Source organism: Geodermatophilus amargosae (genome assembly GCF_041028265.1).
GTDB classification, from domain to species: Bacteria; Actinomycetota; Actinomycetes; order Mycobacteriales; family Geodermatophilaceae; genus Geodermatophilus; species Geodermatophilus amargosae_A.
Genome location: NZ_JABGCW010000017.1, coordinates 55,940 through 111,993 on the forward strand (window position 1 = coordinate 55,940; position 56,054 = coordinate 111,993).

Consider the following 56,054-nt stretch of genomic DNA (forward strand, 5'->3'; position numbering starts at 1 on the left):
GACCGCGGCGCTCTGCCCTGCGTGGCCTCGCGAGCTCGGCCATCCGGTCAGTCTGCCGGGTCCCGACTAGCGTCGTCGGCGTGAGCAGGGAGATCCGCTGGGGCGTCGTCGGACCGGGGCGCATCGCGCAGAGCGTGATGGGCGACTTCGCGCACGTCGAGGGGGCCCGGCCGCTGGCCGTCGCGTCGCGCTCGGCCGACCGGGCGCGGGCCTTCGCGCAGCAGCACGGGCTCGGGCGGTCCTACGGCTCCTATCCGGAGGTCCTCGCCGACCCCGACGTCGACGTCCTGTACCTCGCCACGCCGCACCCCCAGCACCACGCGATCGCACTGGCCGCCATCGAGGCCGGCAAGGCACTGCTGGTGGAGAAGGCGTTCACCGCGACGACGGCCGGCGCGCAGGAGGTCGTCACCGCGGCCCGCGAGGCCGGCGTCTTCGTGATGGAGGCGATGTGGACGCGCTTCCAGCCCGCCGTCGTCGCGCTCCGGGAGCTGGTCGCCGACGGCGCGATCGGCGAGGTGCGGTCGGTGCAGGCCGACCTCGGCGTCGACCGCGTCTACGACCCCGACGACCGGCTGTTCGCCCTCGACCTGGGCGGCGGCGCGCTGCTCGACCTCGGCGTCTACGTCGTGTCGTTCGCGCAGATGCTGCTCGGCACGCCCGACACGGTCACCGCCGCGGGCTCCACCTACCCCACCGGGGCCGACGCGGAGGCGGCCGTCCTGCTCGGCTGGGACGACGGCCGCTCGGCCACGCTGACGACGTCGCTGCGCTACCCGACGCCCGGCCAGGCACGGGTGTTCGGCACCGGCGGGTGGATCGACGTCCTCCCCCGCTTCCACCACCCGGCCACGATCGTGCTGCACCGCACCGGCGCCGAGCCCGAGGAGGTCACCCGCCCGGCGACCGGCGTCGGCTACGCGCACGAGCTGGCCGAGGTCACGCGGTGCCTGCAGGAGGGGCGCACCGAGAGCGAGGTCATGCCGCTGGCCGACACCCTCGCCGTGCAGGACGTCCTCGGGCAGGCGGCCGCGCAGCTCGGCGTGCACCACCGCGAGGACCCGCACGTCCTCGGCTGACCCTCAGGCCGCCGCCCAGGCCGCGCCCGTCGCCTCCTCCGGCGTGGGCACCCGGGTGGGCGTGCGGCCGGCCCGCCGCACGGCACCGGCCAGGGCGACGGCGTCGACCACCGCGGCACCGCCGGGGTCGTTGTTGAGGTACACGAACACGTCCTCGCCGTCGGCGTAGGTGGCCGCCAGCCGCTGCGCCCACTCCTCGAGCACGGCCGGCGGGTACCCCCAGCCCTCGGCGCCGGTGTGCAGCCGCAGGTAGCCCCACCCGGCGGTGCGCCACAGCGGCGTCACCGGCCGCTCCGCACGGTCGGCCCAGCACAGCGCGGCGCCGTAGCGCTGGAGGAGGTCGCGGATCTCGTCGGTCTCCCAGGTCGTGTGGCGGGGCTCGACGGCCACCCGCAGGCCGGGCGGGAAGCAGGCGAGGCAGTCGCGCAGCAGCCCGGCGTCGGCCCTGAGCGTGGGCGGCAACTGCAGCAGGACGACGTCGAGCCGGTCACCGAGTCCCTCGGCGTGCCGCACCAGGCGGGCCACCGGCTCCTCGGGCTCCCGCAGCCGCTTGACGTGGGTGAGGAACCGGCTGGCCTTGACCGCCCAGCGGTAGTCCGGCGGGGTCCGCTCGCGCCAGGCGGCGAAGGTGGCCCGCTCGGGCAGCCGGTAGAAGGCGGCGTTGCTCTCGACGGTGGCGAAGTGCTGTGCGTGGTGCTCCAGCCACAGCCGCTGCGGCAGGCGCTGGGGGTAGAAGCGGCCGCGCCAGTCGCGGTACTGCCACCCCGACGTCCCGATCACCACGGCCACGCCGACCGCCTACCCTGCGCCGTCATGGCCGACGCACCCGCACGCTTCAAGGACCTCTGCATCGACGCCCGCGATCACCAGGCGCTGGCCGACTGGTGGTGCGCCGCGATGGGCTACGTGCGCCGTGACTCGATCGCCCCGCCCGAGGAGGGCTGGACGCGGCCGCGCGAGTGGCCGGTGCCGATCGTGGACCCGGCCGGCCGCGGCCCGCTCTTCTGGCTCAACCCGGTGCCCGAGCCGAAGACGGTGAAGAACCGGGTGCACCTCGACGTCATCGGGGACTCCGCCGCCCTGCAGGCCGCGGGCGCCACGGTGGTGCGGGCCTCGGACGCCCGCCCCGGCCACGAGGCCGACGAGGACGCCGGCGAGATCGGGTGGGACGTCCTGGCCGACCCCGAGGGCAACGAGTTCTGCTGCTTCCCGCCGCAGGACTGACCACGCCGCGCCGACCACCGCCGCGGTCCCGGGCGTCGGCACGGCCCACGGACGCCGACAGGGGCGGCCCCGCGTCCGCGGGACCGCCCCTGCCGGGCTGTGCTGGTGCTACCGGACGGCAGCGGCGGGACTCAGAAGTCCATGCCGCCCATGCCGCCGTCGCCACCCGGCATGGCCGGAGCGGACTTCTCCGGCTTGTCGGCGATGACGGCCTCGGTGGTGAGGAAGAGCGCCGCGATGGAGGCGGCGTTCTGCAGCGCCGAGCGGGTGACCTTGGCCGGGTCGATGATGCCGGCCGCGACCAGGTCCACGTACTCGCCGGTGGCGGCGTTGAGGCCGAAGCCCACCTCGGAGTTGCGGACCTTCTCCGCCACGACGCCGCCCTCGAGGCCGGCGTTGACGGCGATCTGCTTCAGCGGCGCCTCGAGCGCGACACGCACGATGTTGGCACCGGTCGCCTCGTCGCCCTCGAGCTCGAGCTTGTCGAACGCGACGGCGGTGGCCTGCGCGAGAGCGACGCCACCACCGGCGACGATGCCCTCCTCGACGGCGGCCTTGGCGTTGCGCACCGCGTCCTCGATGCGGTGCTTGCGCTCCTTGAGCTCGACCTCGGTCGCGGCGCCGGCCTTGATGACGGCGACGCCACCGGCCAGCTTGGCCAGGCGCTCCTGCAGCTTCTCGCGGTCGTAGTCGGAGTCCGACTTCTCGATCTCGGCGCGGATCTGGTTCACCCGACCGGAGATCTGGTCGCTGTCACCGGCGCCCTCGACGATCGTCGTCTCGTCCTTGGTGACGACGACCTTGCGGGCGCGGCCCAGCAGGGAGACGTCGGCGGTGTCGAGCTTGAGGCCGACCTCCTCGCTGATGACCTGGCCACCGGTGAGGATGGCGATGTCGGTCAGCATGGCCTTGCGGCGGTCGCCGAAGCCGGGGGCCTTGACGGCCAGCGACTTGAAGGTGCCGCGGATCTTGTTCACGACCAGGGTCGCCAGGGCCTCGCCCTCGACGTCCTCGGCGATGATGGCCAGCGGCTTGCCCGACTGCATGACCTTCTCCAGCAGCGGGAGCAGGTCCTTGACCGAGCTGATCTTCGAGTTGACGACGAGCACGTACGGGTCGTCGAGGACGGCCTCCATGCGCTCGGCGTCGGTGACGAAGTAGGGCGAGATGTAGCCCTTGTCGAAGCGCATGCCCTCGGTGAGCTCGAGCTCGAGGCCGAAGGTGTTGCTCTCCTCGACGGTGATGACGCCTTCCTTGCCGACCTTGTCCATCGCCTCGGCGATGAGCTCGCCGATGGCCGGGTCAGCGGCGGAGATCGACGCGGTCGCGGCGATCTGCTCCTTGGTCTCGACGTCCTTGGCGGTCGAGAGGAGGTACTCGGTGACCGAGGCGACGGCCTTCTCGATGCCCTTCTTCAGGGCCATCGGGTTGGCGCCGGCGGCGACGTTGCGCAGACCCTCGCGGACGAGAGCCTGGGCGAGCACGGTGGCGGTGGTGGTGCCGTCACCCGCGACGTCGTCGGTCTTCTTCGCGACCTCCTTGACCAGCTCGGCGCCGATCTTCTCCCAGGGGTCCTCGAGCTCGATCTCCTTGGCGATGCTCACACCGTCGTTGGTGATGGTGGGAGCGCCCCACTTCTTCTCGAGGACGACGTTGCGGCCCTTGGGGCCGAGCGTCACCTTGACGGCGTCGGCGAGGGTGTTCATGCCCCGCTCGAGGCCGCGGCGCGCCTCTTCCTCGAAGGCGATCATCTTGGCCATGTGGTGATGTCCTCCATGCATGGATCGCTGCACGGCCGGGACCGGCGCCCGCGACGGACGACACCAGCGCGGCGGGCACCCTTGTGGCCCGCGCTCCAGTGCCTCACCGTTCCGACCTGATTGGCACTCGGCACTGTCGAGTGCCAATCCGGAGTCTGGCACTCGCCCCTGCCGAGTGCAAGAACGGGGGGTCGCCGGCGGCTGTTCCCGTCAGTCGTCGGCGGCCGCGAGGGCGGCGCCGACCAGCGCGCCGAGGGCCGTCAGGGGCCCAGCCGGCTCCAGCCGTGGGGCGAGGACCCGAGGAGGCTCACCCCCGTCCCGGCGGGGACGGCGGCCGGCGGGGGCGTCCAGCGACCGGCGTCGTCGTGGCCGCTGGTGCGGACGCCGGTGAGGTCCAGTGCCGCGGACACCCCGGTCAGGACGACGAGGAGGGCGGCGTGGGCGGCGAGCAGCGCCGGCGCCCGGCTGGGCGGCGGTCGCCGGGGCTCCCCGGGGACGGCCACGGCCCGGCTCCCACGCGGGGAGCCGGGCCGTGGCACGGAGGGACGGGAGGAGGTCAGGCGAGGCGGACGCCGTCGGCCTGCGGCCCCTTCTCGCCCTGGACGACCTCGAAGCTGACCCGCTGGCCCTCGTCGAGGCTCTTGTAGCCGTCCATCTGGATGGCCGAGTAGTGGACGAAGACGTCCTGGCCGCCGTCGACGGCGATGAAGCCGAAGCCCTTCTCGGCGTTGAACCACTTCACGGTGCCCTGTGCCACGTGTGCTCCCACGTTCGTGCGTGCGGACGGCCCCGTGATCCGGGGACCGGGGTACAGCTCTTCCGCCCGTCGGACACGTGCGTGGAACTGACGACCGCGCGAGAACGTACAGCAGGGACGCCGCCGTGGGGAGATCCTCGCCACACGTCTCGGGGACGACCGGGCCGGGGATGTCACCCGCCGGGTCGACGTCCCCGGACCGCGTGCCTCAGCCGACGAGGCCCGCCGCCCTGGCCGACCGCAGCGACGGCTCGACCCGGTGGGTCGGGCCGACGACCGGCTCGAGCGGGTCGAGGGTCTTGAGGCCCTCGCCGGTGTTGAGGACGACGGTCTCCTTCGTGGGGTCGAGCCGGCCGTCCTCGACCAGCTGCCGCAGCACGGCCACGGTCACGCCGCCCGCGGTCTCGGCGAAGACGCCGGTGGTGCGGGCGAGGTCACGGATGCCCTGCACGATCGCGTCGTCGCCGACCCGGCCGACGGCCCCGCCGGTGCGGCGGATGGCGTCGAGCGCGTAGGGGCCGTCGGCGGGGTTGCCGATGTTCAGCGACTTGGCGATCCCGGTGGGCTTGACCGGCTTGACGACGTCCCAGCCGTTGTCGAAGGCGGTGGCGATCGGGTCGCAGCCGGCCGACTGGGCGCCGAAGACCCGCCATGCGGTGTCCTCGACGATCCCGGCGGCGGCCAGCTCCCGCCACGCCTTGTCCACCTTGGTGAGCAGCGAGCCCGACGCCATGGGGATGACCACCTGGGCCGGGATCCGCCAGCCGAGCTGCTCGGCGATCTCGTAGCCCATCGTCTTGGAGCCCTCGGCGTAGTAGGGCCGCACGTTCTGGTTGACGAAGGCGGTGTCCTCGAACTCGTCGGTCTCGGCGAGCTCGCTGGTCAGCCGGTTGACGTCGTCGTAGGACCCGTCGACGGCGACCAGCGTCTGGCCGTAGACCGCCGACTGCACGACCTTGCCGGGCTCGAGGTCGGCCGGGATGAAGACGAAGGACGGGATGCCGACGCGGGCGGCGTGCGCGGCCACCGAGTTGGCCAGGTTGCCGGTCGAGGCAGCGGCGATCTTGCGGTAGCCGAGGCCCTTGGCGGCCGTGGCGGCGAGGCTGACCACGCGGTCCTTGAACGAGTGCGTGGGGTTGGCCGAGTCGTCCTTGACCCACAGGCCGCCGGTGATGCCGAGCTCGGCGGCCAGCCGGTCGGCACGGACCAGCGGCGTCATGCCCGGGTCGAGGGAGACGCGGTCGGCGGGGTCCTGGCCCACCGGCAGCAGCGCGGCGTAGCGCCAGATGTTCTGCGGACCGGCCTCGATCTGCTCGCGGGTGACCGCGCGCATGCGCTCGGGGTCGTAGTCGACCTCCAGCGGGCCGAAGCACTGCGCGCAGGCGTGCTCGGCGATCAGGCCGAAGGTGGCGCCGCAGTTGCGACACACGAGGCCGCGGGCGGGGCTCGGCGGGACGGGCCCGCCTGCGGAGACGTCTGCCTGGAGTGAACCGGGAGCGGTCAGGGTCATGCGACGACTACCTCCTCATCTTCCCCGCGGCGGGCCGTCGAGCCGCGCGGGACGGAATTGGCACCTCTCGCCGCTCGCGCGAGCGCGGTTGCCGGGGCTTCACCGGGCCGTGTCCCTCTGCCCCTCTGGATGAGTGGAACGGGCCCGACTCTACCCGGCTGCCGGGGCCGCCCCGGGCTCCGGCCATGCTGGCGCCCGTGGCAGCGCGCATCGTCTACACCGACCTCGACGGCACGATGGTCGGCCCGCGGGGGTCGTTCTGGCACACCGCCGAGGGCTCCCCCACCGCCGAGCCCGCCGCGGCCCTGCTCGAGCTGCACACGGCCGGCGTCGCGCTGGTGATCGTCAGCGGGCGCACGGTCGACCAGGTCACCGAGGCGGGGCGGATCTTCGCCGCCGACGGCGCGATCGCCGAGCTGGGCTCCCTGGTGACGTGGAAGGGCGGCCGGGCGCGGCACGGGCTCACCGGCGCGCTGCCCGCGGAGTACGCCGGGCGCACGCCGATGGACGTGATGGCCGAGCTCGGCGTCGTCGAGGCGCTGACCGCCGCCCACCCCGGCCGGCTGGAGTGGCACGCGCCCTGGCACACCACGCACGCCGGCGACGCGCTGCTGCGCGGGTTCGTCGACCCGCTCGCCGTCGACGCGTGGCTGGCCGAGCGCGGCCTGGGCTGGCTGACGCTCAAGGACAACGGCGCCATCCCCGCGTCGGCCCGGCTCGACCTGGCGCCCGAGGGGCAGCTGGCGCGGGTCTACCACCTCATGCCGCGCGGCATCACCAAGGGCGCGGCGATCGCCTGGGACCTCCAGCGGCGCGGGGTCGACCCCGCCGACGCCGTGGCGATCGGCGACAGCGCCAGCGACCTGGAGATGGCGCCCGCCGTCGGCCGGCTGTGGATCACCGCCAACGGCGCCGAGGTCGACGGCATGGCCGGGCTGCTGGCCGCCGTCCCGAACGTGTCGGTGACCGACGAGCCGATGGGCGTCGGCTGGGCCCAGGCCGTCCGAGCGAGCCTGTGAGCGGTTCGTGCCGAGTGGGCCCCGGAAGGGCCCGCGCAGGCGCGACGGACGGGCTCCGCGGACCTGGGGGACGGCACCTGGCCGCGGTGCCGCCCAGTGGGGCGACCGTTACGACGTCACGTCGCGCCGGGCGAAGTGGCGGAAGCCCAGCGCGGTGAACACCGCGGCGTAGACCAGCGACTGGACCACGCCGCGGAACAGGTCGCCGGAGTCGACCGGCGTCTGCAGCAGGTCGGTCCAGGCGAACTCCTCGGCGGTGGGGAACCAGTCGCGCAGGGACCCCAGCTGCTCGACCTGGTCGAGGATCGCGAAGACGACCATCGAGAAGACCGCGCCGCCGACGGCGGCCAGCGGCGCGTCGGTGATCGTGGACAGCCAGAACGCCAGCGTGCCGACGACGAGCAGGTGGACGGCGAGGTAGCCGAGCATCCCGGCCAGCCGCAGCAGCCCCTCGCCCTGCGGGAGCGTGACCCCGATCGGCGTCTGGATGTCGTCGAAGCCGAAGGCGATGCCGCCGGCCACCACCGCCACGACGGCGAGGGTCAGCAGCGCCCCGACCGACTGGACCAGCGCCGCGGTCCACTTCTGCCGCAGCAGCCGCATCCGGGGCACCGGCGTGGCCAGCGTGTAGCGCAGCGACCCCCACGCCGCCTCGCTGGCCACGGTGTCGCCGAAGAACAGCGCGTAGACGACGACGAGGAAGAACGTCGTCGTCGCGAAGAGGACGAACAGCGTGAAGTTCAGCCCGCTCGAGGTGGCGACGTCGACCAGGTTGATCCGGCTGTTGGTCTGCGCCTCCTCGCTGGCGCCCAGCTGCAGGGCGGCGATCAGGATCAGCGGCAGGGCGGCCATCGCCACGTAGACGCCGATCGTGCGGCGCCGCTTGAACTGCCGGCGCAGCTCGACCGACAGCCGCAGCGTGCGCTCGGGCCGGTAGCCGGCGACGGCGCCGGTCGGCTGGACGTGCTCGGTCGCGGTCACGACTCCCCCACCAGTGCCAGGAACGCGTCCTCCAGGCGGCGGCGCGGTGTGAACTGGTCGACGGTGACCCCGGCGGCCACGAGCGCCTGCAGCGCCGTCGCGCGGGAGGTCTCCGGCCCGAGGTCGGCGACCAGGCCGTCGTCGGTGTGCTCGACGGTGACACCGGGCAGCCCGGTCAGCACGGCCGCCGCGCGGTCGGTGTCGGCCTCGTCGGCGAGACCGACCAGCACCGCACCGCCCGCGCCGACGATCTCGTCGACCGTCCCCTGCGCGATCTTCTGCCCCTTGGTCATGACGACGACGTGGGTGCAGGTCTGCTCGATCTCGCTGAGCAGGTGGCTGGAGACGATCACCGTGCGGCCGGTGGCGGCGTAGGAGCGCAGCACCTCGCGCATGGCGTGGATCTGCGGCGGGTCCAGCCCGTTGGTCGGCTCGTCGAGGACCAGCAGGTCGGGCAGGCCGAGCATGGCCTGGGCGATCGCCACCCGCTGGCGCATGCCCTGGCTGTAGCGGCGCACCGGGCGGTCGAGGGCGGCGCCGAGGCCGGCGACCTCGATCGCCTCCTCCATGTGCGCGTCCTCGGCCGGGCGACCGGTGGCGGCCCAGTACAGCCGCAGGTTGTCGCGGCCGGACAGGTGCGGCTGCAGGCCGGTGCCCTCGACGAACGAGCCCAGCCGGGAGAGCACCGGCGCGCCCGGGCGGACCTCGTGGCCGAACACGGTGATCCGCCCCGAGTTCGGCTTGATGAGGCCCATGAGCATCCGCAGCGAGGTCGTCTTGCCGGCGCCGTTGGGGCCGAGCAGGCCGAGCACCTGGCCGCGGCGGACCTCGAAGGACAGGTCGCGGACGGCGACGAAGCCGTCCTTGTAGGCCTTGGTGATGCCCTCGAAGCGCAGCGGGACGTCCTCGCCGTCGGGCTCGACGGCCGAGGTGACCCGGCGTGCGCGGCGGCCCCACAGCACCGCCGCGAGCCAGCCCAGCAGGCCGAGCGCGACGACGGCGCCGAGCAGCCACCACCAGCGGGAGCTGCCACCGGTGGCCTGGGTCTGCCCCTCGACGGTGGGCACCGCCAGCGCGGTGCCGCCGTTGCCGGCCCCGGCCAGGGCGACGGAGTAGACGGTGGCCTCGGCCGGCAGGGCGAAGGCCTGGTCGGTCGAGGAGACGACGACGCGCATCGTGTGCCCGGCCTCGAAGCGGTGCACGATCGCCGGCAGCGTGACCGCGACCTCGGTGGGTGCGGTCGGGTCGGCCGACAGGCCGGTCAGCGCCAGCGGGGCGACCAGGCCGCCGGGCAGCGTCTGCGCGCCGTCGGGGCCGACGTCGTAGAGCTTGGCGAACAGCGTGGCGCTGCCCGAGGGCGAGGCGACGGCCAGCCCGACGGTGGGCGCGCCGACGACCTCGACGGCGGCGTCGAGCGGCTCGCTGGAGAACGCGGCGAACTGGCCGGGGATCTCCACGGCGGTCCCGCCGAGCGCGGAGGCGAGCGCGCCCAGACCCGGGACCGTGGTGAGCGCGGCGGGGGTGCCGCCGGCGGGGGTGACCACGGGCTGCGTCGAGCCGCCGAGCGCCACGCTCTGCCGCTCCACGGGGCGGTCGCCGTCGAGACCGGGGTAGGCCTCGGCGAGCACGCTCTGGCTGCCGCCCTGCACGCTGCCCAGCCCGCTGCCCAGGCCGGTGGGCGCGGGGAACTCGAAGCCGGTGCCGGGGTCCTCGCCGCGGGCGGGGTCGCCCTCGTCGCGCAGGTGCCAGTCGAACCAGCCGGCGACCGCGTCGCGCAGGTCGGCGGTCTCCCGCTCGGAAGCCTGCGAGTCGTGCCCGCCCGCGTACCAGACGACCTTGACGTCGGTGCCGTTCGCGGCGATGCCGCGGGCGTTGGCGTCGGCCTGGCCGAGGCCGAACAGCGAGTCCTCGGTGCCCTGGACCAGCAGGGTGGGGGCGGTGATCCGGTCGAGCACGGCGGCGGGGCTGCTGCGGTCGAGCACCGCGGCCACCTCGGGCGTGAGCGTGCCGGAGGCCGCGGCGGACTGGTAGGCGGCGCAGATGTCGGCGCGGAACCGGCCGCAGGTCAGCGCCTGCTCCACCACGGCGGGGTCCACCGACGCGGGGTCGAACGGCAGGGTGGGGGCGGCGTTCCCGGACGCGGGGGCCGCCCCACCGGAGCCGGAGCCGGAGCGCTCTCCGTCCTCCCCGTCCTCGGCCTCGGCCGCTCCCCCGCCGCCGAGCGCGTCGAGCAGGCCGCCGCCGGGGACCGAGCCGACGCCGAAGAACAGCCCCGCCCACAGCCGCTTGTAGACGCCGGTGTCGGTCGTCTGCGCCGTGGCGGCGGGGGTGACGTCCTCGGCGGTGCCGGTCTGGGAGGGGAACAGCGCCGCGGTCAGGGAGTTCCAGGTGATCTGCGGCGCGATCGCGTCGACCCGGTCGTCGTAGGCCGCGGCCAGCAGCGACAGCGCCCCGCCGTAGGAGGCACCGGCCACGCCCACCCGCGGATCGCCGTCGCCGTCGAGGAGGACGTCGTCGCGCTCGGCCAGCAGGTCCAGCAGCGTGGAGAGGTCGGCGACCTCGTACCGCGGGTCGTCCAGGCCGATCTGACCGGTGCTCGCCCCGAAGCCGCGGGCGGAGTACGTGAGGACGACGTAGCCGCGGTCGGCCAGGTCCCGGGCGTCGTCGGCGACCGACTGCTTGCTGCCGCCGAAGCCGTGCGCGAGCACCACCGCCGGCGCCGGGGCGTCGGACGTGGCCGAGGCCGGCCGGTAGAGGGTCGTGTCGAGCTCGACGGCGTCGGCGCCGGAGCCGGAGGGGACCAGGGCGTCCTCGGTCGCCACGTCCTCGGCGGCGGCCGCCGTCGCCGGGACGGCACCGACGAGCGCGCCGGTGAACAGGAGGGGGAGCAGGACGCCGAGCGCCACGCGGGCGCCGGAGCGCGGGCGAGGTGTCACGGGCCCGCGGACGGGACGCACGCTGCGGCCAACGGACGGTGCCGCGCGGGTGTTCCGGGAGATCCGCGTCGGCGTGGCGCCGGCGGGGGTCAGGGCTGCAGTGCGCCGGTGACGACGACGACCAGGCCGGGGTCGGACACGTCCGGCACGTCGAAGAAGCGCGCCGCCGGGCCGGTGGTGATGCTCGGGAAGGCGTCCATGAGCTGCAGGGCCGACAGCCGCTGGGTCTCGTCGCCCGGGTCGAAGTAGACGGTCGTGGCCGCGACGTCACCGCCGTCGTAGCTGCCGATGCCGGCCGAGGTCCAGCCCTGGGCGTCGAAGGCGGCGGCGACCTCCGCGGCCAGCCCGCTGGTGGGCGTGGCGTTGAGCACGGTCACCGGCACGCGGACGGGGGTGCCGGGCGTCTGGTCGACCGGGGGCAGCGGCTCGACCGAGAGCGGAGGCAGCGGCCCGGTCGAGGGGGCGACCGAGGTCGGCGCCGACGACTCCGGGCTCCGGGTCGTCGTCGGGCCGGCCTCCTGCGCCGCCGGGGAGGTGAAGCTGTAGACGCCGAGCACGACCAGCGCGATCACGACGACGGCGAGCACCGCCAGCCCGCGGCGGCGGCGCGGCGGCGCGTCGTCGCCCTCGGCCGCCCGCAGCGCGGCGCGGGACACCCCGGCGCGGCGCGCGGCCTTGCGGCGCTCGACCTCCATCGCCTGGCGCTCGCTCTCGCGTGCCGCGCGCTCGGCGCGCATCGCGGCCCGGTTGCCCACGACCCCGGTGGAGCCGGTGTCGGGCCCGGTCCCGGCGTCCCGCTCGTCCCGCGTCCCGCGCCGCGCGGCCGCCTCGCGGTCGGGGATCGCCTCGGTCGGCGGCGCGGCGACCTGCTCGCGGGCCGGCCCGCGGTCGCGGACCGGCTCGCGGTCGGGGATGGCTGCGGTGGGCGGTGCGGCGGGAGGGCGGGCCGGCTCGCGGTCGCGGACCACCTCGCGGTCGGGGATCGCCTCGGTGGGCGGTGCGGCCGGCGTGGCGGTGCCGGCACCGGAGGGGCGGGTCCGGTCGCGATGGCCGTTCGCGCCGTCGCCCTCCGGCCGCGCGGGGGTGGCCGGCTGCGCGGGGGCGGCCGGCCTCGTGCGGCCGCGGGCCGCCGGGCGGGCGGGCTGGTCCCACGGGTCCAGCGGCGGGGAGGCCGGCTCGGCGGCGTCGGCCTGGGGCGTCGGGACCGCCTGGAAGGGCGCGACCGTCGTCTCGGGGGCGGCGGGGCGGGGCGGCGACTGCGGTGCGGGCCGCTGCGGTGCGGGCCGCGCGACGACCGGTGACTGGGCGGTCGGCGGCTCGGCGGCGGGACGCCGGACGGGCAGCGGGGCCGCGGGACGCCGCCCCGCGGGAGCCCGGACGACCGGCGGCTGCAGCGGTGGCTGCGGAACCGGCGGCGGGGCGACGGGCGGCTGGGCGACGGGCGGCTGGGGCGCGCGCCGCGGCGGCGCGGGGGCCTGCCGCGTGGCCCCACCGGCCGCGACGGGCGACGGGACCCGCGGGCGGCTCGCCGGCGCGGGCTCCGCGGGCCGCGACCAGGCGGCCGGGGCCTCGGGCTGGACGGCGCGCGACCGCGCCGGCGGGCGCTCGACCTCGGCGGGGCGGGCGGCCGCCGGGCTCCCGGGCCGGCCGGTGAGCAGGCGGCGGCGGTCCGTCTCGTCGCCCCGCAGGGCGTCGCGCCGGCGGTCGGCGCGGCTGCGGCCGGGCGTGGTCGGGTGGTCGCTCAGCTCGGGTGGAGGCACCGACGCAGGCGCCGGCGTGGGCGCGGCGGCAGGGGCGCCGGCACTGGGGTGGGGCGTCGTCGGGAGGTCGGGCACGGGACCGGCAGCGGGTGCGTCGGTCCGGCGGCGACCGCCGCCCACCGGGGCTGACTGCCGGTCCGGTTGGTCACCACCTGACGCCGCATGCCTGCCCACGGTGACCGAATCTAGAGGGCGGAAGGGTCCTTGCCCAGCAGGTGAGGCGAACGCCGCTGGCGCCGGGCGCTGCGCAGGCGGCGCAGACGGCGGACCAGCAGGGGGTCCGCGGCGAGTGCTGCCGGGCGGTCGACCAGCGCGTTCAGCACCTGGTAGTAGCGGGTCGGCGGGACGCCGAACTGCTCGCGGATGGCCGTTTCCTTCGCACCGGCGTGGCGCCACCACTGCCGCTCGAAGGCCAGCATCTCGTGCTCGCGCCGGGTCAGGCCCGCGGGCTGCTCGGGGCCCTCACCGGACGCCGTACCCCCGGGCGGGGAGACCGCGGGAGCAGGGTCGGGGGTCATGGTCGTGTCCGTTCGATCGGGGGGAAGCCGTCACCGAGAACGGTAGGCCCCGGGGGTGACAGACACAGCCCGGACGCGCGTGTGGATCAGACCGCGGCCGGCACCTGCTCGGCCGCCGCCCGCCGGTGCGCGGCACGCGCCGCCCGCAGGCCGTCCACGGTGAAGACCGCCAGGGCCGCCCAGACGATCGCGAAGCCGGCCAGCCGCGCCGGCGGCATCGGCTCGTGGAACACGAAGACGCCCAGCGCCAGCTGCATGAGCGGCGTCACGTACTGCAGCAGGCCGACGGTCGACAGCGGGATCCGGCGGGCGGCCGCGGCGAACAGCAGCAGCGGCACCGCGGTGGCGATGCCCGAGGCCACCAGCAGCAGCAGGTGCCCCGTGCCGGCCGAGCCGGCGGTCCCCCGCCCGGTGGCCTGCAGCACCCCGAGGAACACCAGGGCGGGGAGGAAGGCCACCGCCGTCTCGACGAACAACCCCGGCGCCGCCTCCACCCGCACCAGCTTCTTCAGCAGGCCGTAGCCGCCGAACGTGGCGGCCAGGGCCAGGGCGATCCACGGGGGCCGGCCGTGGTCGACGGTGAGGACGGCGACCGCCACGGCCGCCAGGCCGACGGCCACCCACTGCAGCAGCCGCAGCCGCTCGGAGAAGACGACGACGCCGAGCAGCACGCTGACCAGCGGGTTGATGAAGTAGCCGAGCGAGGTCTCGACGACGTGGCCGGAGTTGACGCCGTAGACGAACACCAGCCAGTTGCCGGCGATGAGCACCGAGGCACCGGTCAGGACGAGCATCGTGCGCCGGTCGGTGACCGCCGCGCGCACGAGCGACCACCTCCGCAGCGCGGTCAGCAGCAGCGCCACGAACAGCAGCGACCACACGATGCGGTGGGCGACGATCTCCGCGCCGCCGGCCGGCTCGAGCAGCGGGAAGTACAGCGGGAAGAGGCCCCACAGCCCGTAGGCGGACAGGCCCGCCGCCGTCCCCAGCCGCCGCTCGTCCACGGCGGGCACCGTACGCCGGGCGCCCTGCCCCGGATCCCTGCCCCGGGTCTCAGGCCTGGATGTAGTCCACCAGGTGCGCACGCTCCTGCTCGAGCTCGTCGAGGCGGGCCTTGACGACGTCGCCGATCGAGACGATCCCGAGCAGCCGGCCGTCCTCGACGACGGGGACGTGCCGGACGCGGTGGTCGGTCATCGTGCGGGCGAGGTCGTGTACGGAGGCACCGGGCACGCAGGTCCGCACGTCGACCGTCATCAGCGCCGACACCGGCCCGTCGAGGACGCCCGGCCCGGAGGCGTGCAGGGCGCGGACGACGTCGCGCTCGGAGACGATGCCGTCGACGGCGTCGCCCCCGGCGGAGACGACCAGCGCGCCGACGCCGTGCTCGGCGAGCAGGGCCAGGGCGTCGCGGACCGACCGGTCGGGTGCGATGGTGGCCACGTCGGGGCCCTTGCGGCGGAGCAGCTGGGCGATCTGCACGGACGCCCTCCCTCTCTCGGCCGCTGGAGTGTCCACCCGCCGGCGCCCGCGGACAACGGGCTCCGTCGCGCCTCGCGGGACCGGCGCCGGACTGGACACCGGGGCCTACCGTCGAGGTGTGCGCACCCAGCACGCCGCACCCGCGACGTCCCGCCCCACGCCCCTGCAGTGGCTCCGCTACGCCTTCGGCGGCGGGTTGCCCCGGGCCCTGGCGCCGTGGGTCCTCTCGGACACCACGCGGGCCGGCTGGGTGCGCCGGCACGTCGTGCGGTCGCTGGTGCAGCTCTCCCCGCTCGTGGTGATCTGCCTGGTCGCCGTCCCCGTGGGGATGGGCTACCGGCTGACCGCGGCGTTCGGGGGCCTGATGGTGGGGCTCATGTACTCGCTGGCGTTCATGGTGGAGACCACCGAGCACCGGGTCGCCAAGGCCGGCTATCCCGCGGGCACCGCGGCGCGGTTGCGCGAGGAGCGCGCCGAGCGGGCGCGGGCCGCCCGCGTCGAGCACCGCCACCCCTACCGCGTGGGTGGTTCCGGCAGCTTCGACTGAGGCCCGCTCAGCGCACCAGCCGCACGAGGACGGGGGCGGCGGCGTCCCGGAACGCCGGGTCCACCCGCCCCTCCTGACCGAGCAGCTCGAGCAGGCCGGCCGCGCGGTTCCCCAGGTCGTAGACCGGCAGCCCCGGCAGGTCGCGCAGCGTCCCGAGGACGTCGCCGGCGGCCGGGCCGACGGCGTCCGGGTCCGCCTCGGCCCGCGCCAGGAGGGCGGCCAGGTCCGCCAGGGGCGTCGGGTCGGTCAGTTCGCGCAGCGTGGGGACGACCGCCTGCACGGTGGCGTCGGTCAACCGGCCCTGCGCTCCGCCGGCGGTCACCCGCTCCAGCACGGCCGCGGCCTCGGCGGCCGTCCGGTCGCCGGGCACCTCGTGGTCCAGCGCCACCAGCGCGTCGAAGAGCGCCGGTCCGTCCGGCCCCGCGGCGGGCGGGTCCTGCTCGAGCATCGCCACCAGGTCGACGAGCCGGTCGGGCCGGACGACGTCGCCGAGGACCTGCCCGACCTGGCGCGCGACCGCAGGGTCCAGCTCGCCGGCCTGCGACGCCGCGTCGACGGCCGCGGCCGCGGCGAGCGCGGCCGAGCGCTGTCCGGCTCCCTGCAGGGACTCGACCCGCCGGAGGTCCGCCAGCACGTCGCCGGCCCCCGGTCCCACGGTGCCCGGGTCGCGCGCCGCCAGCTCGGCGAGGGCGGGGATCGTCGCGCCGAGCCGCTGCGCCGGTGTCCCGGGGGGAGGCGGCGGCAGGGTCGCGCCGCCGGTCGCCGGCGCGGTCGTGCGGACCGGTTCCGCGACGCCGGACGGATCGGCACCGCCCCGGACGCTCACGAGGACCACCGCGAGCAGGACCGCCGCCGCCAGGCCGGCCAGGAGCCACGCCGCCCGGTGGTGCCGCACGGGAGCGCGGTGGCTGGTGTGCGACCGGGCACGGGCGGCGCCGCGGGCGGTCGCGGCCGGCGGGGCGGGCGCGGCCGGCGGGGCAGGCGCGGCCGGGCGGACCGGGTCGACCACGGGGACGGGGGCCACCACGTGCAGCACGGCGGTGCGGGCGGCGACGTCGGGGCCGACGGCACGCAGCGGCCGGCCGGCCGGCGCGGTCCCGGCGGCCGCGGAGGTGGCCACCGCGCCCAGCGCCTGCTCGAGCTCCCGCGGCCCGATGCGCCGCGCCGGGTCCGGCTCGAGCATCCGGGCCAGCACCGGCTGCAGGTCCCCGGCACGGGCGGAGGGGACGTGCCCGCCCCGCACGACGGCGGCCAGCGTCCCCTGCGCGTCGTCGGCCCGGTACGGCGGGCGGCCCTCCACCGCCGTCGACAGCGTCGCGCCCAGCGACCAGGTGTCCGCGGCGGGGCCGGGCGCCTCGCCGCGGGCGACCTCCGGGGCGCAGTAGCCCGGGGAGGCGACCAGGAGGCCCGTACCGCCCAGGACGGCGTCGCCCGCCGTGTGCACGACCCCGAAGCCGGTGAGCAGGACCCGGCCCGGCGAGCCGTCCGCCGGCGCGCCGAACAGCACGGCGTCGGGCGTGAGGTCCCGGTGCAGGAGGCCCCGCCCGTGGGCCGCCTCGAGGACACCGAGCACGGCGAGCCCGACCAGCGCGGCCCGCTGCGGGGACAGGGGCCCCTCGCGCGCGAGCACCTCGGACAGCCGCGTGCCCGGCACGTCGGGCAGGACGAGGGAGGTGACCGCCCCGTCGTCCACCACGTCGAGGACGGCCAGGGTGCCGGGGTGGTCGAGCTCCGCCAGGGCCCGGACCTCCCGCAGGCAGCGCTGGCGGCCGGCGGCGCGGGCGGCCTCGGGCCAGCCGTCCGGGAGGCGGACCTCCCGCAGGACCACCGCGCGCCCGCGGACGACGTCCTCCGCGCGCCGGACGGTGCCCGTCCCGCCCGCACCCACCCGCTCACCCGGCCGGTACCGCCCGGCGATGAGCTCCCCGTCGTCCGCCGCTGGGACCATCCGGCTCGGGTACCCGGGCCGACCAGCGGATACGCCGCCGGGGGCGGGCGCCGCTGCGTCACCACGCGCTGACAGCGAGCACCTGCGCGGGTGCGGAGCCGACGGGGGGACTCGAACCCCCAACCGCCCGATTACAAGTCGGGTGCGCTACCAGTTGCGCCACGCCGGCGGGACACGGCACCACGATAGGGGTCGACCGCGTGGCCCTCCCTGCCGATGCTGTCGGCGTGGCACCGATCGACGACCCGGCCGGGCTCCTGCCGCTGGACCGGACCCAGCTGGACGCACTGCGCGAGCACCTCGACGCCGTGATCGCGGCCGGGGGCTGCGACCGCTCCCACCGCGCCACCGACGCGTGGGCCGCCGGGCACGGCATCGCCCTCGACCGCCTGCACGAGGGCCTCGAGGAGTTCGGCGGCTTCTGCGACTGCGAGGTCGTGATGAACGTCGACCCCGTCGTCGTCTTCGACCCGGCGACCCGGGAGGCTCAGGCGGTGTCGGGCCCCGCGGCCGCCGGCCCCTCGGCCAGGTAGCCGGCCGGGTCGCTGCCCGGCAGCGGCCCGTCGGCCAGCCAGCGGGCGAAGCCGGCCGGGTCGCGGCGCTCGAGCTCGTCCAGGGTGTCCTGGCGGCGCCGGACGATCGACTGCCGCGCCGCCGGGTCCAGCCGGCCGGCGAGGGCCGCCGTCGTGCCCAGCCACTCGCGGCCCAGCGCCGCGGTGGTCAGGGTCGACACCGGGGGCAGGGACGTCACCGTGCCGCCGGGCTCCGCGGGGCGGACGCCGGCCACCGGCCGCTGCGGCTCCGGCGCGGGGAGCCGGCCGCCGGCCGGGAGGTCGTCGGGCGCCGCCGGCCGCACCGGTCGGCCGGCGCGCAGGAGCCACAGGCCCAGCGCGCCGACGGCGAGGACGGCGCCGGCCAGCGCGGTCAGCGCGGCACCGCCCAGCACCGCGGTCCCCGACAGGAACAGCAGCACGCCGATGGTGACCGCGCCGGTGCGCCAGGCCGCCTCCAGCGGCGGCCGGCGCGCCTGCCCGCCGGCCTCGGCCAGCGACTCGCGGGCCACCCCGCCGGCCAGGCAGGCGGTGACCACCGCGGCCAGGCCCACGGCGAGCAGCCCGGGCGGTCGCAGGGCCAGGCCACCGATCCCGGCCACCGCGAGCGCGGTCAGGGCGGCGAGGCCCACGAGCAGGCGGGCGGGCAGACCGCGGGTGGACACGAGCAGCCTCCAGGGGAGCAGGCCGGGCAGGAGGGCCCGTCCGCTCCGGGAGGAGCGAGCGGGCTCCCCCTCTACCCCGCGACGGTCCGGTCGCACACGGTGGTCGGCGTGTCGCCGGCGGGAGGCGCCGTCCGGCCTCCCCCGCCGGGCGCGTCCAGACGATTCCCAGGCGCCCCCCAGGGCTCCGCCAGACGCCGCGCCGATCGTCGGTCCCGGAGCGGCGGACGACCGCCCAGGAGGAGGACCAGGACAGTGAGCGGACACCCGTACCCGGACCCGGCGCAGCAGCCGCACGGTGCGACCCCGGGCTGGACCCCGCCCCCGTCCGGCGGCTCCTGGTACCCGCCGGCCGGCACCGCGACGGCGACCCTGCCGCCGGCGGCGCCTCCCCCGGCCCCGTCGCCGGAGAAGCGGCGCGCCGGGCGGCTGCGGATCGGTGTCGCCGGACTGCTGGCCGGTGCCCTCATCGGCGGCGGCGCGGGGGCCGGCGTCGTCGCGCTCACCGACGGCGGCGGCAGCGGCGGCGGCGCCACCGCCCCGGCGCAGTCGGTGGTCATCCGCGACCCCGCGAACGCGACCGCGGTGACCGCCGCCGCCGCGAAGGCCGCGCCGAGCGTCGTCACCGTGTACGTCACCAGCGGGTCCGGCTCGGGCAGCGGCTCCGGTGTCGTGCTCTCCGAGGACGGCTACGTGCTGACGAACGACCACGTGGTCACCCTCGACGGCGCCGGCCAGGACGCGACCGTCCAGGTCCGCACGTCCGACGGCAGGCTCCACGACGCCACCGTCGTCGGCACCGACCCCACCTCGGACCTGGCGGTCATCCGGCTGCAGGGTGCCGAGGGGCTCACCCCGGCCACCTTCGCCGACTCCGACGACGTGCAGGTCGGCGACCTCGCCGTGGCGATCGGCGCGCCGCTGGGCCTGTCCGACACCGTCACCGACGGGATCATCAGCGCGACGAACCGCGCGGTGGCCACCGGCTCGACCCAGGACGACGCCACGGTGATCGACGCCCTGCAGACCGACGCCGCGATCAACCCCGGCAACTCCGGCGGCGCACTGGTCGACGCGACCGGCGAGGTCGTGGGCATCAACACCGCGATCGCCTCGGTGGCCTCCGGCGCGCCCGGCTCGTCGTCGCAGAGCGGCAACATCGGCGTGGGGTTCGCCATCCCGAGCAACACCGCGAAGCGCATCGCCGACGAGATCGTGCGGACCGGCTCGGCCACCCACGCCGTCCTCGGGGTGAACGCCCGGACGGACGGCTCCGGCGAGGTCGGCACCGGCGCGCAGGTCGTCCAGGTGCAGCCGGGTGGCGCGGCCGAGGACGCCGGACTGCAGGCCGGGGACGTCGTGACCGCGGTCGGCGACCGCGTGGTCACGAGCTCCACCGAGCTCACCGCCGCGATCCGCAGCTCCGCCCCCGGCGACACCGTCGAGCTCAGCGTCGAGCGCGGCGGGCGGACGAGCACGGTCGAGGTCACCCTCGGCGGCAGCGGGGGCTGATCCCCTCCGGTCCGGGACGGCCCCTCCCCCGCCTCTAGGCTGGGGAGGGTGTCGTCGTCCGTCAGTGCCCCGCTGGCCTCCTCGCTCGACGACCCGGAGCGCGCCGCGGGCCTGCGGCGGATGAAGCGGCTGGCCACCAGCCTCTTCCTGGTCGCCGCGGCGGTCTTCCTGGCCTGCATGCTGCTCGGCGACGAGGCCGGCGCCTGGGTCGGCTACGTGCGGGCCACCGCCGAGGCCTCCATGGTGGGCGCGCTGGCCGACTGGTTCGCCGTCACCGCGATCTTCCGGCACCCGCTGCGGATACCGATCCCGCACACGGCGATCATCCCGCGCAAGAAGGACCAGATCGGCGCGAGCCTCGGCGCGTTCGTCGAGGAGAACTTCCTGACCCGGGCCGTGGTCGAGGACAAGCTGGCCACCATGGACGTCCCCGGCCGGCTCGGTGACTTCCTGGCCGCGCCCGGCCGCGCCGAGCGGCTGGCCGGCGACGCCGCCGCCGCGCTCGCCGGCCTCACCGACCTGCTGCGCGACGACGACGTCCAGGAGGCGGTGTCGGGCCTGGTCGACCGCAAGCTGCACGAGACGCCGGCCGCGCCGGTCCTGGCCCGGGTGCTGGAGCTGGTGGTCGACGGCGACCGGCACCAGGAGGTGCTCTCGGCGGCGCTGCGCTACCTCGCCCGCTTCCTCGAGGAGAACCGGATCGTCTTCCGCGCCCAGCTCGGGGACGCCTCGCCGTCCTGGGTGCCCGACTGGGTCGACGACCGGGTGTTCGACCGGATCTTCGCCGCGCTGCAGGGCTTCCTCCAGGAGGTCGGCGCCGAGCGCGACCACGAGCTGCGGCGGGTCTACGACGCCCGGCTGCGCGAGTACGTGCACCAGCTGCGCACCGACCCCGACACCGCGGCGCGGGTCGAGGCGTTCAAGAAGGAGCTGCTCGAGCACCCGGCGGTGCGCACCTGGTCCTCGTCGCTGTGGACCAACGCCAAGACCGCGTTCCTCACCGCCGCCGCCGACCCCGACTCCCGGCTGCGGGCGCGGATGGCCGGGCTGGTCCACGACGGCGCCCGGCTGCTGCAGACCGACCCCCGGGTGCGCGAGCGGGTGCAGCGCCAGTCGGTGCGGGTGGCCGGCTACCTGGTCGAGCGCTTCGCCCGTGACGTCGCCGACGTCGTCGGCACCACGGTGGCGCGCTGGGACACCGAGGAGACCAGCCGGCGCATCGAGCTGCAGGTCGGCCGCGACCTGCAGTTCATCCGCATCAACGGCACCGTCGTCGGCGGCCTGGCCGGGCTGGTCATCTACACCGTGGCCCAGCTGCTCGGCTGAGGGTCAGCCGCGCGCCTGCGCCACGGCGTAGAGCGCGACGCCCGCGGCGACGCTGACGTTGAGCGACTCGGTGTCGCGGGCGATCGGGATGCGGACGACGACGTCGCAGCGCTCGCGCACCAGCCGGGAGAGCCCGGTGCCCTCCGCACCGACGACGAGGGCCAGCGGGTCGGCCAGGCCGTCGTAGTCGGCCAGGTCCGTCTCGCCGTCGCCGGCCAGGCCCACCGTCTGCAGCCCGGCGTCCTGGTAGGAGGCGAGGGCGCGGGCGAGGTTGACCGCGCGGGCCACGGGGAGGCGGGCGGCCGCACCGGCGCTGGTGCGCCAGGCCGAGGCGGTCATGCCGACCGAGCGGCGCTGCGGCACGACGACGCCGTGCGCGGCGAACGCGGCCGCCGAGCGCACCACCGCGCCGAGGTTGCGCGGGTCGGTGACGCCGTCCATGGCCACCACCAGCGGCGGGCGGCCGGAGTCGCGGGCGACGTCGAGCAGGTCGTCGGGGTGGGCGTACTCGTAGGGCGGGACCTGCAGGCCGATGCCCTGGTGCAGCGCGCCGTTGGACATCCGGTCGAACTCGGCCCGGCCGACCTCCAGCAGCGGAAGCCCCCGGTCGCTGGCCAGGTGCAGCGCCTCGGTGATCCGCTCGTCGGTCGTCGCGCGGCTGTCCCCGGTGACGACGTACAGCGCGGTCGCCGGGATCTGCGCACGCAGCGCCTCGACGACGGGGTTGCGGCCGAGCAGCAGCTCCGGCGTCTCCTCGGCCCGCTGGCGGCTGCGGTCGCGGTCGGTCCGGCGGCGGGCGTCGGCCTGCGCCCGGCGCTGCGCCGGGTGGCCCGTGCGCATCTCCGCCGGCGGGGTGGCGCCCCGTCCGGCCAGCGACCGGCGGTTCTTGCCGCCGGTGCCGGCGCTGGCGGTCTTCTTGCCGGCACCGCTCGTGCGGCCGCGGCGCTGGCTGTTGCCGGCCATCAGCGGGTCAGCTCCCATCGGGGTCCCTGCGGGGTGTCCTCGACCTGCACGCCGAGGGCGGTGAGCTGGTCGCGCAGCGCGTCGGCCGCCGCGTAGTCCTTGCGGGCGCGGGCGGCCTGCCGCTGCTCGAGCGCGAGCCGCACCAGGCCGTCGGTCACCCCGGCGAGCCGGTCGTCGGAGTTGCCGCCGGCCGCCCAGTGCGGGTCGAGCGGGTCGAGCCCCAGCACGCCGAGCATGCCGCGCACCGCACCGAGGGCCTCGGCCAGGGCGACGTCGTCGCCGTCGGCGAGGGCCGTGTTGCCGGCCCGGACCGCCTCGTGCACGACCGCGACGGCGGCCGGCGTGCCCAGGTCGTCGTCCATCGCCTCGCGGAAGGCGGCCGGCAGGCTGGTCGGGGTGTCCCGGCCGGCCCGCTCGACGGCGCGCTGCACGAACGACTCGATGCGCCGGTAGGCGGCACCGGCCTCGGCCAGCGCGGCGTCGGTGAACTCGACGGTCGATCGGTAGTGCGGCGCCACGAGGTAGTAGCGCAGCTCGACCGGCCGCACCCGGCGGACCACCTCGTCGACCAGCGCGGTGTTGCCCAGCGACTTGCTCATCTTCTCGCCGCCGAGGGTCACCCAGCCGTTGTGCATCCAGTACCGGGCGAACGGGTCGCCGGCGGCCCGCGACTGGGCCTGCTCGTTCTCGTGGTGCGGGAAGCGCAGGTCCAGCCCGCCGCCGTGGACGTCGAACTCCGGCCCGAGGTACCGCCCGGCCATGGCCGAGCACTCCAGGTGCCAGCCCGGCCGGCCGCGGCCCCAGGGCGTGGCCCACGACGCGGTGTCCGGCTCGCCGGGCTTGACCGACTTCCACAGCGCGAAGTCGCGGGGGTCGCGCTTGCGCTCGTCGGTGTCGGTGTCCGCGGCCGGCTCGAGGTCCTCCACCTTCTGGCGGGTCAACGCGCCGTACTCGGGGAAGGAGCGCACGTCGAAGTAGACGTCGCCGTCCACCGCGTAGGCGTGCCCGCGCTCGACCAGCCGCTCCATGAGCGCCACCATGTCCGGGACGTGCCCGGTGGCGCGCGGCTCGTAGGTGGGCGGCAGGACGCCCAGGACGTCGTAGGCGCGGGTGCAGGCCAGCTCGTTGGTGTAGGCCCAGGCCCACCACGGCACGCCGTGCTCGGCGGCCCTGGTGAGGATCTTGTCGTCGATGTCGGTGACGTTGCGGACGTAGGTGACCTCGAGGCCGCTCGCGGTCAGCCACCGGCGCAGCACGTCGAAGGCGACGGCGGCGCGCACGTGCCCGACGTGCGGGGGTCCCTGCACGGTGAGCCCGCACACGTACACGGAGGCCTGCCCGGGACGCAGGGGCGTGAAGTCCCGGACCGCGCGCGCGGCCGTGTCGTGGAGGCGGAGGGTCACTGCGCGGAGTCTACGGAGCGCACCGTCAGGTCAGCGCGGAGTCCACGGAGCGCACCGTCAGCTCAGCGCGGAGTCCACGGACCCTGCTCGGACGACCAGGGCCGTCGCCATGGCTGCCCGGCCCTCGCCGCGGCCGACCAGCCCGAGCCCGTCGGTGGTGGTGGCCGTGACGCTGACCGGGGCGCCGAGGGCCGCCGACAGCGCCGCCTCCGCCTCGGCCCGGCGCGGGCCGAGCTTCGGGGTGGGTGCCACGAGCTGCACGGCCGCGTTGCCAACCCGCCACCCGGCGGCGGCCAGCGTCTCCCGCACGTGCTCGAGGACGGCGATCCCGCGGGCACCGGCCCAGCGCGGGTCGTCGGTGCCGAGCAGCCCGCCGATGTCCCCGAGGCCGGCGGCCGACAGCACCGCGTCGGTGAGGGCGTGGGCGACGACGTCACCGTCGGAGTGCCCGGCGCACCCGTCGGCGCCGGGCCAGGACAGGCCGGCCAGCCAGCACTCCCGGCCGGCCTCGACCGGGTGGACGTCGACGCCGAGGCCGACGCGGGGCAGCTCGCTCACCGGCGCACCTGCAGCTCGGCGAGGTGGAGGTCGTGCGGCACGGTCACCTTGGCGGCGCGCTCGTCACCGGCCACGGTGGTCACGGGGATGCCCAGCGCGCGGACCACGGCGGCGTCGTCGGTCAGCTCCTCGCCGACCGGGAGGTCGTCGTAGGCCGCGTCGAGCACGCGCCGGGAGAAGCCCTGCGGGGTCTGCACCCGGCGCAGGGCGGCGCGGTCGAGAGCCGTGGCCACGGTGCCCGCGGCGTCGACCGCCACGGTCGTGTCGACGACGGGCAGCACCGGCACCACGGCGAGCGCGCCGGCGGCCAGCGCGTCGAGGACGCGGGCGACCACGTCGGGCGGGGTCAGCGGGCGGGCGGCGTCGTGCACGAGGACGGCGTCGGCGGCGGCACCGGCCGCGGCCAGGCCGGCGCGGACCGAGGCGGTGCGGGTGGCGCCGCCGTCGACCAGCCGGACGCTGCCGGGCAGGACCGCGGCGACGGTCTCCCGCTCGGCGGCCGGCACGACGACGACGACCTCGCCCACGCCCCCGGCGAGCAGCGTGTCGACCGCCCAGGCGACCAGCGGGCGGCCGGCGAGCTCGACCAGCGCCTTGGGCCGATCGGCCCCCAGACGCGAACCACTCCCGGCCGCTGCGACGATGCCGACAGCGGACACGGGAGTGGTCCGGTGGTACGAGGGTGCGGAGCTCAGCTGGCGAGGACCTCGTCGAGCAGGACCTCGGCCTTGTCCTCGTTGGTCCCCTCGGCGAGCGCGAGCTCGCTCACCAGGATCTGGCGGGCCTTGGACAGCATCCGCTTCTCGCCGGCGGACAGGCCGCGGTCCTTGTCGCGGCGCCACAGGTCGCGGACGACCTCGGCCACCTTGTTCACGTCGCCGGAGGCCAGCTTCTCGAGGTTGGCCTTGTAGCGGCGCGACCAGTTGGTCGGCTCCTCGGTGTGCGGGGCCCGCAGGACCTCGAACACGCGGTTGAGCCCGTCCTGCCCGACGACGTCGCGGACGCCGACGATCTCTGCGTTGTCGGCCGGCACGCGCACGGTCAGGTCGCCCTGGGCGACCTTCAGCACGAGGTAGGCCCTCTCTTCACCCTTGATGACCCGAGTCTCGATCGCCTCGATCAGAGCGGCACCGTGGTGCGGGTAGACGACGGTCTCGCCGACAGTGAAGCCCATGTGTGTTAGACCCCTTTCGCTGTCCCCAGGTTAGCACGGCACACTGACGGCCGGAACGGCCGGCCGATGGATATCCGCAGGTCAGAGGCCTGATGAAGTGCCGGGGAGGGGTTGACAGGGCGTGGTCGGTGTGCGTGCGCGGGCGTCCCGGTGGCCGTCCGTCCGGGCGCTCGTCCTGGCCACGCACGCCCCGCCGGCGGCCGCGGTCACCCTGGTCGCCACCCTCCTGGCGGTGACCGCGCAGGTGCCGCCGGGGCGCGTGGCGCTCGTGGGCCTGGCCGTCCTCGCAGGTCAGGCGTCCATCGGGTGGAGCAACGACTGGCTCGACGCCGACCGCGACCGCGCCGTCGCGCGGGCCGACAAGCCGGTCGTGCAGGGCGCCGTCAGCCCCGCGGTGCTGCGCTCGGCGGCCCTCGTCTCCGCCGCGGCGGCCGTCGTCCTGTCGCTGCTGCTCGGGTGGGTGCCCGGTCTGCTGCTGCTGGTGCTGGTGGCCAGCGGATGGGCCTACAACGCCGGCCTCAAGCGCACGGCGGCCTCGGGGCTGCCCTACGTCACCGGGTTCGGCGCGCTGCCGGCCGGGGTGGTGGCCGCGGCCCCCGGCGTGCCGGCCGCGCCGTGGTGGCTGCCGGCTGCCGGCGCCGCCCTGGGGGCCGCGGCGCACCTGGCCAACGTCGCCCCGGACATCGCCGACGACCTCGCCACGGGGGTGCGCGGGCTGCCGCACCGGCTGGGCCCGCGCGTCGCGGCGGTCCTGGGGGCGGTGCTGCTGGGGACGGCGTCGCTGGTGCTCGTCCTCGGCCCGGCCGGTCCGCCGGCGTGGTGGGGCTGGGTCGGGTTGGTGCTGGCGGTGCCCGCGGTCGCGGTGGCCGCCCTGGCGGGGACGGCCCGCTTCCGCCGGCTGGCGTTCCCCGCGGTGATGCTGCTGACCGTCCTCGACGTGGTGCTGCTGCTGGCCGGCGGGGCCGCGCTCACCTGAACGCGGCCCCGCCAGGGGTCACTTCCGGCCGTTGCCGTTGCCGCCGCCGTTGCCCTGACCGCCGCCGTGGCCGGTGCCGCCACCGGTCGTGGTGGCGGTCGTGGTGGGCAGCTCGGGGGCCGGCGCGGGGGCCGCCTCGGGAGCCGGCGCGGGGGCCGGCGCGGGGACGGCCTCGGCGGCCTGCTCGCGGGCCGCCTGACGTGCGGCGTTGCGCTCGTGGGCCTCCCGGCTGACCGTCTCACCGGTCGACCAGCCGTTGCGGGCGCCGGCGCTCACCCACTCGCCGAAGGACTGCCCGCCGGCCGGGCCGGCCTCCCACTGCTCCCTGGTGAGCTCCGGCTCGGTGACGGGCTGGTCGACGACCGGCTCGGCCCCGGTGTCCTCGTCACCGGCCGGCCCGCCGACGACCCCGCCCGTCCCCCCGGTCGAGTCCGGGCCACCCTCGCCGGCCCCGTCGCTGGGGTCGACGACCGGCGGGGCGGTGACGACGCCGGGGTCGGTGGCGGGTCCCGTGACGGGCTCGGTGACGGTCGTCTCGCCGTCGACCGCGTCGGCGCTGTCGCCGACCTCGGCGACGGAGGGTGTGGCGTCGTCGGCGGGCAGGACGGCCGCGGTGGCGCCGGCGGTCACGGCGACCGCGACGGCCCCGCCGGCGGCGGCGGCCTTGGCGACCGCGGACAGGGCGGCGAACTTGGCGGCGAGCGAGGTGATGAACACGTGGGGTCTCTTCCGTGAGGCCCGGGCGGGGTGCCCGGCCGTCCGCGTGGACGGTTCCGACTGGTCGGTGAGCAGACCGGTCGCCAGCAGCTCGGCCAGGGCCGCGTTCGGCCGTCCCGGCGCGGAGGCGGAGGACCGGACCGCGTCGGTGAACGCGGTCAGGTACTGCTCACCCCCGGGCACGGGGCGGCCGGCGAGGCAGGCCTCGAGGGCCTCCTCGGCGGACCGGGCGTCGGCTGGCGTGGTCATCTCGTCCCCGTCATCGCCGGACGGGCCCGCAGGGGTGCGCGGCCCGTCGTCGTCTCCCCCGTCGGGGTGGTCCCCGCGGGGTCCAGCTCCTCACGCAGCCGGCGCAGCCCGCGCCGCTGCAACGCCTTGACCGAGGCCACCGAGCGGCCCATCACGCCGGCCACCTGCTCCACGGTGAGGTCGGCCAGGACGCGCAGCAGCAGCACCGAGCGCTGGTCCTCCGGCAGCCCCGCGCACAGCCGGTGCACCGCCTCGGCGCCCAGCCGGGTCAGGACGTCGTCCTCCACGTCGCCGCCGGCGACCTCGGGGAGCAGCTCGGCGCCGCCGTCGGCCACCTGCGGCCGCCGACTGCGCCGCCGCAGGTCGTCGACCAGCCGCCGGTGGGCGATGGTGAACACCCACGACCGCAGCCCCGCCTCGTCCCCGGTGAACCCGGACAGCCCGCGGAAGACCGCGAGGAACGTCTCGCTGGCCAGGTCGTCGGGGTCCGGGGCGCCGTGCAGGCGCAGGTACCCGGTGACCACCGGGGACAAGTCCCGGTAGAGCACCTCGAAGGCCCACGCCGCACCCGTACGGGCCGCCTCGAGGACGTCGTCGAACGCCGGTCCCACCGCCATCGGCGACCTCCCGTGCCGTCCCCCGTACGGGGACGGCATCGGCAGGCGCGGAGCCGGACTGGACCGGCGCCACCCGTCAGGGTGCCGACGTGCCCCGGGCGGCCTCCTGCTCGACGACCAGCGGCAGGTCCTTCAGCCGGTCCAGGCCCTGCAGCGGACGGCGCATGCGCTGGTTGCCGGCCAGCCGCTCGCGGTTGCGCTCGAGGAAGGCCCAGTAGCCGGCGGTGTAGGGGCAGGCGTCGTCGCCGAGGCGCCGCTTGGGGTCGTAGGGGCACCCGCCGCAGTAGTCGCTCATCCGGTCGATGTAGGCGCCGCCGGCGGCGTAGGGCTTGGTGGCCAGCGCCCCGCCGTCGGCGTGCTGGCTCATCCCGACGACGTTGGCGACCATCACCCAGTCGTAGCCGTCGACGAACGTGCGGTGGAACCAGTCGGTCATCGCCAGCGGGTCGATGCCGCGCTGCAGCGCGTAGTTGCCGAGCACCATCAGCCGCGGGATGTGGTGCACCCAGCCGTCCCGGCGCAGGTCGTCCAGGACGTCGGACAGGCACGCGGCGTCGACGGCGGACCCGTCGAGCTCGGCCATCCACGCCGGCACCGGCTCGGTGGCGCGGAGGAAGTTGGCGTGGCGGAAGTCCCGGCCGAGGTGCCAGTACATGTGCCAGATGTAGTCGCGCCAGCCCATGACCTGCCGGACGAAGCCCTCGACGCTGTTGAGCGGCAGCGGCTGCCCGTCCGCGGCGGCCGCACGGGCGGTGTCCTCCGCGGCGTGCACGACCTCCAGCGGGTCGAGCAGCCCGAGGTTGATGGCCGGCGACAGCAGCGAGTGCGCCAGCCACCGCTCGCCGGCGAGCATCGCGTCCTCGTGCGGCCCGAAGACGCCCAGGCGCGAGCGCAGGAAGTCGTGCAGCCGGGTGAGCGCCTCCTCGCGGGTCACCGGGAACAGCCGCGGGCCGTCGTCTCCGACGAAGGAGACCTCGCCGTCGGCCTCCCAGCGGTCGAGGTCGGCGCGCACCTGCTCGTCGATCTCGTCCTCGGCCGGCCACCAGGGCTCCGGCGCCGGGGACCGGCCGTCGGCCGGGGCGGGCTCGCGGTTCTCGTGGTCGAGGTTCCACTGCCCGCCCAGCGGCTCGGCGCCGTCCATGAGGACGCCGAGGCGCCGGCGGGCGTCGCGGTAGAAGTCCTCCATCAGCAGCCGGCGGCGGCCGCGTCCCTCCGCCCAGCGGGCGAACTCGCCCTGGCTGCTGACGAAGCCGCGGGCGGCGAGCACCTGCAGGCCGGGACGGCGCAGCACGTAGTCGCGGCTGCTCCAGGTGGTGGGCGCGCACACGCTCACCGGCTCCTGGTGGCGGTCGAGTGCCTCGGCGTAGGTGGTGACCTGGTGCAGGTGCGCCTGGTCGCCGAGCTCCGCGGCGCGGTGGCGCAGCGCGGAGAGCACCAGGTGGGCCTTCTGGCGGTGGAACCGCCGCCGCGCGAACACCGCCTTGGACTCGATCAGCAGCACGGGCTGGTCCGGCGCGTCGAGGAAGTGCGGTCCCAGCTGGTCGGCGAAGGTCCAGCGGCGCGTGGCCGGCGACCGCTCGGGGAAGTCGGCGAGGGCAGGGTCGCGCCCCTCGGCGCCGCCACCGGGTCCGGGGCGCACCATCGGCCTCACCTCCCGGCGGACATCGTGGGGGGACCGTTAGGCTCGGCGCGACTCGGGCCATCGACCTCACGGTGGCCGGCACGTGCTCGCTGGAGGTCGACCGCTGTGAACCGCGCGCTGCGCGCCACCGTGATGGGTGCCCTCGTCCTCAGCCCGGTCGCGCTCGGCGCGTGCAGCGGCGGACAGGTCACCCAGACCGGCACCCAGGACCGCGACAAGGTCGGCCCCCAGGCGCAGGTGGAGGACATCCTGCTGCGCCAGGTGCTGCTCGCCTACCCCGAGGGCGGCCGGTACGAGGAGGGGGACGACGCCGAGCTGATCCTCACGATCGTCAACGCCTCGAACGCCGACGACACCCTCACCGGCATCGAGGGCGAGGGCTTCGACTCCGTGCAGGTCGCGGCGACCGGACCGACCCCCTCGCCGTCCTCGCCGGCGGGCGACCAGCCCACGGGCACCCCGGCGCCGGGCACCACCGGCGCCACCCCGGGGTCCTCCCCCTCCACGCCCGCCGCGCCGAGCGCGTCCCCCTCGGCGAGCACCCGGCTCGCGCTGGACCTCCCCGCCGACACCGCGCTCTACATCGGGCGCGAGGACGGCGCGACGATCGAGCTGCAGGGCCTCGGCGAGGAGCTGACGCCCGGGCAGACGCTGACCGTCACGTTCTCCTTCGAGCAGGCCGGGGAGATCACCACGCAGGTGCTGGTGGCCGGCCCGGAGGAGGCCATCGAGCGCCCCGAGCCGTTCGACTTCGAGGAGGGCACCGAGCAGGAGAACCCGGAGAGCGAGGAGGACACCGAGGCGGAGTGACGCCCCGGCAGCCCCCTGCGCCCCTCCTGCCCGCGCCTCCCCCGGGAGTGTCGGTGGCCGCACCTACCGTGGCGGCGTGCCCCCCTCCGGAGTGAAGTCCGCCCGCCCCGCCCACCGCTGCACCGAGTGCGGCTACGCGTCGGCGAAGTGGATGGGCAAGTGCCCGGAGTGCCAGGCCTGGGGCACCCTGCTGGAGGTCAGCGCCCCGGCGCCGGCCCTGCGCGCGGTCGCCGCGGGGCCGGTCACCGCACCGGCCCGCCCGATCGCCCAGGTCGAGCTCGCCGGCGCCCGCGCGGTCCCCACCGGGATCGCCGAGTTCGACCGTGTCCTCGGCGGCGGCCTGGTCCCCGGCGCCGTCGTGCTGGTGGCCGGCGAGCCCGGGGTGGGCAAGTCCACGCTGCTGCTCGAGGTCGCCCACCGGGTCGCCGCGGCCAACGGCCCCACGCTCGTGGTCTCCGGCGAGGAGTCCGCCGCGCAGGTCCGGCTGCGCGCCGAGCGGATCGACGCGCTGCACCCCCGGCTGTACCTGGCCGCCGAGACCGAGCTGTCGGCCGTCCTCGCCCACGTCGAGCAGGTGGGGCCCTCGCTGCTGGTCCTCGACAGCGTGCAGACCGTGCGCTCCCCCGCCGTCGACGGCACCGACGGCGGCGCCAGCCAGGTCCGCGCGGTCGCCACGGCACTGGCCGCCGTCGCCAAGTCCCGCGGGATGACCACGATCCTCGTCGGGCACGTCACCAAGGACGGCGCCATCGCCGGCCCCCGCGCGCTGGAGCACCTCGTCGACGTCGTCGTGTCCTTCGACGGCGAGCGGCACTCCACGCTGCGCCTGGTGCGGGCCACGAAGAACCGCTTCGGCCCGGCCGACGAGATCGGCTGCTTCGAGATCGGCGACGGCGGCGTGGTCGGGGTCCCCGACCCCTCGCACCTGTTCGTGTCCCGCCGCACCGCCTCGGTGCCCGGCAGTTGCGTCACCGTGACCATGGAGGGCAGCCGGCCGCTGCTCGCCGAGGTGCAGGCGCTGGTGGCCACGAGCGCCGGCGGCGGCTCCCCGCGCCGGGCGGTCAGCGGGCTGGACTCGCAGCGGGTGGCGATGGTCAACGCCGTCGTCGAGCGGCGGGGCGGCGTCCGCCTGGCCGACGCGGACGTCTTCGCCGCCTCGGTCGGCGGCGTGAAGATCGCCGAGCCCGCGGCCGACCTCGCGCTCGCGCTGGCCATCGCCTCGGCGTCCAAGGACACCCCGCTGCCCGAGGGCATGGTCGCGCTCGGCGAGGTCGGGCTGTCCGGCGAGATCCGGCGGGTCGGCGGCACCGGCCGGCGGCTGGCCGAGGCGGCCCGCCAGGGCTACCGGCTCGCGCTGGTGCCGCCGGACGCCGGCCAGGCCCCGCCGGGCATCCGGCTCATGGAGGTCCCCGACCTCGGCGCCGCGCTGGCCGGGCTCTTCCCCGGGTGAGCGGGGTCCCCGCTCCTCCCACCCCCCGCTCGCGACCGGGCGGCCGTCGTGCCACGTAGACTCAGCCGCCGTACCACGACGACGTCAGGAGCGCCCGTGCCCCCCGCTGTGGACTCCGAGGTCGCCCTGCGCGAACTCCTCGGCCGCATCGCCCCGGGGACCGCGCTGCGCGACGGCCTGGAGCGCATCCTGGCCGGCCGCACCGGCGCGCTGATCGTGCTCGGCTACGACCGGGTCGTGGAGTCCATCTGCACCGGCGGCTTCGCCCTCGACGTCGCGCTGTCGGCGACGCGGCTGCGCGAGCTGGCCAAGATGGACGGCGCGGTCATCCTGTCCTCCGACGGGCTGCGCATCGTGCGGGCCGGCGTGCACCTCATGCCCGACCCGACGGTGCCCACCGAGGAGTCGGGCACCCGGCACCGGACCGCCGAGCGGGTGGCCGTGCAGAGCGGGTTCCCGGTCATCTCGGTCAGCCAGTCGATGCACATCATCAGCGTCTACGTCGCCGGCCGGCGCTACACGCTCGAGCACCCGACGACGATCCTCGCCCGCGCCAACCAGGCCCTGGCCGCCCTGGAGCGCTACAAGCTGCGCCTCGACGAGGTCGCCAGCACCCTGTCGGCGCTGGAGATCGAGGACCTCGTCACCGTCCGCGACGCGGTGAGCGTCAGCCAGCGGCTGGAGATGGTGCGCCGCATCGCCGACGAGATCGAGGGCTTCGTCGTCGAGCTGGGCACCGACGGCCGGCTGCTGGCGCTGCAGCTCGACGAGATGCTCGCCGGCGTCGAGGAGGACCGCGCGCTGCTGGTGCGCGACTACCTGCCCGCCGCGGGCACCCGCCGGCCGCGCACCATCGAGGACGTGCTCACCGACCTGCGCACGCTGTCGGCCACCGAGCTGCTCGACCTGTCCGCCGTCGCCCGCTGCTACGGCCTGCCCACGTCGGCCGACGCGCTGGACTCCCCCGTCAGCCCGCGCGGCTACCGGCTGCTGGCACGGGTGCCGCGCCTGCCCGCCGCGATCATCGACCGCCTGGTCGACCACTTCGGCGGCCTGCAGAAGCTGCTGGCGGCCACCATCGAGGACCTGCTCGCCGTCGAGGGCGTGGGTGAGGCCCGCGCACGGGGCATCCGCGAGGGCCTGTCCCGGCTGGCCGAGACCTCGATCCTCGACCGCTACAGCTGAGCAGACCCCGTCCTCCTCGGGACGGGGCCGGTCAGACGATGGCGAGCACGGCGTCGGGACTGGTCTTCGCGTCCAGCCGGGCCCGCAGCACGTACTGACCCGGTGCCACCGCCACCCGCGGCACGGTGCAGCTCGGCTCGCTGGTCAGGCCGCTCCACGTCAGGGGGAACACCACCTGCTCGCCGGGCGCCAGCGTGCGCGTGTCGGCGCTCGTCTCGGGCTGGCAGTCGTTGCTGCCCCACACCCGCGCGCCCGCCGCGTCGAGCAGCACCATCTCCTGCAGCTGGGCGTCCAGCACCCGCGTGCACGGCACCGCCGCGGTGTTGGTGACGACCAGCTCGAACGTCGGCGCGGACCCCGCGGCGACGGTGCCCGGCGTGCGGACCTCCAGCGCGACGACGTCGTCGGAACAGGGCGCCCCGGCCTCCTGCACCGGGGCAGCCGGGGCGGCGGGGGCCGCGGGCTCGGCCGGTGCCGCGGTGGGCGGTGGCGTGGGGGTCAGGACGCCGGCCAGCGACGGGACCACGCGGTCGAGGGCGGGGGGCTCCGCGGACGACGACGAGGCGGCCTCGGAGGTCCCGGCGGCCGACGCGGCGCCCTCCGAGCCGGTCAGCAGCGCCACCCCGAGCCAGCTGCCGCCCCCGAGGACGGCCACCAGCAGCGCGAGGACCAGCAGCCGCCGTCTCCAGTAGACGGCGGCCGGCAGGGGCCCGACCGGGTGCAGCACGAAGGCGACCGTAGTCCGCACCTCCGAGCCGTCCCGAGGGGGCACGCCGTCGTCCGGGCCGGGCACACTCGACCCCCGTGAGCAGCACGCCCGGACTGGGGGACGCCCTCGTCGACTGGTACGACACCGCCGCCCGCGACCTGCCCTGGCGCAGGCCCGGCGTGGACCCGTGGGCGGTGCTCGTCAGCGAGGTGATGCTGCAGCAGACACCGGTGGCGCGCGTGGAGCCGGTGTGGGTCGACTGGATGGCCCGGTGGCCGGCGCCGGCCGACCTCGCCGCGGCCTCGCCGGCCGAGGTCATCCGCGCGTGGGGGAAGCTCGGGTACCCGCGGCGGGCGCTGCGGCTGCGCGAGACCGCCGTCGCGCTCACCGAGCGGCACGGCGGTGCCGTCCCTGTCGACGTGGCGGCCCTGGAGGCGCTGCCGGGCGTCGGCACCTACACCGCCCGGGCCGTCGCCTGCTTCGGCCACGGGACGCCCCAACCGGTCGTGGACACCAACGTGCGGCGGGTGGTGGCCCGGCTCGTGCACGGCCGCGCGGAGGCCGGGAACGCCCGGGCCTCCGACCTGGCCGACGTCGCGGCGCTGGCACCGGCCGGCCGGGAGCAGGCGTGCCGGTTCTCGGTGGCGGCGATGGAGCTCGGTGCGCTGGTCTGCGTGGCCCGCACCCCGCGGTGCGCCGTCTGCCCGGTGCGGGACCGTTGCGCCTGGCGGCTGGCCGGGTCCCCGGCGCACGACGGCCCGGCCCGCCGGGTGCAGCGCTTCGCCGGCACCGACCGCCAGGTGCGCGGGCGGCTGCTGGACGTGCTGCGGACCGCCGAGGGCCCCGTGGCGGCGTCCGCGCTGGACGGCGCCTGGGACGACGCCGTGCAGCGCTCGCGGTGCCTGGACTCGCTGCTGGCCGACGGGCTGGTCGAGCAGACCCCCGACGGCCGGTTCACCCTGCCGGCCTGAGCGCCGGCGCGGCCCGGAACGCGGCGAGGGCCGCCCCCCGCGGTGCGGGGGACGGCCCTCGTCGGGAGTGCTACCAGGTCACTCGGCCTTCTTCAGGCTGGTGCGCCCGTCGCCGTCCTCGTCGTCGCCGACGGCCAGGGCCACCGGCGGCGTGTCGGGCAGGTCGATCGGCTTGGCCTCGCCGCGGAAGGTGAACTTCGCGGTGGGGCCCTCGCCCTCGACGTCGACCACGATGATCTGACCGGCGGTCAGCTCGCCGTAGAGGATCTTCTCCGACAGCGCGTCCTCGATCTCGCGCTGGATGGTCCGGCGCAGCGGCCGGGCACCCAGCACCGGGTCGAACCCGCGGTGGGCCAGGAGCTTCTTGGCCTCCGTCGTGATCTCCAGCGCCATGTCCTTGTTCGCCAGCTGGCCCTCGACGCGGGCGACCATGAGGTCGACGATCTCGATGATCTCGTCCTCGGTCAGCTGGTGGAACACGACGATGTCGTCGATGCGGTTGAGGAACTCCGGCCGGAAGTGCTGCTTGAGCTCCTCGTTGACCTTGAGCTTCATCCGCTCGTAGTTCGACTGGGTGTCGTTGCCGACCTGGAAGCCCAGACCCACGGCCTTGGAGATGTCCCGCGTACCGAGGTTGGTGGTGAGGATCAGGATCGTGTTCTTGAAGTCCACGATCCGGCCCTGACCGTCGGTGAGCCGGCCGTCCTCCAGCACCTGCAGGAGCGTGTTGAACACGTCCGCGTGCGCCTTCTCGATCTCGTCGAAGAGGACCACCGAGAACGGCTTGCGCCGCACCTTCTCGGTCAGCTGGCCACCCTCGTCGTAACCGACGTAGCCGGGAGGGGCACCGACGAGCCGCGACACGGTGAACCGGTCGTGGAACTCGCCCATGTCGATCTGGATGAGGGCGTCGTCCTCACCGAACAGGAACTGCGCGAGCGCCTTGGCCAGCTCGGTCTTACCGACACCCGAGGGGCCGGCGAAGATGAACGAGCCACCGGGGCGGCGCGGGTCCTTGAGGCCCGCGCGGGTGCGCCGGATCGCCTGGCTGACGCTCTTGATGGCCTCTTCCTGGCCGATGATCCGCTTGTGGAGCTCGTCCTCCATCCGGAGCAGACGGGTCGTCTCCTCCTCGGTGAGCTTGAAGACGGGGATGCCGGTCCAGTTGGCCAGCACCTCGGCGATCTGCTCGTCGTCGACCTCGGCGACGACGTCCATGTCGCCGGCCTTCCACGCCTTCTCCCGCTCGGCCTTCTCGGCCAGGAGGGTCTTCTCCTTGTCGCGCAGCGACGCGGCCTTCTCGAAGTCCTGCGCGTCGATCGCCGACTCCTTCTCGCGGCGGATGCCGGCGATGCGCTCGTCGAACTCGCGCAGGTCCGGGGGCGCGGTCATCCGCTTGATCCGCATCCGGGCGCCGGCCTCGTCGATCAGGTCGATCGCCTTGTCGGGCAGGAAGCGGTCGGAGATGTAGCGGTCGGCCAGCGTCGCGGCGGCGACCAGGGCGCCGTCGGTGATGCTGATCCGGTGGTGCGCCTCGTAGCGGTCGCGCAGGCCCTTGAGGATCTCGATCGTGTGGGTGAGCGTCGGCTCGCCCACCTGGATCGGCTGGAAGCGGCGCTCGAGCGCGGCGTCCTTCTCCAGGTGCTTGCGGTACTCGTCGAGCGTGGTGGCACCGATGGTCTGCAGCTCACCGCGGGCCAGCATCGGCTTGAGGATGCTGGCGGCGTCGATCGCGCCCTCGGCGGCACCGGCACCGACGAGGGTGTGGATCTCGTCGATGAACAGGATGATGTCGCCGCGGGTGCGGATCTCCTTGAGCACCTTCTTGAGGCGCTCCTCGAAGTCGCCGCGGTAGCGCGACCCGGCGACGAGGGCGCCCAGGTCGAGGGTGTAGAGCTGCTTGTCCTTCAGCGTCTCGGGGACCTCGCCCTTGACGATCGCCTGGGCCAGGCCCTCGACGACGGCGGTCTTGCCGACGCCGGGCTCGCCGATGAGGACGGGGTTGTTCTTGGTCCGCCGCGAGAGCACCTGCATGACCCGCTCGATCTCCTTGGCCCGCCCGATGACCGGGTCGAGCTTGGAGTCGCGCGCGGCCTGGGTGAGGTTGCGGCCGAACTGGTCGAGCACGAGCGAGGTCGACGGCGTGCCCTCCGAGGGCCCGCCGGCCGCGGCCGGCTCCTTGCCCTGGTAGCCGGAGAGCAGCTGGATGACCTGCTGGCGGACGCGGTTGAGGTCGGCGCCCAGCTTCACGAGGACCTGGGCGGCGACGCCCTCGCCCTCGCGGATCAGGCCGAGCAGGATGTGCTCGGTGCCGATGTAGTTGTGGCCGAGCTGCAACGCCTCGCGCAGCGACAGCTCGAGCACCTTCTTCGCCCGCGGCGTGAAGGGGATGTGGCCGGACGGGGCCTGCTGGCCCTGGCCGATGATCTCCTCGACCTGCTGGCGGACACCCTCGAGCGAGATGCCGAGCGACTCGAGGGCCTTGGCAGCGACGCCCTCACCCTCGTGGATCAGGCCCAGGAGGATGTGCTCGGTGCCGATGTAGTTGTGGTTGAGCATCCTGGCCTCTTCCTGCGCCAGGACGACCACCCGTCGGGCTCGGTCGGTGAACCGTTCGAACATCTGCTGCTTCTCCTCTGACCGGCTGGTCCGGCACTGCCCTCCCCGTTCGTGGGGAGGAGCACCCGACGTCCGTCGGCGCGCTGGGGCACCGGTCTTTCCACTGTAGTCACGGACCACGCCGTCCCGTCGGTGTCGGCCGGCGGTGCGGTGGGTGGCTGTCCCGTCCAACCGATGGTGGACGGGCGGTGTTCCGATCCCGTTACGCCGACAGCGGACGGCGCCACCGGCAGGGCCAGCCTCCCGCCTCCACCCCGGCCACGTGCCGGGTCACCTCGCGTGGAGCCGAAACCCGTCGGCCCGCGGGAGGGGACGCTGCGCGCCCCCGCCACGCGGGCCGACCGCCGACTGCGTCGGCGTGGTGGACGGCCCCCTCGCAGGGGCCCACCCCGAGCGGAGCGAGGGGTGGGGGGCGAGGGGACCCTCAGGTCAGTGGGCGGCCTCGTAGGCGTCGACGACGCTGGCCGGGATGCGCCCGCGGTCGCTGACGTTGTGGCCGTTCTTGCGGGCCCAGTCGCGGATCGCGCCGGCCTGCTCGCGGTCCATCCGCCCGCCGCCGCCGGTGGCGCGGGACTTGCCGGCACCGGAGGCGCGGCCTCCGCCACGGCCGACCTTGCGGGCGGCCTGCACGTAACGGGAGAAGGCGTCGCGCAGTTCCTTCGCGTTCTTGTCGGACAGGTCGATCTCGTAGCTGGTCCCGTCGAGCGAGAAACTCACCGTCTCGTCGGCGGGGACCTCCTCGTCGAGGTCGTCACTCAGGATCACCTGGACCTTGCGCGCCATTCTGTCTTCCTCACTCCCTATCGGCCCCCGTGGCCGTACGAACAATGCCGTTCTGATGGACGACGTGCACATTCCACCACAGAATCGCCGCCCGACGGAGAGACGGGACGGTGGGTCGCCCATTCCGGGGAGGAATCGGCGACAACGGCTCGCCGTGTTTCAGGAAATGGGACGCACCAAAGGGAACAGGATCGTCTCTCTGATGCCGAGACCGGTCAGCGTCATCATGAGCCGGTCGATGCCCATGCCGACGCCGCCACTGGGCGGCATCCCGTACTCGAGCGCCTCGAGGAAGTCCTCGTCGAGGACCATCGCCTCGGGGTCGCCGGCCGCCGCCAGCAGCGCCTGCTGGGTGAACCGCTCGCGCTGCACCACCGGGTCGACGAGCTCCGAGTACCCGGTGCCGCGCTCCAGCCCGCCGATGTAGAGGTCCCACTTCTCCGCCAGACCCGGAGTGGACCGGTGGGCGCGGGTCAGCGGCGAGGTGTCGACCGGGTAGTCGACGACGAACGTCGGCGCCTGCAGCGAGTCCTGCACCAGCGCCTCGAACAACTCCTCGACGACCTTCCCGGGCAGCCACGCCGGGTCGACGCCGACGTCGTGGCGCGCGGCCAGCTCCCGCAGCCGCTCGACCGGCGTCCCGGGGGTGACCTCCTCACCGACGGCGTCGGAGACCAGCGTGTACAGCGGCACCTGCGGCCACTCCCCCGACAGGTCGACCTCGGTGCCGTCGTGGTGGCGGGCGACGTGGTCGCCGAACAGGGCCGCGCAGCACTCCTGGACCAGTTCCCGGGTGGTGCGCGCCATCCCCTGGTAGTCCGACCAGGCCTCGTAGAACTCGAGCATCGCGAACTCCGGTGAGTGCGAGCTGTCGGCGCCCTCGTTGCGGAAGTTGCGGTTGATCTCGAAGACCTTCTCCAGCCCGCCGACGATGCACCGCTTGAGGAACAGCTCGGGTGCGATGCGCAGGTACAGGTCGAGGTCGAAGGCGTTCATGTGCGTGCGGAACGGCCGCGCCGCCGCGCCGCCGTGCACGGTCTGCAGCATCGGCGTCTCGACCTCGAGGAACCCGCGGCCGGTGAGCCCGGCGCGCAGCGCCGTCGTCACCTGGGCCCGCTGCCGCACCGTGCGGCGCGCCTCGTCGCGGACGATGAGGTCGACGTAGCGCCGGCGGACCCGCAGCTCCTCGCTCATCGGCTTGTGCGCCACCGGCAGCGGCCGCAGCGCCTTGGCCGCCATCTGCCAGGAGTCGGCGAAGACCGACAGCTCGCCGCGGCGGGAGGTGCCCACCTCGCCGGTGACGAGGACGTGGTCGCCGAGGTCGACGTCGGCCTTCCACGCGGCCAGGGCCTCCTCGCCCACCCGGTCGCGGGAGAGCATGACCTGCAGCTCGGCGTCGCCCTCGCGCAGCGTGGCGAAGCAGAGCTTGCCGGTGTTGCGGCTGAAGATCACCCGGCCGGTGACGCCGACCTTCCCGCCGGTCATGGTGTCCGGCGGCAGGTCGGGGTGGTCGGCGCGGACGTCGGCCAGCGCGGTGGTGCGCTCCAGCGTGACCGGATAGGGGTCGGCGCCGGTCTCGCGGAGGCGGTCGAGCTTGGCGCGGCGGACCCGGAGCTGTTCGGGGAGCTCGTCGTCCGGGGAGCCCGGGGGTTCGTCGGTCACGGCGCCCGAGCCTACGGCCGTGGGCCGCACCACCTCCGGCGCACTACCGGCGGCCGGGGGCCTGCTGCCGCTCGAAGGCCAGCCGCAGGCCGTGCACCGTCAGGTCGGGCTCGCGCTCGCCGATGGTCCGGCAGCTGTCGGCCACCAGCGGCGCCAGTCCCCCGGTGGCGACGACGACCGGCGGGTCGCCGAACTGCGCCACGAGCTCGCCGGCGATCCGGCCGACCAGCCCGTCGACCAGGCCGGCGAAGCCGAGCACCACCCCGGACTGCAGCGCGGCGACGGTGTTCTTGCCGATGGCCTGCGAGGGGACGGTGAGCTCCACCGACCGCAGCTGGGCCGCGCGGGTGGCCAGGGCCTCCAGGCTCACCTCGAGGCCGGGCGCCAGCGCGCCGCCGAGGAACTGCCCGTCCGGGCCGACGGCGTCGACGTTGGTGGAGGTGCCGAAGTCGACGACGACGACCGGCCGGCCGCCGCCGTCGGGGGTGCGGCCGAACAGCTCGTGGGCGGCCAGCGCGGTGACCACGCGGTCGGCGCCGACCTCGCGCGGGTTGTCCACGTGCAGGGGGACGCCGGTGCGCACGCCGGGGCCGATGAGGACGACCGGGACCTCGAGGGAGTCCAGCAGCCGGCGCAGTGCGGGCAGCAGCGCCGGCACGGTGGAGCAGGCGGCCACGCCGGTGACCTCGGTGTCGCGCAGCAGCCCGCGCCACAGCATCCGCAGCTCGTCGGAGGTGGCCCGCGGGTGCGTCGTCACGCGCCAGCACCCGACCCGCTGCGCGCCGTCGAAGGTGGCGAGCACGGTCTGGCTGTTGCCGACGTCGACGGTGAGCAGCACCGGGCTCAGCTCCGCAGGTCGAGCGCGAGGTCGAGGATCGGCGAGGAGTGCGTGAGCGCGCCGACGGAGAGGAAGTCCACGCCGGTCCCCGCGACCTCGCGGGCGACGGCGAGGGTCAGCCCGCCGGTGGCCTCCAGCTCCGCGCGGCCGCCCACGAGCGCCACCACCTCGCGCAGCGTCGCGGTGCCCATGTTGTCCAGCAGCAGGAAGTCCGCGCCGGCCTCGACCGCCTCCAGCGCCTGCGCGGGGGTGTCGGCCTCCACCTGCACCGGCACCCGCGGCGCTCGCTCGCGCACGGCGGCGACGGCGGCGGCCACCGAGCCCGCGGCGGCGACGTGGTTGTCCTTCACCATCGCGACGTCGTAGAGGCCCATCCGCTTGTTCGACCCACCGCCGCAGCGCACGGCGTACTTCTCCAGCGGCCGCAGGCCCGGGGTGGTCTTCCGGGTGTCCAGGACGGCGGCGCCGGTGCCCTCGACGGCGTCGACCCAGGCGCGGGTGGCGGTGGCGATGCCGCTGGCCCGGCTGGCGATGTTCAGCGCGCTGCGCTCGGCGGCCAGCAGCGCCCGCACCGGCCCGCGGATCGACAGCAGCACGTCGCCGCGGCGCACCCGGTCGCCGTCGGCCGCGCCCGCGGTGAGGGTGGCGCCGGGGGCCAGCCGGGTGAACACGCGCGCGGCCACCGGCAGGCCGGCGGCGACGCCGTCGGCGCGGGCGACGAGGTCGGCGGTGCCGTACTGCGCCGGCGGCACGGTGGCGGCGCTGGTGACGTCGAGCGCGACGGCCAGGTCCGGAGCGCTGGGCAGCACCGCACCGCCGGCGAGGTCCTCGGCCAGCGTGCGCTCGACCAGGTCCTCGACCCAGCCCTCCGACAGCCCGGTGCCCTCCAGCGACCGCGGGTCCACCGCGTCCCGGCTCACCACGGCGGCACCGCCGGCGTGCCCACGGGGCGCCGGTCCAGGCACAGCGCGCCGTCGGCGTCGAGCCGGACGTCGAGGTGCACCCGCCAGTCGGCCTCGGTGTCGGGGTGGTCCTCGCGCCAGTGGCAGCCGCGGGTCTCCCGGCGGGCGGTGGCGGCGGCGGTGAGGGCGCTGGCGACGGTGAGCAGGTCGGTGGCCTCCCAGCTCGCCACGCCCGGCGCGGCGCCGGGGCCGTCGGCCAGCCCGGCGGCGAGCGCGCGCAGCTGCGCGGTGGCCTCGGCCAGGCCGGTGCCCGACCGCAGCGCGGCCACCCGGCCGGACATGGTCTCGGTGACCGCTCGCCGCCCGGCCGGGTCGAGCAGCCCGGAGGTCCCGGCGACGGCCGCGCGCGCCGGCATCGCCGGCGGCAGGGACCGGGCGAGCTCGTCGCCGATGCGGGCGGCGAAGACCAGGCCCTCGAGCAGCGAGTTCGACGCCAGCCGGTTGGCGCCGTGCACGCCGGTGCACGCCACCTCCCCGCAGGCGTACAGGCCGGGGACGGTGGTCCGCCCGGCGAGGTCGGTGACCAGGCCGCCGGAGGCGTAGTGCGCGGCGGGCGTGACCGGCACCAGGTCGGTGGCCGGGTCGACGCCGGTCGCCCGGCAGCTGGCCACGATCGTCGGGAAGCGGTGCTCGATCCCCGGGATCGACCGGGCGTCGAGCCAGACGTGGTCCACGCCGTCGCGCAGCTGCACGCGGGTGATCGCCTTGGCCACGACGTCGCGCGGCGCGAGCTCGGCCAGCGGGTGGACGCCGACCATGAACCGCTCCCCCGCGTCGTCGCGGAGCACCGCGCCCTCGCCGCGCAGCGCCTCGCTGACCAGCGGCTGCTGCCCGCGGGCGTCCGGGCCGAGGTAGAGCGACGTCGGGTGGAACTGGACGAACTCCAGGTCGGTGGCCACGGCGCCGGCGCGCAGGCCCAGGGCCACGCCGTCGCCGGTGGACACCGGCGGGTTCGTCGTCGCGGCGTAGACCTGCCCCATCCCGCCGGTGGCCAGCACGACCGCGCGGGCGCGGACCGCGCCGACGCCGTCCTCGGTGCCCTCGCCCAGGACGTGCAGGGTGACGCCGGCGGCGCGGCCGGCGTCGTCGGCGAGCAGGTCGAGCACCATCGCGTGTTCGACGAGCGTGATGCCGGGGTCGCTGCGGACGGCGGCGTGCAGCGCGCGCTGCACCTCCGAGCCGGTGGCGTCGCCGCCGGCGTGCACGATCCGGTCGGCGGAGTGCCCGCCCTCGCGGGTGAGCAGCAGCCGGCCCGACGGGTCGCGGTCGAAGGCCGCGCCCCAGTCGATGAGCTGGTGCAGCCGCGCCGGCCCCTCGGTCACCAGCGCGGAGACCGCGTCGGGCTCGCAGAGCCCGACGCCGGCGACCTCGGTGTCGCGCGCGTGCGCCTCCGGGGTGTCGGCGGGGTCGAGCACGGCGGCGATGCCGCCCTGCGCCCAGCGGGTCGAGCCGTCGTCGACCCGGACCTTGGTGACGACGGCGACCGACAGCCCCGCCGCCCGCGCGTGCAGCGCGACGCACAGGCCCGCGACGCCGGAGCCGACGACGCAGACGTCGGCCGACAGCTCCCACCCGGGCGCCGGGGCGGCCAGCCGCGTGGGCAGGCCGACGACGGGCGCCAGCGTCGTCACCGGACGGGGACGCCGAGGTCGCTGCGCCGCTGGTCGGTCGCCCCGGGCACCGGCGCCGAGGGGTCGCCGCCCAGCTCGACGACCCGGTTGGCGCCGTCGACGTGCACGACCTTCGGGATGTGGGACTTGGCCTCGGTCTCGTCCATCAGGCCGTAGCTGATGAGGATGACCAGGTCGCCGGGGTGCACCAGGTGCGCGGCGGCGCCGTTGATGCCGATGACGCCGCTGCCGCGTTCGCCGGGGATGACGTAGGTCTCCAGCCGGGCGCCGTTGGTCACGTCCACGATCGCCACCTGCTCGCCGGGGATGAGGTCGGCGGCGTCGAGCAGGTCCTCGTCGATCGTCACCGAGCCGACGTAGTGCAGGTCGGCCTGGGTCACCGTCGCCCGGTGGATCTTGGACTTGAGCATCGTGCGCATCATCGGGGCTCTCCCAGGGTGACGGGGACGTTGTCGAGGAGTCGGGTGCTGCCGGCGCGGGCGGCCAGCAGGAGCCGGGCGGGGCCGGCCGCCGGCGCGGGACCCAGGTCGGGGTCGGTGAGCTCGAGGTAGTCGGGCACCAGCTCGGGCGCGCCGGCCAGCACCTCCCGGGCGGCGGCGAGGACGGCGCCGGTGCCCTGCGGGCCGGCCTCCGCCCCGGCTCGCAGCGCCCGGTTCAACGCCGCGGCGCGGGTCCGCTCTTCCGGCGCCAGGTAGCGGTTGCGGCTGGACAGGGCCATCCCGTCGTCCTCACGGACGGTGGGCACGCCGACGACCTCCACCGGCAGGGCCAGCTCGCGCACCATCGCCCGGACCAGCGTCAGCTGCTGGTAGTCCTTCTCGCCGAAGAGCGCGAGGTCGGGCCGGGCCAGGCCGAACAGCTTCGCGACGACGGTCAGCACGCCGGCGAAGTGCCCCGGGCGCACCGCCCCCTCCAGCACGCTGCCGAGCGGGCCGGGGTCGACGGTGACGCCGAGCGCGCCGGGCGGGTAGACCTCGTCGACCGGCGGGTGGAAGACGACGTCGGCGCCCTCCTCGGTGAGCGCGGCGAGGTCGGCGTCCCAGGTGCGCGGATAGCGGTCGAGGTCCTCGCCGGCGCCGAACTGCGTCGGGTTGACGAAGACCGACACGACGACGCTGCCGGCGCGCTCCCGGGCGGCGCGGACCAGCGCGCGGTGCCCCTCGTGCAGGGCGCCCATGGTGGGGACCAGCGCCACCGGCCCGGGCAGCCCGGCGACCAGGTCCCGGAGCTCCGCGGCCGTCTCGGCGACGGCCGGTCGGGTGCTCGTGGTCACCGGGAGCCCGCAGGATCAGTCGGGGTGGCGGGGTGGGCAGGAGGCAGGGCCTCGTGGAGCAGGTCGAGCAGCGGCGCGCCCTCGTGCCGCTTGAGCCGCCCGGCGGCCAGCGCGCGCTCGGTGGTCCGCTGCGCCATCGCGACGTAGGCGGCCACCGACTCCGGCGCCCGGTCGGTGAGGGTCTCGAGGTGGTCGGCCACCGTGCCGACGTCGCCGCGGCTGACCGGGCCCGTCAGCCCGCGGTCGCCGCGGCGCAGGCCGTTGTCCAGCGCGGCGGTCAGCAGCGGGGTGAGCACCCGGGCCGGGGCGTCGACGCCGGCCTGGCGCAGCAGGTCGGCGGCCTCGGCGACCAGGGTGACCAGGTGGTTGGCGCCGGTGACGAGCGCGGCGTGGTAGAGCCGCCGGTCGGTCTCGGCGACGAAGAACGGCTCGCCACCCATCTCCAGGACCAGGGTCTCGGCGACGGGACGGTGCTCGGGGCGGCTGGTGACGCCGAACGGGGCGCCGGTGAGCCGGTCGGCGTCCTCGGGGGCGCCGGTGAAGGTCATGGCCGGGTGCAGGGCCAGCGGGAGGACGCCGGCCTGCTCCGCGGGGGCGAGGGCGGCCAGGCCGTGCGCGCCGGAGGTGTGGAAGGCCAGCTGGCCGGCGCGCCAGGAGCCGGTCTCCGCGAGGCCGGCGACCAGGCCGGGCAGCGTGTCGTCGGGAACGGCCAGGACCACGAGGTCGGCGGCGGCGACCACCTCGTCGGCGGGCAGCAGCGGGGTGCCGGGCAGCAGCCGGGCGGCGCGCTCGGCGGAGGCGGTGGAGACGCCGGAGGCGGCGACCACGTCGTGGCCGGCGGCGGCGAGGGCTGCTCCGAGGACGGCGCCGACGCGGCCGGCGCCGACGACTCCGATCCGGAGCCGGGCGGGGGCGCTGGCGGCGGGCGGGAGCCCGGCAGCGCGGGGGGTCCTGCGGGCAGCAGGCATCGGGACACTCCTCGTTCCAGTCCCTGGCGGGTACCGGACTCGGTGGGTCGGGCCGACGACACCGGCGGCCCCGGGTGGTGCTGGTCCTGCTGGGTGGAGCGGGTGGTGCGCGGTTCCGGCGGGCCGTCCGCTGCGACCGGGATGTGTCACGCGGGCGATGCGCCGAAGGCGAGTGTGGAACCGCCTGGGGCCCCCTGCAACGCAGCGGCACTGTGGGGTGCCTCACGCGCTCCCCCGGGAGGGGGCCGGGAGCGGCCGTGCGGGCCCGCCCTACCGTGTGCGGCGGCACCGGCGCCGGGGCCGGCCGACACCGACAGGAGCGCGACGTGGGCACGTTCGAGGGACGCACCGCACTGGTCACCGGCGGCAGCCGCGGCATCGGGCTGGCCATCGCCCGCAGCCTGGTCGACCGCGGGGCGCGCGTGGTGCTCACCGCCCGCAAGCCGGAGGCGCTCGAGGAGGCCGTGACGGCGCTCGGCGGGCCGGAGGTCGCCGTCGGCGTGCCGGGCAACGCCGGGGACCCCGCCCACCGTGCCGAGGCGGTGCGCACCGCGATCGAGCGCTTCGGCCGCCTCGACCACCTCGTGGGCAACGTGGGGATCAACCCGGTCTACGGCCCGATGGTCGACCTCGAGCTCGACGCCTTCCGCAAGATCCTCGACACCAACGTCGTCGGCACGCTCGGGCTGGTGCAGGAGGCCTGGCGGGCGTGGATGGCCGAGCACGGCGGCTCGGTGCTCGTCGTCGCGTCGGTGGCCGGGCTCAAGGCCTCGCCGAACATCGCCGGCTACGGCGTGAGCAAGGCCGCGCTGATCAACCTGGTCACCCAGCTGGCCGTCGAGCTCGGCCCGAAGGTGACGGTCAACGCCGTCGCGCCGGCCGTGGTCAAGACCCGCTTCGCCGGAGCGCTGTACGAGGGCCGCGAGGAGGAGGCCGCCCGCGCCTACCCCGCCGGGCGGCTCGGCGAGCCCGAGGACGTCGGTGAGGCCGCGGCCTACCTGCTCGGCGCCGGCTGGGTCACCGGCCAGACCCTGGTGCTCGACGGCGGCGCGCTGTCCCGCGGGCCGGCCTAGCGCTCCTCGCGGTAGCGCCGGCGCCGGCCGCCGGGGGTGACCCCGCTCTCGGCGAGGATCTCCGCCAGGCGCGCGGCGCCGGCGTCCTCGTCGTCCTGCGGGAGGGGGGCCGCGTACCCGCCGTGGCCCGCGGCGGCGGCGTGCACGGTGGGCCGCTCGACGGTCAGCTGCTCGACCGGCGGCGGCAGGTCGGTGCGGCGGCGCCGCGGGGCGCCCGCGTCCACGGGGACCGGGGGCGGGGTGAGCACGCGGGCGACCGGCTCGGGTTCCGGGGACACGACCGGGACGGCCACCGTCGCCGGGGTCACCACGGCCGGGGCCTCGGGGGTCCCGGGCCAGCCACCGAGCTCGCGCGTGACGCCGGCGTGCCAGGCCGCCGCGGTGGCGGGCTCCAGCGGCTCGCGCCCACCGCGCACGGACTGGGTCCGCATGACCACGCGCTCGACGTGCATCTCGCCCGCGTGGTGCACCTCACCGGCGTGCCGCTCGGTCAGCTCGGCGCGCAGCCGGCCCACGTCGGCGCGCAACCCGGCCAGCTCGGCGAGGTCGCCGCGGAGTCCGGCCAGCTCGGCCAGGTCGGCCCGCAGCGCACCGACCGCGGCGACCTCCGTGCGCAGGGCGTCGAGGCCGGTGAGGTCCCGGCGCAGCCCGGCCAGCTCGCTGCGCAGGCCCTCGAGCTCGCGGCGCACCGCGGCCTCCGCCTCGCGGACCTGCAGCTCCGGCTCGGGTTCGGGCTCGGGACGCCGTCCGGCGGCGAAGGCGGCACCCAGGCAGGCCCAGGCGACGGCGACCACGGCCACGCGCAGCACCTGCGGGTCGTCGGACAGGAAGACGACGGCCGTGGCCGCGACGGCAGCCGCACAGCCGACCAGCAGCCCGGCGACGCGCATCCGTCCCCCCGTCCGCATGGTCCTCAGGGTAACGCTGAGCGAGCCCCCGACTCCGGCACGGAACGGTCGCGTGCCGGAGCGGGGGCTCGCTCGGTCGTGCCGGGGGCGCGGTCAGCCCCGGGCGAGGGCGCCGTCGGAGCTGAAGACCAGGCCCAGGGAGACCTCGCCCTGCGTGATGGCGGCCTTGGTGGCCGGGCCGCCGGCGTCGAACTCGCGGAACTCGGCGAACGTCAGGCCGTAGGTCTCCTCGAGGCCCGGCTGGCAGAACGGCCGGGTCGGGCACTCGGCCGGCCCGCCGAGGACCAGCGACCCGTCGCCGCACGCGTCGGCAAGCTCGGAGAGCGTGGTCACGCCGAGCTGGTCGGCGAACTCCTGCGTCACGGCGAAGGCGTTCTGGTCGGCGGCCTCCGACGGCGTGCCGAAGGTCAGCCCGACCTGGTCGGCCAGCGGCTGCAGCGCGTCGCGGGTGGCCTGCGCGTCACCACTGGCGATCGGCGTCGGGTTGGCGCCGTTGACCTGCGCGTTGAGCGCCTCGGTCACGGTGGCCAGGTACTCGGGGAAGACCTGCAGGTCGGTGCCGGAGATGAGCGCCGGCAGGTACAGGTCGCGGTTGCCGACCTCGCGCACGGAGGCGTCGAAGCCCGCGGCCCGCAGCACCCCCGCGTAGATGTTCCCCAGGATCGTCGACTCGGTGAAGTTGCCGGCGCCCACGACGACCGGCCCGCTGCCCTGCTCCAGGCCGTCGGTGACGCCGCTGTCCTCGACCCACGCGGCCGCGACGTCCTCGGCGCTCTGCCGCTGCAGGTCGACGGCGGCGTTCATGTCGATGAGCTGCTCGGTGGTCAGCGCGGCGGAGACCGCGTCGAGCGCCGGGACCAGCGCCGGGTTCGCCGCGGCGGTGGCCGCGGTGATCGCCGGCACGATGTTGTCGGCGTTCTGCAGCTCCTGGTCGTCCTCCAGGACGACCAACTGGTCGCCCGGCACGGGGGCGCAGGCGTCGCCGCTGGCGGCCGAGCCGCTGGTACCCGAGGAGCCGCCGGTCCCCGACGAGCCGGACTCGCCACAGGCGGCGGTCAGCAGGAGGCCGGTGAGCAGGAGAGGTGCGAGAGCGCGCTGCTTGCGCATGGTGGTCCGCCTTCTGTGTCCCGTGCGGCGTGCGGCCGCGACGCGTGTCTGGCGGGGGTGGCCCGCGCGGCACATGCAACCCCTGCGGCTTCTGCCCCGGCAATCGCGGCACGGATGTGTTGCGCGGTCGTTACACGGTCGCCGTCAGGAGGGGACCCCGCTCACAGCAGGACGCCGCTGGCCGTGGGTTCCGGAACCGCTCCGGCTCCGGACGTCGTCCTGACCTGCAGGAACGGCAGCCGCCGGGGTCCCGGGGTGACCAGCCAGGACAGCGTCGCCAGCACCAGCTCGGTGAACAGCGCCAGGCCCGCCACGAGGATCGCGCCGGCGATCATCACGCCGTAGTCCTGCTGGCCGAAGCCGAGGTTGATCAGCCGGCCCAGCCCTCCCCCGCCGACCAGCGCGGCCAGTCCCGCCGTCGCCACCACCTGCACCGCCGCGGTGCGGATGCCGGTGGTCACCAGCGGGAGGGCCAGCGGCAGCTCGACGCGGCCGAGGACCTGGGCGCGGCTCATGCCCATCCCGCGCGCCGCCTCGCGGACCTCGGCGTCCACACCGCGGAAGCCGACGAAGGTGTTGGTCAGGATCGGCGGGATCGCGAACACCGCCAGCGCGATGGTCGTCGCGCGGTTGCCGAAGCCGATCGGGCTGACGGCGAACAGGGTGAGCAGCGCGAGCGTGGGGATGGCCCGGCTGACGTTGGACAGGACGACGACCAGGCCCGCGCCGCGGCGCGCCGTGCCGAGGGCGACGCCGATCGGCAGCGCCACGACCATCGCCGCCAGCACCGCGACGGCGGAGATGCCGACGTGCTCCAGCGTCAGGTCGGTGATGCCGTTGGGCCGGCTCCAGTTGAACGGGTCGTTGAGGTAGGTGATCGCCCGCGAGAAGTCGTTCACGTCCGCACCGCCCGCGCCCAGGGGGTCAGCACCCGCTCCGCCCCGGCCAGCAGGACGTCGGCCAGCAGCGCGAGCAGCACGCAGCCGACCGCGCCGGTGACGATCTCGGCGCGGTAGAAGTTCGCCGCGAACCCGCCGGTGATGAGCTGTCCCAGGCCGCCGTGGCCGACCAGGACGCCGACCGTCGTCAGCGCCACCGTGGACACCGTGGCGATCCGCAGCCCGGCCATGAACGCCGGCAGTGCGAGCGGCAGGTCCACCCGCCAGAACGTCTGGGCGGCCGAGAGCCCCATCCCCCGCGCCGCCTCGCGGACGTCGGCGGGGACGCCCTGCAGGCCGGCGAGGAAGTTCCGCACGAGGATCACCAGCGAGTACGCGACCAGGCCGATCAGCACGGTGTTCGACGACAGCCCCGTGAACGGCACGAGCAGCGCGAACAGCGCCAGCGACGGGATCGTGTAGACGATCGTGGACAGGCCCAGGACCGGCGCCGACAGGTAGCGGCTGCGCCGCGCGAGCAGCGCGAGCGGCAGCGCGATGAGCGCGCCGATGACCACCGCGAGCACGGTGAGCCGCACGTGCTCACCGGTGTAGGTCAGGATGGAGTCCCAGTTGTCGGTCACGTAGGACGGGTCGAACCACGGGTTCGGGGCCTCGTCCACCGCGAGCAGCCCCACCGCGGGGTCGCTCACCGCGTCCAGCAGAGGGCGCGTACCCAGGGAGGTCACCCGGTGGACGCTACTGCCGCGAGCGGTCCGGAGGGCAGCACGGGCGCTGCACAGGAGATCGGCCTGGAGGGGGTCAGCAAGACCTACGCCGACGGCACGGTCGGCGTCGAGCGGCTGGACCTGACCTTCGCCGCCGGTGAGCTGTCGGTCCTCGTCGGCCCCTCCGGCTGCGGCAAGACCACGACGATGAAGATGATCAACCGGGTGATCGAGCCGACGACGGGGCGGATCCTGCTCGACGGCGAGGACGTCACCCGCGTCGACCCCGACCGGCTGCGCCGCCGGATCGGCTACGTCATCCAGAACGTCGGGCTCTTCCCCCACCAGACCGTCCGGGACAACGTGGCGACGGTCCCTCGGCTGCTGGGCTGGGACAAGCGGCGCACCCGCGAGCGGGTCGACGAGCTGCTGTCCACCGTGGGCCTCGACCCCGCCGTCCACGGGAAGCGTTACCCGGCCCAGCTCTCCGGTGGCCAGCGGCAGCGGGCCGGCGTGGCGCGGGCACTGGCGGCCGACCCCGCCGTCCTGCTGATGGACGAGCCGTTCTCCGCCGTCGACCCGGTGGTCCGCGAGCGGCTGCAGACGGAGTTCCTGCGGCTGCAGGAGACGGTGCGCAAGACCATCGTCTTCGTCACCCACGACATCGAGGAGGCCGTGCGGATCGGTGACCGGATCGCGGTCATGAGCACCGGCGGCCGGGTCGAGCAGTTCGCGCCGCCCGCCGAGCTGCTCGGTCGCCCGGCCAGCCCGTTCGTGGCCGACTTCGTCGGTGCCGACCGCGGCCTCAAGCGCCTGGCGGTCACCGGCATCAGCGCCGACGACCTCGAGCGCCCGCCGGTGGTGCACGTGGCCGACGGCCTGGCCGACGCCCGGGCCTCGCTGCAGACCACCGGCGCCCGGTGGGCGGTCGTCCTCGACGACGACAACCGGCTGCACGGCTGGCTGTCGGCCGACCGGGCCTCCGGCGCGGGCACGGTGGGCTCGGCGGCGCGGAGGATGGAGGCCTGGGTGCCGGCCGGCGCGACGCTCAAGACCGCCTTCTCCACGATGCTGCAGCACGAGGCCGGCTGGGTGGCGGTGCTCGACGGCGACGTCTTCCTCGGGGTGCTGACGCCGGAGTCCCTGCACGCCGCGCTGCGCCGCTCGGTCGACGGCACGGTCCCGGAGACCGCCGGCGCCGCGGTGCCCGTCCGGGGCTGACACCCAGGCGCGGGGACCTCAGGCGCGGGCACCGTCCCCGGGCCGCCGGTCGTCGCGCTCCTCCGGGGGCACGCGGCACACCGACTCGAGCCACAGCGCGGCCGCGGTCAGCGCCGCGGCGCACAGCACGCCGACGACGGCGGTCACCGTGTCGTCGCCGGCCGCCCGGAGCCGGGGGACCGCCGGCCCGACGTGCAGCAGCACCCCCGCCCAGACGCCGACGAAGGCCGCCCCCACGAAGGCGCTGGCCTGGGCGAGCACCGCCAGCCGGGCCACCAGCATCGGCTCGACCGGGCGTACCAGCGGCCCGGCCGGGTCGGCGGTCAGGGCCGTCTCCCCGCTGCGGGCCGAGCGCCGGGCGGCCCGCTCGGCGGCCAGGCGGGCGCGCAGCGTGTGGGCACCGAGCGCCTCGGCGACGGCCAGCACCGCGAGCGGGAGCGGCAGCCACCAGCGCAGCGGCGGCAGGCTGCCGTAGGTCGCGCGGACCAGCAGCCAGGCGGCCAGCGCCAGCCCGGCCGCCACGACGACCAGGTCGCGGCGGTTCACCGGCCTCACCCTGCAGCCCCGCGTGAGCTCGCGAGCTCGCTCACCGAAGGTGCTCCCACGTCACGACCGCGGCGACGTCGTCGGCCGGCAGCGCGGCGACCAGGTCGGCGACCCGGCCGTGCCCGGGCAGCACGGCGGTGGGGTCCAGCGACAGCCACGGGACCAGCACGAACGCCCGCTCGTGCGCCCGGGGGTGCGGCAGCGTGAGGGCCGGGTCGTCGGAGACCACCGGCGTCCCGTCGTCGGTGGTCACCGTGACGACGTCGACGTCGAGGGTGCGCGCCCCCCACCGCACCTCGCGGGTGCGGCCGGCGGCCTGCTCGAGCTCCTGCGCGCGGGCCAGCCAGGCGGCGGCGTCGCGGTCGCCACGGACGAACACCACGGCGTTGAGGTACGGCGGCTGGTCGACCGGCCCCCACGGCGGCGTCTCGTACAGCGTGGAGCGGGCGACCAGGCCGTCGGCCCGGAGCGCCTGCACCGCCGTGCGCAGGGCGCGGGCGCGGTCACCGAGGTTGGCGCCCAGGGACAGCACCGCGCGCGTCATGCCCGTTCCCGCCGGATGGTGACGGTGACGTCGTCGACGGGGACGCCGAGGTCGGCCTGCGGCTTGTGCACGGTGATCTCGGCGGCCTGGACCAGCCGGTCGGCGAGGCAGACGTCGACCAGCCGCTGGCACAGCGTCTCGAGCAGGTCGACCGGGTCGCCGGTGAGGACGGCGTGCAGCCGCTGGGCCAGCTCGGCGTAGTCCACCGTCTTCATCAGGTCGTCGCCCGCCGCGGCGGGTGCGGTGTCGAGCTCCAGGACGGCGTCGACGGAGAAGGTCTGGCCGTTCTCCCGCTCGACGTCGTAGACGCCGTGGTGGGCGTGCGCGGTCAGGCCGCGGACGGCGATCCGGTCGGGGGTGGCGCGGTCAGTCACGGCGGGCCTCCTCGCGGGCGTGCTGGACGGCGGCCACCGTGCGGACCGCGTCGGCCGAGCCCGCGGCGTCGTGCACCCGCACGCCCCAGGCGCCGGCCTCGGCGGCCAGGACGGTGGTGGCCAGGCTGGCGGCGTCCCGCTCCGGCGCCGGGCGCAGGGCGCCGTCGGGCCCGGCGAGCAGGCGGCCGAGGAAGGACTTGCGGGAGGCGCCGACGAGGACCGGCAGGCCGAGGGACACCACGCGGGGCAGCGCGGCCATCAGCGCCCAGTTGTGGGCCGCCTGCTTGGCGAAGCCGAGGCCGGGGTCGAGGACCAGCTGGGCGGCGTCCACCCCCGCCGACAGCGCGGCGTCGACCCGGGCGGACAGCTCTGCGCAGACCTCCGCGACGACGTCGTCGTAGCGGGCGTGGGCGTGCATCTCCCGGCTGTGGCCACGCCAGTGCATGAGCACCCACGGGACCCCGGCGTCGGCGACCAGCGCGGCCATCCCGCCGTCGGCCAGGCCGCCGCTGATGTCGTTGACCAGCACGGCGCCGGCCTCCATCGCCGCTCCGGCGACCTCGGTGCGGGTGGTGTCGACGCTGACCCGGACGCCGGCGGCGGTCAGCTCCCGGACGACGGGCACCACGCGGCGGCGCTCCTCGGCGGCGTCGACGCGGCCGGCGCCGGGGCGGGTGGACTCACCGCCGACGTCGACGTAGTCGGCGCCGGCCGCGGTCATCGCCAGGCCGTGCGCGACCGCGGAGCTGGTGTCGGCGAAGCAGCCGCCGTCGGAGAAGGAGTCGGGCGTGACGTTGAGGACGCCCATGACCACGCACCGGCCCGGGTGCAGCAGCTCGGCGCGCTGCCCGCTCACCGGCCCAGGACGAGGCTCATCGCCTCGGCGCGGGTGGCCGCGTGGTCGCGGAACATGCCGCGGACCGCCGAGGTGACCGTCGTCGAGCCGGGCTTGCGGATGCCGCGCATGCCCATGCACAGGTGCTCGGCCTCGACGACGACGATCACGCCGCGCGGCTCGAGGTGCTCGTCGAGGGCGTCGGCGATCTGCCGGGTCATGCGCTCCTGCACCTGCGGCCGGCGCGCGTAGACGTCGACCAGGCGGGCGAGCTTGGACAGCCCGGTGACCCGGCCGTGCTCACCGGGGATGTAGCCGACGTGCGCGGCGCCGTGGAAGGGCACCAGGTGGTGCTCGCAGGTCGAGTACATCGGGATGTCCTTGACCAGGACCATCTCGTCGTGGTCCTCGTCGAAGCCCGTCGCGAGCACCTCGGCCGGGTCCTGCCACAGGCCGGCGAAGGTCTCGGCGTAGGCCCGGGCGACCCGGGCGGGGGTGTCGCGCAGCCCGGGTCGGTCCGGGTCCTCACCCACCGCCAGCAGGAGCTCCCGGACGGCGGCCTCGGCCCGCGCGGTGTCGACCTGCGACCGGTCCGCGCGGACCTCGCCCTCCGCGACCGGCCTCATCTCTGGGCAGGGGCGCCGACGTCACCGACCGGGTTGGTGCCGCCCTTGAGCAGGCCGTTGCCGTTGCCGACGCCGTGCTGGCCGACGGCGGTCGCGCCGTGCCCGTTGCCGTTGGACTGCGCGGCGAGCTCGGCGGGGGTGAGGATCGGCGGCTGGTCCGACGGCGTCCGCTTGCCGAAGCCGTTGTAGGGCGCCAGCGCCGGCCGCTTGGTGACCGGCGCGCAGATGCGGGCCATGTCCTCGCGGGAGAGGGTCTCGCGCTCCATCAGCTCGAGCACGAGCTGGTCGAGCACCGCCCGGTACTCCACCAGGATCTCCCACGCCTCGTCGTGCGCGGCCTCGATGAGCGCGCGGACCTCCGCGTCGATGTCGGCGGCGACGGCCTCGGAGTAGTCCGGCCGCGAGCCCATGTCCCGGCCGAGGAACGGCTCGGAGTCGGTGCTGCCGTACTTGACCGCGCCCAGCTTGGCGCTCATGCCGTACTGGGTGACCATCGAGCGGGCCATCGAGGTGGCCTTCTCGATGTCGTTGCCGGCGCCGGTCGTCGGCTCGTGGAAGACCAGTTCCTCGGCCGCGCGCCCGCCGAGGGCGTAGGCCAGGGTGTCGATCATCTCCGAGCGGGTCTGGGTGTACTTGTCCTCGGTCGGCAGGACGAGCGTGTGCCCGAGCGAGCGGCCGCGCGGCAGGATCGTCACCTTGTGCACGGGGTCGAGGTTGGGCAGCGCGTGCGCCACCAGGGCGTGGCCGCCCTCGTGGTAGGCGGTGACCTTCTTCTCCTTCTCGCTCATCGCCCGCGTCTTGCGCTCGGGGCCGGCGATGACGCGGTCGATCGCCTCCTCGAGCGTGGCGTCGTCGATGACCGAGCCGCCGTGGCGGGCGGTGAGCAGAGCGCCCTCGTTGAGGACGTTGGCCAGGTCCGCGCCGGTGAAGCCGGGCGTGCGGCGGGCGACGGTCTCGAGGTCGACGTCGGGAGCGAGCGGCTTGCCCTTGGCGTGCACCTGGAGGATCTGCTTGCGGCCCTGCAGGTCGGGCCGGTCGACGGCGATCTGCCGGTCGAAGCGGCCCGGGCGCAGCAGCGCGGGGTCGAGGATGTCCGGCCGGTTGGTGGCGGCGATCATGATGACGCCGCCCTTGACGTCGAAGCCGTCCATCTCGACGAGCATCTGGTTGAGCGTCTGCTCGCGCTCGTCGTGGCCGCCGCCCATGCCGGCGCCGCGGTGCCGGCCGACGGCGTCGATCTCGTCGACGAAGATGATCGCCGGGGCGTTGGTCTTGGCCTGCTCGAACAGGTCGCGCACCCGGCTGGCACCGACGCCGACGAACATCTCGACGAAGTCCGAGCCGGAGATGGAGAAGAACGGCACCCCGGCCTCGCCGGCCACCGCGCGGGCGAGCAGGGTCTTGCCGGTCCCGGGCGGGCCGAACAGCAGCACGCCCTTCGGGATCTTGGCGCCCACGGCCTGGAACTTGACCGGGTTGGCC

The 56,054-nt window shown here is 75.8% G+C and carries 56 protein-coding genes, 1 tRNA gene and 1 riboswitch (2 of these 58 running past the window's edge); of the genes, 14 read left to right on the plus strand and 43 right to left on the minus strand.

The window, feature by feature from the left end; all coding sequences use genetic code 11:
* Window positions 1-43 carry the start of a DUF4031 domain-containing protein gene (locus HLV61_RS19770; protein ID WP_369258511.1) on the minus strand. 308 nt of this gene lie to the left of the window's left edge, so 43 of the gene's 351 nt are visible here — the first part of the coding sequence; the start codon lies at window positions 41-43; its stop codon lies off the left edge, out of view.
* 37 nt (window positions 44-80) lie between these two features.
* On the opposite strand from HLV61_RS19770, the gene HLV61_RS19775 reads away from it, so the two are divergent.
* Complete coding sequence (locus HLV61_RS19775; RefSeq protein WP_369258513.1) at window positions 81-1,079, plus strand: Gfo/Idh/MocA family protein; 999 nt, start codon at window positions 81-83, stop codon at window positions 1,077-1,079.
* Between the two features lie 3 nt (window positions 1,080-1,082).
* Here the strand turns inward: HLV61_RS19775 and HLV61_RS19780 are convergent, their stop codons facing one another.
* Window positions 1,083-1,868 (minus strand): DUF72 domain-containing protein, encoded by a 786-nt coding sequence (locus HLV61_RS19780; RefSeq protein WP_369258515.1) that lies wholly within the window; start codon window positions 1,866-1,868, stop codon window positions 1,083-1,085.
* A 24-nt stretch (window positions 1,869-1,892) separates the two neighbouring features.
* Here HLV61_RS19780 and HLV61_RS19785 point away from each other — a divergent pair, with 24 nt between their 5' ends.
* Window positions 1,893-2,303 carry a VOC family protein gene (locus tag HLV61_RS19785; protein ID WP_369258517.1) on the plus strand — a complete coding sequence of 137 codons (411 nt, stop codon included), beginning with the start codon at window positions 1,893-1,895 and terminating at the stop codon, window positions 2,301-2,303.
* Window positions 2,304-2,434: 131 nt separating this feature from the next.
* Here HLV61_RS19785 and groL read toward each other — a convergent pair whose 3' ends face one another.
* The 4 genes from groL to thrC all read right to left on the minus strand — a co-directional run bounded on the left by groL (window position 2,435) and on the right by thrC (window position 6,330).
* The gene (groL, locus tag HLV61_RS19790) at window positions 2,435-4,063 is read right to left on the minus strand and encodes a chaperonin GroEL (RefSeq protein WP_369258519.1); all 1,629 of its coding nucleotides are present in this window, start codon (window positions 4,061-4,063) and stop codon (window positions 2,435-2,437) included.
* Window positions 4,064-4,323: 260 nt separating this feature from the next.
* The gene (locus HLV61_RS19795) at window positions 4,324-4,566 is read right to left on the minus strand and encodes a hypothetical protein (protein WP_369258521.1); all 243 of its coding nucleotides are present in this window, start codon (window positions 4,564-4,566) and stop codon (window positions 4,324-4,326) included.
* Window positions 4,567-4,619: 53 nt separating this feature from the next.
* Entirely contained in the window at window positions 4,620-4,820 is a 201-nt protein-coding gene (locus HLV61_RS19800) for a cold-shock protein (protein WP_369258523.1), read from the minus strand.
* Window positions 4,821-5,028: 208 nt separating this feature from the next.
* Entirely contained in the window at window positions 5,029-6,330 is a 1,302-nt protein-coding gene (gene thrC, locus HLV61_RS19805) for a threonine synthase (protein WP_369258525.1), read from the minus strand.
* A 12-nt stretch (window positions 6,331-6,342) separates the two neighbouring features.
* A riboswitch (SAM riboswitch) is annotated at window positions 6,343-6,466 on the minus strand.
* Between the two features lie 61 nt (window positions 6,467-6,527).
* On the opposite strand from thrC, the gene HLV61_RS19810 reads away from it, so the two are divergent.
* Window positions 6,528-7,349 (plus strand): HAD family hydrolase, encoded by an 822-nt coding sequence (locus HLV61_RS19810; protein ID WP_369258527.1) that lies wholly within the window; start codon window positions 6,528-6,530, stop codon window positions 7,347-7,349.
* A 108-nt stretch (window positions 7,350-7,457) separates the two neighbouring features.
* On the opposite strand, the gene HLV61_RS19815 is transcribed toward HLV61_RS19810, so the two are convergent.
* The 6 genes from HLV61_RS19815 to HLV61_RS19840 all read right to left on the minus strand — a co-directional run bounded on the left by HLV61_RS19815 (window position 7,458) and on the right by HLV61_RS19840 (window position 15,026).
* Complete coding sequence (locus HLV61_RS19815) at window positions 7,458-8,330, minus strand: ABC transporter permease (RefSeq protein ID WP_369258529.1); 873 nt, start codon at window positions 8,328-8,330, stop codon at window positions 7,458-7,460.
* Entirely contained in the window at window positions 8,327-11,266 is a 2,940-nt protein-coding gene (locus tag HLV61_RS19820; RefSeq protein ID WP_369258531.1) for an alpha/beta fold hydrolase, read from the minus strand. Before HLV61_RS19820 ends, HLV61_RS19815 begins: the two co-directional genes overlap by 4 nt.
* Window positions 11,267-11,355: 89 nt before the next feature.
* Window positions 11,356-13,026 (minus strand): LytR C-terminal domain-containing protein, encoded by a 1,671-nt coding sequence (locus HLV61_RS19825; protein ID WP_369258533.1) that lies wholly within the window; start codon window positions 13,024-13,026, stop codon window positions 11,356-11,358.
* Window positions 13,027-13,211: 185 nt separating this feature from the next.
* Window positions 13,212-13,544: a DUF3263 domain-containing protein gene (locus HLV61_RS19830; protein WP_369258534.1), complete on the minus strand. Its 333-nt coding sequence runs from the start codon at window positions 13,542-13,544 to the stop codon at window positions 13,212-13,214.
* A gap of 86 nt (window positions 13,545-13,630) precedes the next feature.
* Window positions 13,631-14,548, minus strand: coding sequence for an EamA family transporter RarD (gene rarD, locus HLV61_RS19835; protein WP_369258536.1), 918 nt, complete (start codon window positions 14,546-14,548; stop codon window positions 13,631-13,633).
* 49 nt (window positions 14,549-14,597) lie between these two features.
* Window positions 14,598-15,026: a CBS domain-containing protein gene (locus HLV61_RS19840; protein WP_369258538.1), complete on the minus strand. Its 429-nt coding sequence runs from the start codon at window positions 15,024-15,026 to the stop codon at window positions 14,598-14,600.
* Between the two features lie 118 nt (window positions 15,027-15,144).
* Between HLV61_RS19840 and HLV61_RS19845 the strand changes: the two genes are divergently transcribed.
* Entirely contained in the window at window positions 15,145-15,573 is a 429-nt protein-coding gene (locus tag HLV61_RS19845) for a DUF5313 family protein (RefSeq protein WP_369258540.1), read from the plus strand.
* Between the two features lie 7 nt (window positions 15,574-15,580).
* Here HLV61_RS19845 and HLV61_RS19850 read toward each other — a convergent pair whose 3' ends face one another.
* Window positions 15,581-17,521 (minus strand): serine/threonine-protein kinase, encoded by a 1,941-nt coding sequence (locus tag HLV61_RS19850; RefSeq protein WP_369258542.1) that lies wholly within the window; start codon window positions 17,519-17,521, stop codon window positions 15,581-15,583.
* 96 nt (window positions 17,522-17,617) lie between these two features.
* Window positions 17,618-17,690: transfer RNA gene (locus HLV61_RS19855), tRNA-Thr, on the minus strand.
* A gap of 58 nt (window positions 17,691-17,748) precedes the next feature.
* Between HLV61_RS19855 and HLV61_RS19860 the strand changes: the two genes are divergently transcribed.
* Window positions 17,749-18,054, plus strand: a complete 306-nt coding sequence (locus HLV61_RS19860) for a DUF2695 domain-containing protein (protein WP_369258544.1) — start codon at window positions 17,749-17,751, stop codon at window positions 18,052-18,054.
* On the opposite strand, the gene HLV61_RS19865 is transcribed toward HLV61_RS19860, so the two are convergent.
* A complete protein-coding gene (locus HLV61_RS19865; RefSeq protein WP_369258546.1) occupies window positions 18,009-18,737 on the minus strand; it encodes a hypothetical protein in 729 nt (242 codons plus the stop codon). The two genes, HLV61_RS19860 and HLV61_RS19865, sit on opposite strands and share 46 nt — an antisense overlap.
* A gap of 252 nt (window positions 18,738-18,989) precedes the next feature.
* Between HLV61_RS19865 and HLV61_RS19870 the strand changes: the two genes are divergently transcribed.
* On the plus strand, window positions 18,990-20,246 hold the full coding sequence (locus tag HLV61_RS19870; protein ID WP_369258548.1) for a S1C family serine protease: 1,257 nt from the start codon (window positions 18,990-18,992) through the stop codon (window positions 20,244-20,246).
* A 48-nt stretch (window positions 20,247-20,294) separates the two neighbouring features.
* Window positions 20,295-21,572 carry a DUF445 domain-containing protein gene (locus HLV61_RS19875; protein WP_369258550.1) on the plus strand — a complete coding sequence of 426 codons (1,278 nt, stop codon included), beginning with the start codon at window positions 20,295-20,297 and terminating at the stop codon, window positions 21,570-21,572.
* Between the two features lie 3 nt (window positions 21,573-21,575).
* Here HLV61_RS19875 and rlmB read toward each other — a convergent pair whose 3' ends face one another.
* From rlmB to HLV61_RS19900, 5 genes are read right to left on the minus strand one after another with little or no spacing between them, the layout of a single operon-like run.
* On the minus strand, window positions 21,576-22,553 hold the full coding sequence (gene rlmB, locus HLV61_RS19880; protein WP_369258552.1) for a 23S rRNA (guanosine(2251)-2'-O)-methyltransferase RlmB: 978 nt from the start codon (window positions 22,551-22,553) through the stop codon (window positions 21,576-21,578).
* Window positions 22,535-23,938: a cysteine--tRNA ligase gene (gene cysS, locus HLV61_RS19885; RefSeq protein WP_369258554.1), complete on the minus strand. Its 1,404-nt coding sequence runs from the start codon at window positions 23,936-23,938 to the stop codon at window positions 22,535-22,537. The genes rlmB and cysS overlap by 19 nt, the downstream gene beginning before the upstream one ends.
* Before the next feature lie 57 nt (window positions 23,939-23,995).
* Window positions 23,996-24,496, minus strand: a complete 501-nt coding sequence (gene ispF / locus HLV61_RS19890; RefSeq protein ID WP_369258556.1) for a 2-C-methyl-D-erythritol 2,4-cyclodiphosphate synthase — start codon at window positions 24,494-24,496, stop codon at window positions 23,996-23,998.
* Window positions 24,493-25,155, minus strand: coding sequence for a 2-C-methyl-D-erythritol 4-phosphate cytidylyltransferase (gene ispD / locus HLV61_RS19895; protein WP_369258557.1), 663 nt, complete (start codon window positions 25,153-25,155; stop codon window positions 24,493-24,495). The genes ispF and ispD overlap by 4 nt, the downstream gene beginning before the upstream one ends.
* Window positions 25,156-25,187: 32 nt before the next feature.
* Window positions 25,188-25,670: a CarD family transcriptional regulator gene (locus HLV61_RS19900; RefSeq protein WP_012946870.1), complete on the minus strand. Its 483-nt coding sequence runs from the start codon at window positions 25,668-25,670 to the stop codon at window positions 25,188-25,190.
* Window positions 25,671-25,791: 121 nt separating this feature from the next.
* Between HLV61_RS19900 and HLV61_RS19905 the strand changes: the two genes are divergently transcribed.
* A complete protein-coding gene (locus HLV61_RS19905; RefSeq protein ID WP_369258560.1) occupies window positions 25,792-26,646 on the plus strand; it encodes a UbiA family prenyltransferase in 855 nt (284 codons plus the stop codon).
* A gap of 18 nt (window positions 26,647-26,664) precedes the next feature.
* On the opposite strand, the gene HLV61_RS19910 is transcribed toward HLV61_RS19905, so the two are convergent.
* The 3 genes from HLV61_RS19910 to HLV61_RS19920 all read right to left on the minus strand — a co-directional run bounded on the left by HLV61_RS19910 (window position 26,665) and on the right by HLV61_RS19920 (window position 29,871).
* The gene (locus tag HLV61_RS19910; protein ID WP_369258562.1) at window positions 26,665-27,612 is read right to left on the minus strand and encodes a hypothetical protein; all 948 of its coding nucleotides are present in this window, start codon (window positions 27,610-27,612) and stop codon (window positions 26,665-26,667) included.
* Window positions 27,609-28,229 carry an RNA polymerase sigma factor gene (locus tag HLV61_RS19915; RefSeq protein ID WP_369258564.1) on the minus strand — a complete coding sequence of 207 codons (621 nt, stop codon included), beginning with the start codon at window positions 28,227-28,229 and terminating at the stop codon, window positions 27,609-27,611. The genes HLV61_RS19910 and HLV61_RS19915 overlap by 4 nt, the downstream gene beginning before the upstream one ends.
* Before the next feature lie 76 nt (window positions 28,230-28,305).
* Entirely contained in the window at window positions 28,306-29,871 is a 1,566-nt protein-coding gene (locus HLV61_RS19920) for a cryptochrome/photolyase family protein (RefSeq protein ID WP_369258566.1), read from the minus strand.
* A 105-nt stretch (window positions 29,872-29,976) separates the two neighbouring features.
* Here HLV61_RS19920 and HLV61_RS19925 point away from each other — a divergent pair, with 105 nt between their 5' ends.
* The 3 genes from HLV61_RS19925 (at window position 29,977) to disA (ending at window position 33,316) form a co-directional block, all read left to right on the plus strand.
* Window positions 29,977-30,681: a hypothetical protein gene (locus HLV61_RS19925; RefSeq protein WP_369258568.1), complete on the plus strand. Its 705-nt coding sequence runs from the start codon at window positions 29,977-29,979 to the stop codon at window positions 30,679-30,681.
* 76 nt (window positions 30,682-30,757) lie between these two features.
* Window positions 30,758-32,131, plus strand: a complete 1,374-nt coding sequence (gene radA / locus HLV61_RS19930) for a DNA repair protein RadA (RefSeq protein WP_369258570.1) — start codon at window positions 30,758-30,760, stop codon at window positions 32,129-32,131.
* A gap of 96 nt (window positions 32,132-32,227) precedes the next feature.
* Window positions 32,228-33,316 carry a DNA integrity scanning diadenylate cyclase DisA gene (gene disA, locus HLV61_RS19935; RefSeq protein ID WP_369258572.1) on the plus strand — a complete coding sequence of 363 codons (1,089 nt, stop codon included), beginning with the start codon at window positions 32,228-32,230 and terminating at the stop codon, window positions 33,314-33,316.
* A 31-nt stretch (window positions 33,317-33,347) separates the two neighbouring features.
* Here disA and HLV61_RS19940 read toward each other — a convergent pair whose 3' ends face one another.
* Window positions 33,348-34,043, minus strand: coding sequence for a MucR family transcriptional regulator (locus tag HLV61_RS19940; protein WP_369258573.1), 696 nt, complete (start codon window positions 34,041-34,043; stop codon window positions 33,348-33,350).
* 77 nt (window positions 34,044-34,120) lie between these two features.
* On the opposite strand from HLV61_RS19940, the gene HLV61_RS19945 reads away from it, so the two are divergent.
* Window positions 34,121-34,996, plus strand: a complete 876-nt coding sequence (locus HLV61_RS19945; protein WP_369258575.1) for an A/G-specific adenine glycosylase — start codon at window positions 34,121-34,123, stop codon at window positions 34,994-34,996.
* Window positions 34,997-35,074: 78 nt separating this feature from the next.
* Here the strand turns inward: HLV61_RS19945 and HLV61_RS19950 are convergent, their stop codons facing one another.
* The 9 genes from HLV61_RS19950 to HLV61_RS19990 form a co-directional block, all read right to left on the minus strand.
* A complete protein-coding gene (locus HLV61_RS19950) occupies window positions 35,075-37,618 on the minus strand; it encodes an ATP-dependent Clp protease ATP-binding subunit (RefSeq protein WP_369258577.1) in 2,544 nt (847 codons plus the stop codon).
* 426 nt (window positions 37,619-38,044) lie between these two features.
* Window positions 38,045-38,398, minus strand: a complete 354-nt coding sequence (locus tag HLV61_RS19955) for a histone-like nucleoid-structuring protein Lsr2 (protein ID WP_369258579.1) — start codon at window positions 38,396-38,398, stop codon at window positions 38,045-38,047.
* Between the two features lie 159 nt (window positions 38,399-38,557).
* Entirely contained in the window at window positions 38,558-40,060 is a 1,503-nt protein-coding gene (gene lysS / locus HLV61_RS19960) for a lysine--tRNA ligase (protein WP_369258581.1), read from the minus strand.
* A 43-nt stretch (window positions 40,061-40,103) separates the two neighbouring features.
* Window positions 40,104-40,898: a type III pantothenate kinase gene (locus HLV61_RS19965; protein ID WP_369258583.1), complete on the minus strand. Its 795-nt coding sequence runs from the start codon at window positions 40,896-40,898 to the stop codon at window positions 40,104-40,106.
* Between the two features lie 5 nt (window positions 40,899-40,903).
* Entirely contained in the window at window positions 40,904-41,818 is a 915-nt protein-coding gene (gene nadC, locus HLV61_RS19970; protein ID WP_369258585.1) for a carboxylating nicotinate-nucleotide diphosphorylase, read from the minus strand.
* Entirely contained in the window at window positions 41,815-43,491 is a 1,677-nt protein-coding gene (locus HLV61_RS19975; protein ID WP_369258586.1) for an L-aspartate oxidase, read from the minus strand. Before HLV61_RS19975 ends, nadC begins: the two co-directional genes overlap by 4 nt.
* Entirely contained in the window at window positions 43,488-43,913 is a 426-nt protein-coding gene (gene panD, locus HLV61_RS19980; protein WP_369258588.1) for an aspartate 1-decarboxylase, read from the minus strand. Before panD ends, HLV61_RS19975 begins: the two co-directional genes overlap by 4 nt.
* The gene (panC, locus tag HLV61_RS19985; protein WP_369258590.1) at window positions 43,910-44,764 is read right to left on the minus strand and encodes a pantoate--beta-alanine ligase; all 855 of its coding nucleotides are present in this window, start codon (window positions 44,762-44,764) and stop codon (window positions 43,910-43,912) included. The genes panD and panC overlap by 4 nt, the downstream gene beginning before the upstream one ends.
* Window positions 44,761-45,732 (minus strand): Rossmann-like and DUF2520 domain-containing protein, encoded by a 972-nt coding sequence (locus tag HLV61_RS19990; RefSeq protein WP_369258592.1) that lies wholly within the window; start codon window positions 45,730-45,732, stop codon window positions 44,761-44,763. The genes panC and HLV61_RS19990 overlap by 4 nt, the downstream gene beginning before the upstream one ends.
* A 326-nt stretch (window positions 45,733-46,058) precedes the next feature.
* Here HLV61_RS19990 and HLV61_RS19995 point away from each other — a divergent pair, with 326 nt between their 5' ends.
* Complete coding sequence (locus tag HLV61_RS19995; RefSeq protein ID WP_369258594.1) at window positions 46,059-46,805, plus strand: SDR family oxidoreductase; 747 nt, start codon at window positions 46,059-46,061, stop codon at window positions 46,803-46,805.
* Here HLV61_RS19995 and HLV61_RS20000 read toward each other — a convergent pair.
* The 4 genes from HLV61_RS20000 to HLV61_RS20015 all read right to left on the minus strand — a co-directional run bounded on the left by HLV61_RS20000 (window position 46,802) and on the right by HLV61_RS20015 (window position 50,447).
* Window positions 46,802-47,713 carry a hypothetical protein gene (locus tag HLV61_RS20000; protein ID WP_369258596.1) on the minus strand — a complete coding sequence of 304 codons (912 nt, stop codon included), beginning with the start codon at window positions 47,711-47,713 and terminating at the stop codon, window positions 46,802-46,804. The genes HLV61_RS19995 and HLV61_RS20000 overlap by 4 nt on opposite strands.
* 93 nt (window positions 47,714-47,806) lie before the next feature.
* Window positions 47,807-48,820 (minus strand): glycine betaine ABC transporter substrate-binding protein, encoded by a 1,014-nt coding sequence (locus HLV61_RS20005; protein ID WP_369258598.1) that lies wholly within the window; start codon window positions 48,818-48,820, stop codon window positions 47,807-47,809.
* Window positions 48,821-48,981: 161 nt separating this feature from the next.
* Entirely contained in the window at window positions 48,982-49,719 is a 738-nt protein-coding gene (locus HLV61_RS20010; protein WP_369258599.1) for an ABC transporter permease, read from the minus strand.
* On the minus strand, window positions 49,716-50,447 hold the full coding sequence (locus HLV61_RS20015) for an ABC transporter permease (protein ID WP_369258601.1): 732 nt from the start codon (window positions 50,445-50,447) through the stop codon (window positions 49,716-49,718). The genes HLV61_RS20010 and HLV61_RS20015 overlap by 4 nt, the downstream gene beginning before the upstream one ends.
* 3 nt (window positions 50,448-50,450) lie before the next feature.
* Between HLV61_RS20015 and HLV61_RS20020 the strand changes: the two genes are divergently transcribed.
* Complete coding sequence (locus tag HLV61_RS20020; RefSeq protein ID WP_369258603.1) at window positions 50,451-51,647, plus strand: ABC transporter ATP-binding protein; 1,197 nt, start codon at window positions 50,451-50,453, stop codon at window positions 51,645-51,647.
* Window positions 51,648-51,665: 18 nt separating this feature from the next.
* On the opposite strand, the gene HLV61_RS20025 is transcribed toward HLV61_RS20020, so the two are convergent.
* The 6 genes in view from HLV61_RS20025 to ftsH are tightly spaced (at most 40 nt apart) and all read right to left on the minus strand, a layout consistent with a single transcriptional unit that may run on beyond the window.
* Complete coding sequence (locus tag HLV61_RS20025; RefSeq protein ID WP_369258605.1) at window positions 51,666-52,193, minus strand: DUF3180 domain-containing protein; 528 nt, start codon at window positions 52,191-52,193, stop codon at window positions 51,666-51,668.
* A gap of 40 nt (window positions 52,194-52,233) precedes the next feature.
* Complete coding sequence (gene folK, locus HLV61_RS20030) at window positions 52,234-52,737, minus strand: 2-amino-4-hydroxy-6-hydroxymethyldihydropteridine diphosphokinase (protein ID WP_369258607.1); 504 nt, start codon at window positions 52,735-52,737, stop codon at window positions 52,234-52,236.
* Complete coding sequence (folB, locus tag HLV61_RS20035) at window positions 52,734-53,111, minus strand: dihydroneopterin aldolase (protein ID WP_369258609.1); 378 nt, start codon at window positions 53,109-53,111, stop codon at window positions 52,734-52,736. The genes folK and folB overlap by 4 nt, the downstream gene beginning before the upstream one ends.
* Window positions 53,104-53,967 carry a dihydropteroate synthase gene (gene folP / locus HLV61_RS20040; protein ID WP_369258611.1) on the minus strand — a complete coding sequence of 288 codons (864 nt, stop codon included), beginning with the start codon at window positions 53,965-53,967 and terminating at the stop codon, window positions 53,104-53,106. The genes folB and folP overlap by 8 nt, the downstream gene beginning before the upstream one ends.
* On the minus strand, window positions 53,964-54,572 hold the full coding sequence (gene folE, locus HLV61_RS20045; protein WP_369258613.1) for a GTP cyclohydrolase I FolE: 609 nt from the start codon (window positions 54,570-54,572) through the stop codon (window positions 53,964-53,966). Before folE ends, folP begins: the two co-directional genes overlap by 4 nt.
* Window positions 54,569-56,054: the 3' portion of an ATP-dependent zinc metalloprotease FtsH gene (ftsH, locus tag HLV61_RS20050; protein WP_369258615.1), read on the minus strand. 569 nt of this gene lie beyond the right edge of the window; 1,486 of the gene's 2,055 nt are visible here — the last part of the coding sequence; its start codon lies beyond the right edge, outside the window; the stop codon is at window positions 54,569-54,571. The genes folE and ftsH overlap by 4 nt, the downstream gene beginning before the upstream one ends.

Bases quoted from the DNA above. Each gene is read 5' to 3' on its own strand.
- groL (WP_369258519.1), bottom strand. From the start codon at position 4,063: ATGGCCAAGATGATCGCCTTCGAGGAAGAGGCGCGCCGCGGCCTCGAG.
- HLV61_RS19910 (WP_369258562.1), bottom strand. From the start codon at position 27,612: ATGACCACGCCAGCCGACGCCCGGTCCGCCGAGGAGGCCCTCGAGGCC.
- HLV61_RS19920 (WP_369258566.1), bottom strand. From the start codon at position 29,871: ATGGTGCGCCCCGGACCCGGTGGCGGCGCCGAGGGGCGCGACCCTGCC.
- HLV61_RS20005 (WP_369258598.1), bottom strand. From the start codon at position 48,820: ATGCGCAAGCAGCGCGCTCTCGCACCTCTCCTGCTCACCGGCCTCCTG.
- HLV61_RS19900 (WP_012946870.1), bottom strand. From the start codon at position 25,670: ATGGGCTTCACTGTCGGCGAGACCGTCGTCTACCCGCACCACGGTGCC.
- HLV61_RS20000 (WP_369258596.1), bottom strand. From the start codon at position 47,713: ATGCGGACGGGGGGACGGATGCGCGTCGCCGGGCTGCTGGTCGGCTGT.
- HLV61_RS19830 (WP_369258534.1), bottom strand. From the start codon at position 13,544: ATGACCCCCGACCCTGCTCCCGCGGTCTCCCCGCCCGGGGGTACGGCG.
- folE (WP_369258613.1), bottom strand. From the start codon at position 54,572: ATGAGGCCGGTCGCGGAGGGCGAGGTCCGCGCGGACCGGTCGCAGGTC.
- panD (WP_369258588.1), bottom strand. From the start codon at position 43,913: ATGATGCGCACGATGCTCAAGTCCAAGATCCACCGGGCGACGGTGACC.
- HLV61_RS19950 (WP_369258577.1), bottom strand. From the start codon at position 37,618: ATGTTCGAACGGTTCACCGACCGAGCCCGACGGGTGGTCGTCCTGGCG.
- folK (WP_369258607.1), bottom strand. From the start codon at position 52,737: ATGACGCGCGCGGTGCTGTCCCTGGGCGCCAACCTCGGTGACCGCGCC.
- HLV61_RS19915 (WP_369258564.1), bottom strand. From the start codon at position 28,229: ATGGCGGTGGGACCGGCGTTCGACGACGTCCTCGAGGCGGCCCGTACG.
- thrC (WP_369258525.1), bottom strand. From the start codon at position 6,330: ATGACCCTGACCGCTCCCGGTTCACTCCAGGCAGACGTCTCCGCAGGC.
- HLV61_RS19850 (WP_369258542.1), bottom strand. From the start codon at position 17,521: ATGGTCCCAGCGGCGGACGACGGGGAGCTCATCGCCGGGCGGTACCGG.
- HLV61_RS19785 (WP_369258517.1), top strand. From the start codon at position 1,893: ATGGCCGACGCACCCGCACGCTTCAAGGACCTCTGCATCGACGCCCGC.
- HLV61_RS19955 (WP_369258579.1), bottom strand. From the start codon at position 38,398: ATGGCGCGCAAGGTCCAGGTGATCCTGAGTGACGACCTCGACGAGGAG.
- rlmB (WP_369258552.1), bottom strand. From the start codon at position 22,553: ATGGGAGCTGACCCGCTGATGGCCGGCAACAGCCAGCGCCGCGGCCGC.
- HLV61_RS19990 (WP_369258592.1), bottom strand. From the start codon at position 45,732: ATGCCTGCTGCCCGCAGGACCCCCCGCGCTGCCGGGCTCCCGCCCGCC.